Annotated in this window: 39 protein-coding genes and 1 rRNA gene (1 of these 40 only partly in view); 23 read left to right on the top strand and 17 right to left on the bottom strand. The window is 61.7% G+C overall.

Annotated elements, in window-relative coordinates; translation table 11 throughout:
* The 6 genes from rrf to BLL36_RS27390 form a co-directional block, all read left to right on the top strand.
* A 5S ribosomal RNA gene (gene rrf / locus BLL36_RS27415) occupies positions 1-110 on the top strand; the annotation flags it as partial.
* A gap of 276 nt (positions 111-386) precedes the next feature.
* On the top strand, positions 387-2,279 hold the full coding sequence (mrdA, locus tag BLL36_RS27410) for a penicillin-binding protein 2 (protein WP_076954733.1): 1,893 nt from the start codon (positions 387-389) through the stop codon (positions 2,277-2,279).
* 227 nt (positions 2,280-2,506) lie between these two features.
* A complete protein-coding gene (locus tag BLL36_RS27405) occupies positions 2,507-2,983 on the top strand; it encodes an SRPBCC family protein (RefSeq protein ID WP_076954732.1) in 477 nt (158 codons plus the stop codon).
* A gap of 98 nt (positions 2,984-3,081) precedes the next feature.
* A complete protein-coding gene (locus tag BLL36_RS27400; protein WP_076954731.1) occupies positions 3,082-5,439 on the top strand; it encodes a DNA polymerase II in 2,358 nt (785 codons plus the stop codon).
* A gap of 24 nt (positions 5,440-5,463) precedes the next feature.
* The gene (locus BLL36_RS27395; RefSeq protein ID WP_076954730.1) at positions 5,464-6,096 is read left to right on the top strand and encodes a glutathione S-transferase N-terminal domain-containing protein; all 633 of its coding nucleotides are present in this window, start codon (positions 5,464-5,466) and stop codon (positions 6,094-6,096) included.
* Positions 6,097-6,260: 164 nt separating this feature from the next.
* Positions 6,261-6,839, top strand: coding sequence for a DUF4174 domain-containing protein (locus BLL36_RS27390; protein WP_076954729.1), 579 nt, complete (start codon positions 6,261-6,263; stop codon positions 6,837-6,839).
* 32 nt (positions 6,840-6,871) lie between these two features.
* On the opposite strand, the gene BLL36_RS27385 is transcribed toward BLL36_RS27390, so the two are convergent.
* Genes BLL36_RS27385 through BLL36_RS27330 form a run of 12 tightly spaced genes read right to left on the bottom strand, consistent with a single transcriptional unit; the run spans position 6,872 to position 22,235 of the window.
* Positions 6,872-7,900 (bottom strand): acyltransferase family protein, encoded by a 1,029-nt coding sequence (locus BLL36_RS27385; RefSeq protein ID WP_197678456.1) that lies wholly within the window; start codon positions 7,898-7,900, stop codon positions 6,872-6,874.
* A 43-nt stretch (positions 7,901-7,943) separates the two neighbouring features.
* Positions 7,944-9,353 (bottom strand): lipid II flippase MurJ, encoded by a 1,410-nt coding sequence (locus tag BLL36_RS27380; protein WP_076954727.1) that lies wholly within the window; start codon positions 9,351-9,353, stop codon positions 7,944-7,946.
* Complete coding sequence (locus tag BLL36_RS27375; protein ID WP_090220124.1) at positions 9,353-10,780, bottom strand: O-antigen ligase family protein; 1,428 nt, start codon at positions 10,778-10,780, stop codon at positions 9,353-9,355. Before BLL36_RS27375 ends, BLL36_RS27380 begins: the two co-directional genes overlap by 1 nt.
* 2 nt (positions 10,781-10,782) lie before the next feature.
* A complete protein-coding gene (locus tag BLL36_RS27370; protein WP_076954725.1) occupies positions 10,783-11,886 on the bottom strand; it encodes a glycosyltransferase family 4 protein in 1,104 nt (367 codons plus the stop codon).
* A complete protein-coding gene (locus BLL36_RS27365) occupies positions 11,877-13,094 on the bottom strand; it encodes a glycosyltransferase family 4 protein (protein WP_076954724.1) in 1,218 nt (405 codons plus the stop codon). Before BLL36_RS27365 ends, BLL36_RS27370 begins: the two co-directional genes overlap by 10 nt.
* An 8-nt stretch (positions 13,095-13,102) precedes the next feature.
* On the bottom strand, positions 13,103-14,431 hold the full coding sequence (locus BLL36_RS27360; protein ID WP_076954723.1) for a GH39 family glycosyl hydrolase: 1,329 nt from the start codon (positions 14,429-14,431) through the stop codon (positions 13,103-13,105).
* Positions 14,421-15,611 (bottom strand): glycosyltransferase, encoded by a 1,191-nt coding sequence (locus BLL36_RS27355; RefSeq protein ID WP_076954722.1) that lies wholly within the window; start codon positions 15,609-15,611, stop codon positions 14,421-14,423. The genes BLL36_RS27360 and BLL36_RS27355 overlap by 11 nt, the downstream gene beginning before the upstream one ends.
* Positions 15,611-17,602 carry a GumC family protein gene (locus BLL36_RS27350; RefSeq protein ID WP_076954721.1) on the bottom strand — a complete coding sequence of 664 codons (1,992 nt, stop codon included), beginning with the start codon at positions 17,600-17,602 and terminating at the stop codon, positions 15,611-15,613. Before BLL36_RS27350 ends, BLL36_RS27355 begins: the two co-directional genes overlap by 1 nt.
* Before the next feature lie 14 nt (positions 17,603-17,616).
* Complete coding sequence (locus tag BLL36_RS27345) at positions 17,617-18,393, bottom strand: polysaccharide biosynthesis/export family protein (protein WP_076954720.1); 777 nt, start codon at positions 18,391-18,393, stop codon at positions 17,617-17,619.
* A gap of 29 nt (positions 18,394-18,422) precedes the next feature.
* Complete coding sequence (locus BLL36_RS27340; protein WP_076954719.1) at positions 18,423-19,334, bottom strand: glycosyltransferase family 2 protein; 912 nt, start codon at positions 19,332-19,334, stop codon at positions 18,423-18,425.
* 1 nt (position 19,335) lies between these two features.
* The gene (locus BLL36_RS27335) at positions 19,336-20,796 is read right to left on the bottom strand and encodes a mannose-1-phosphate guanylyltransferase/mannose-6-phosphate isomerase (protein WP_076954718.1); all 1,461 of its coding nucleotides are present in this window, start codon (positions 20,794-20,796) and stop codon (positions 19,336-19,338) included.
* Positions 20,796-22,235 carry an undecaprenyl-phosphate glucose phosphotransferase gene (locus BLL36_RS27330; RefSeq protein ID WP_076954717.1) on the bottom strand — a complete coding sequence of 480 codons (1,440 nt, stop codon included), beginning with the start codon at positions 22,233-22,235 and terminating at the stop codon, positions 20,796-20,798. The genes BLL36_RS27335 and BLL36_RS27330 overlap by 1 nt, the downstream gene beginning before the upstream one ends.
* A gap of 625 nt (positions 22,236-22,860) precedes the next feature.
* Here BLL36_RS27330 and BLL36_RS27320 point away from each other — a divergent pair.
* Entirely contained in the window at positions 22,861-23,490 is a 630-nt protein-coding gene (locus BLL36_RS27320) for a LysE family translocator (protein ID WP_076954715.1), read from the top strand.
* Between the two features lie 31 nt (positions 23,491-23,521).
* Here BLL36_RS27320 and inhA read toward each other — a convergent pair whose 3' ends face one another.
* Positions 23,522-24,202 carry an isonitrile hydratase gene (gene inhA / locus BLL36_RS27315; protein ID WP_076954714.1) on the bottom strand — a complete coding sequence of 227 codons (681 nt, stop codon included), beginning with the start codon at positions 24,200-24,202 and terminating at the stop codon, positions 23,522-23,524.
* Between the two features lie 90 nt (positions 24,203-24,292).
* On the opposite strand from inhA, the gene BLL36_RS27310 reads away from it, so the two are divergent.
* Complete coding sequence (locus BLL36_RS27310; protein WP_076954713.1) at positions 24,293-25,261, top strand: GlxA family transcriptional regulator; 969 nt, start codon at positions 24,293-24,295, stop codon at positions 25,259-25,261.
* Positions 25,262-25,371: 110 nt separating this feature from the next.
* Positions 25,372-27,582 carry an ATP-binding protein gene (locus BLL36_RS27305; protein WP_076954712.1) on the top strand — a complete coding sequence of 737 codons (2,211 nt, stop codon included), beginning with the start codon at positions 25,372-25,374 and terminating at the stop codon, positions 27,580-27,582.
* Here BLL36_RS27305 and BLL36_RS27300 read toward each other — a convergent pair.
* The 3 genes from BLL36_RS27300 to BLL36_RS27290 form a co-directional block, all read right to left on the bottom strand.
* Positions 27,579-28,484 carry an alpha/beta fold hydrolase gene (locus BLL36_RS27300; protein ID WP_076954711.1) on the bottom strand — a complete coding sequence of 302 codons (906 nt, stop codon included), beginning with the start codon at positions 28,482-28,484 and terminating at the stop codon, positions 27,579-27,581. The genes BLL36_RS27305 and BLL36_RS27300 overlap by 4 nt on opposite strands.
* Before the next feature lie 250 nt (positions 28,485-28,734).
* Positions 28,735-30,558, bottom strand: coding sequence for a glycoside hydrolase family 15 protein (locus BLL36_RS27295; RefSeq protein WP_076954710.1), 1,824 nt, complete (start codon positions 30,556-30,558; stop codon positions 28,735-28,737).
* Entirely contained in the window at positions 30,551-31,351 is an 801-nt protein-coding gene (locus BLL36_RS27290; protein WP_076954709.1) for a glucose 1-dehydrogenase, read from the bottom strand. Before BLL36_RS27290 ends, BLL36_RS27295 begins: the two co-directional genes overlap by 8 nt.
* A 253-nt stretch (positions 31,352-31,604) precedes the next feature.
* Here BLL36_RS27290 and BLL36_RS27285 point away from each other — a divergent pair, with 253 nt between their 5' ends.
* The 12 genes from BLL36_RS27285 to BLL36_RS27230 all read left to right on the top strand — a co-directional run bounded on the left by BLL36_RS27285 (position 31,605) and on the right by BLL36_RS27230 (position 42,075).
* A complete protein-coding gene (locus tag BLL36_RS27285) occupies positions 31,605-32,312 on the top strand; it encodes an HAD family hydrolase (RefSeq protein WP_076954708.1) in 708 nt (235 codons plus the stop codon).
* Positions 32,313-32,329: 17 nt separating this feature from the next.
* On the top strand, positions 32,330-33,553 hold the full coding sequence (locus BLL36_RS27280) for a transaldolase family protein (protein ID WP_076954707.1): 1,224 nt from the start codon (positions 32,330-32,332) through the stop codon (positions 33,551-33,553).
* Complete coding sequence (locus BLL36_RS27275; RefSeq protein ID WP_076954706.1) at positions 33,550-34,278, top strand: sulfotransferase-like domain-containing protein; 729 nt, start codon at positions 33,550-33,552, stop codon at positions 34,276-34,278. Before BLL36_RS27280 ends, BLL36_RS27275 begins: the two co-directional genes overlap by 4 nt.
* 10 nt (positions 34,279-34,288) lie before the next feature.
* Positions 34,289-35,014: an SDR family oxidoreductase gene (locus BLL36_RS27270; protein WP_076954705.1), complete on the top strand. Its 726-nt coding sequence runs from the start codon at positions 34,289-34,291 to the stop codon at positions 35,012-35,014.
* Positions 35,011-36,147: an SDR family oxidoreductase gene (locus BLL36_RS27265; RefSeq protein WP_076954704.1), complete on the top strand. Its 1,137-nt coding sequence runs from the start codon at positions 35,011-35,013 to the stop codon at positions 36,145-36,147. The genes BLL36_RS27270 and BLL36_RS27265 overlap by 4 nt, the downstream gene beginning before the upstream one ends.
* Positions 36,148-36,154: 7 nt before the next feature.
* On the top strand, positions 36,155-36,925 hold the full coding sequence (locus BLL36_RS27260) for a class I SAM-dependent methyltransferase (protein WP_076954703.1): 771 nt from the start codon (positions 36,155-36,157) through the stop codon (positions 36,923-36,925).
* A 10-nt stretch (positions 36,926-36,935) separates the two neighbouring features.
* Positions 36,936-38,165: an MFS transporter gene (locus BLL36_RS27255; protein ID WP_076954739.1), complete on the top strand. Its 1,230-nt coding sequence runs from the start codon at positions 36,936-36,938 to the stop codon at positions 38,163-38,165.
* On the top strand, positions 38,162-38,776 hold the full coding sequence (cysC, locus tag BLL36_RS27250; protein WP_076954702.1) for an adenylyl-sulfate kinase: 615 nt from the start codon (positions 38,162-38,164) through the stop codon (positions 38,774-38,776). The genes BLL36_RS27255 and cysC overlap by 4 nt, the downstream gene beginning before the upstream one ends.
* A gap of 110 nt (positions 38,777-38,886) precedes the next feature.
* A complete protein-coding gene (locus tag BLL36_RS27245) occupies positions 38,887-39,531 on the top strand; it encodes a CGNR zinc finger domain-containing protein (protein WP_076954701.1) in 645 nt (214 codons plus the stop codon).
* A 157-nt stretch (positions 39,532-39,688) separates the two neighbouring features.
* Positions 39,689-40,498 carry a hypothetical protein gene (locus tag BLL36_RS31405; RefSeq protein ID WP_231998956.1) on the top strand — a complete coding sequence of 270 codons (810 nt, stop codon included), beginning with the start codon at positions 39,689-39,691 and terminating at the stop codon, positions 40,496-40,498.
* A 168-nt stretch (positions 40,499-40,666) separates the two neighbouring features.
* Positions 40,667-40,927 (top strand): hypothetical protein, encoded by a 261-nt coding sequence (locus tag BLL36_RS27235; RefSeq protein ID WP_076954737.1) that lies wholly within the window; start codon positions 40,667-40,669, stop codon positions 40,925-40,927.
* A gap of 224 nt (positions 40,928-41,151) precedes the next feature.
* Positions 41,152-42,075 (top strand): hypothetical protein, encoded by a 924-nt coding sequence (locus BLL36_RS27230; protein WP_231998957.1) that lies wholly within the window; start codon positions 41,152-41,154, stop codon positions 42,073-42,075.
* Between the two features lie 90 nt (positions 42,076-42,165).
* On the opposite strand, the gene BLL36_RS27225 is transcribed toward BLL36_RS27230, so the two are convergent.
* Complete coding sequence (locus tag BLL36_RS27225) at positions 42,166-43,317, bottom strand: MFS transporter (RefSeq protein WP_076954700.1); 1,152 nt, start codon at positions 43,315-43,317, stop codon at positions 42,166-42,168.
* Positions 43,318-43,669: 352 nt separating this feature from the next.
* Between BLL36_RS27225 and BLL36_RS27220 the strand changes: the two genes are divergently transcribed.
* Both BLL36_RS27220 and BLL36_RS27215 read left to right on the top strand, forming a co-directional pair.
* The gene (locus tag BLL36_RS27220; protein WP_076954699.1) at positions 43,670-44,656 is read left to right on the top strand and encodes a diaminopimelate epimerase; all 987 of its coding nucleotides are present in this window, start codon (positions 43,670-43,672) and stop codon (positions 44,654-44,656) included.
* A gap of 306 nt (positions 44,657-44,962) precedes the next feature.
* On the top strand, positions 44,963-45,555 hold the start of the coding sequence (locus tag BLL36_RS27215) for a type VI secretion system Vgr family protein (RefSeq protein WP_076954698.1). Its footprint extends 1,426 nt past the window's final position; 593 of the gene's 2,019 nt are visible here — the first part of the coding sequence; its start codon is at positions 44,963-44,965; its stop codon lies beyond the right edge, outside the window.

Here is a 45,555-nt window from a genome sequence, read left to right as displayed (position 1 = left end):
GACCATAGAGCATTGGAACCACCTGATCCCATCCCGAACTCAGTAGTGAAACGATGCATCGCCGATGGTAGTGTGGGGTTTCCCCATGTGAGAGTAGGTCATCGTCAAGATTAAATTCCAGAACCCCATTTGCGAAAGCAGATGGGGTTTTGTTTTGGGCGATCGGAAAACTTACTCAAAAAAATAGCCTGCGATGTTCCCGGCTTAGCTATGCGTCTTCTTCTGCGAGCAGCCTGCTGCACCTTGAAAACCGCTGTTCCAGCATGCTGCCGAGCAAATCGATACAAAGTGTTTCTGCATTTTTTGGTATGGTGCAGCACATTTCAGGGATTGAGCTTTAATCCGCAGGAAGCGGCATCGACCTTCTTCAACGAGATGCTGTAGAAATGCCTGAACCGATACCCATCAAAGATCACGAAAAAGAAAACCGCCTGGTCAACAAGCGCCTCCTCGCCTGCGCGCTGCTGGTGATTGGCATCACCTGCGCTCTGGTGGGGCGTATGTACTTCCTGCAAGTGGTGCAGTACGACTATCACGCCACGATTTCCGAGAATAACCGCGTCCACGTGTTGCCCATCACACCCACGCGTGGGCTGATCTATGATCGCAACGGCGTAGTGCTGGCCGATAACCGCCCCAGCTACAACCTGACCATCACCCGCGAGCGTACCAGCGACCTCAAAGGTGAACTGGATGCCATCGTCAGCTTGCTGCACCTGCCCGCCGAAGACCGCGCCGTATTCGACAAGGCGCTGAAACAGGCGCGCCACCCCTTCGTGCCCGTGACGTTGTTCTACGAGTTGACCGAGGAACAGATCGCCCTGCTGGCCGTGAACGAATTCCGTCTGCCAGGGGTGGACGTAGAACCGCAATTCGTTCGCCACTACCCCCTGGGCGCCCACTTCGCTCACTCCATTGGTTACGTAGGACGGATCAACGAGAAAGAATCCAAAGCCCTCGATTCGGTGGAGTACCGCGGTACCCAGTCCATCGGCAAGACCGGTATCGAGCGCTTCTACGAATCCGAGCTGCACGGCCACGTAGGCTATGAAGAAGTCGAGACCAACGCCCAAGGTCGCGTACTCCGCGTGCTCAAGCACACCGACCCGATCCCCGGCAAAAATATCGTGCTGAGCCTCGACGTACACCTTCAGGAAGCGGCGGAAGACGCCCTGGGCGATCGCCGCGGCTCGGTGGTTGCCCTCGACCCGCAGACCGGAGAAGTGCTTGCCATGGTCAGCAAGCCGAGTTTCGACCCGAACCTGTTCGTCACCGGCATCAGCTTCAAGGAGTACGCCGCGCTGCACGACTCCATCGACCGACCACTGTTCAACCGTGTCCTAAGGGGCCTTTACGCCCCTGGCTCGACCATCAAGCCGGAGGTCGCCATTGCCGGCCTCGACAGCGGTGTTGTCACGCCGCAGACCCGCGTGTTCGACCCCGGTTACTACCAACTGCCGGATTTCGACCATAAATACCGCAACTGGAACCACAGCGGCGACGGTTGGGTGGACATGGACGCGGCTATCATGCGCTCCAATGACACCTACTTTTACGACCTGGCCCATAAACTGGGTATCGACCGCCTGCACGACTACCTGGCGGAATTCGGCCTGGGCCAGAAAGTGTCGCTGGATATGTTCGAAGAGTCAGCCGGCCTGATGCCCTCCCAGGCCTGGAAGCGCGCCACACGCCGGCAGCCCTGGTTCCCGGGAGAAACCGTGATCCTGGGTATCGGCCAGGGCTATATGCAGGTCACACCGCTGCAGTTGGCACAGGCCACCGCATTGATTGCCAACAAAGGCGTGTGGAATCGACCGCACCTGGCCAAGACCATCAATGGCGTGCCGCCAGTCGATGAAAACCCCATGCCTAACGTGGTCCTCAAGGACCCGCGCGATTGGGAGCAGGTCAACCATGGTATGCAACTGGTTATGCATGATCCACGCGGCATCGCCCGCGCTGCCGCCCAAGGCGCGCAATATCGCATTGCCGGCAAGAGCGGTACGGCGCAAGTGGTGGCGATCAAGCAGGGTGAGCGTTACAACCGCGAAAAAACCTTGGAACGCCACCGCGACAACGCTTTGTTCGTCGGCTTCGCCCCGGCTGAGCATCCGAAGATCGTGATCTCGGTAATGATCGAAAACGGCGAGGCCGGTGGCCGCGTCGCCGGCCCGGTGGTACGCCAGATCATGGACGCCTGGTTGCTCGATCAGGACGGCCACCTCAAACCGCAATACGCAACGCCGACTAAAGCGCCTGGAGATCCGAAGGTTTAATTCAATCCCACCGCTCTACGCCGTGATCGGCAAGCCAGGACACATCACGGGCCGTCCAGGTGTGTCCAACCGGTCCACGTCATAACGCACGCCTTTGCAAAAGCAACTTCCATTCAACGGGTCAGTCATAACCTATTACCGGATCAAGGACGGGGTCATCATCATTGCTTACAACCCCAGGTTGCGCATTGTTTGATGTCGCCTACTGTCAATGGAGGAGGTGACTTATGCACGTATTGGATCGCATAGAACGGAAAGTCCTGCTCAACGCGCCACGTAAACAGGTGTGGGAAGCGCTCACCGATGCCGAAAGATTCGGCCGTTGGTTTGGTGTCGCCCTTGAAGGCAAAACCTTTGTCGCCGGGCAAACCATCGAGGCGCAGATCACTTATCCGGGGTACGAGCATGTGGTCTGGAAGGCCAGGATCGAACGCATCCTGCCGCAGACGCTGTTCTCATTCTGGTGGCATCCCTTTGCGGTAGACCCAAACATCGACTACGACCAGGAAACCCCGACGCTGGTGGAATTCACCCTTGAAGATCGCGCGCCGGGTATCTTGCTGCGGGTGGTTGAATCGGGCTTTGACTCGGTGCCTGGAGTCCGGCGGCAGAAGGCGTACAAGATGAACTCCCGTGGCTGGGATGAGCAAATGAGCAATATCGAAGCTTACCTCAACCAGGCGGGGCCTAAACGGACGCCGTGATGGAGGGCCGCTGTAGCTTGGGCGAGCGTTAACCTGCTGCATTTGCGCGGATGCCGAGTAGAATCACGCCCTGAAAGCGATTCCTGAGGTGCGGTACGGTGGATTTACAGCAGGGTTTTGTCCTGACCCGGCATTGGCGCGATACCCCGGCGGGCACGGAAGTCAGCTTCTGGCTGGCGACCGACCAGGGCCCGAGGTTTATCCGCCTACCCGTGCAGACCTCGGTGATGTTCATCCCCGAAGCCCATCGCAAGCCACTGGGTTGGCTGCTCAAGGGCGAGCGTGATATCGAGCTGCGCCCATTGCAGCTATTGGATTTCCATCACCGCAAGGTGCTGGGCCTGTACACCCGCCAGCATCGCCAGGCCATGGATGTGGAAAAGCGCCTGCGTGCCGCCGGTGTGGATGTCTACGAGGGGGATGTGCGCCCGCCCGAACGCTACATGATGGAACGCTTCATCACCGCGCCGGTGTGGTTCGGCGGTACGCCTGACGCAACCGGCGCCTTGCTGGAGGCGCAGATGAAACCCGCGCCCGAGTACCGCCCGCCATTGAAGCTGGTGTCCCTCGACATCGAAACCACCGCCCAGGGCGATTTGTATTCCATCGCCCTCGAAGGCTGCGGCGAGCGCCAGGTATACATGCTTGGTCCGCCGAACAAAGCCGACGCCGTGGACTTCAAGCTCGACTACTGCGACACCCGCGCCCAACTGCTCGAACGCCTCAACCAATGGCTTGCCCTGCACGACCCTGATGCAATCATCGGCTGGAACGTGGTGCAGTTCGACCTGCGCGTGCTTCACGAACATGCCCAGCGCCTCAATGTGCCGCTCATGCTCGGGCGTGGCGAAGAGCCGATGGCCTGGCGTGAGCACGGCAGCCGCAATCACTACTTTGCCGCTGCGGCAGGGCGTTTGATCATCGATGGCATCGAAGCCCTGCGCTCGGCCACTTGGAGCTTCGAGTCCTTCAGCCTGGAGAACGTCGCGCAAACCCTGCTGGGCGAAGGCAAGGACATCTCCACGCCGTATCAACGCATGGACGAAATCAACCGCATGTTCGCCGAGGACAAGCCCGCTCTGGCGCGCTACAACCTAAAGGACTGCGAGCTGGTCACGCGGATTTTCGAGAAGACCGAACTGCTCAAGTTCTTGCTGGAGCGGGCCAGTGTCACCGGGCTGCCGGCCGACCGTAACGGTGGCTCCGTGGCCGCGTTCACCCATTTATACCTGCCGTTGATGCACCGCCAGGGTTTTGTCGCGCCGAATCTGGGCGACAAACCGCCCCAGGCCAGCCCCGGCGGCTTTGTCATGGACTCGCGCCCTGGCCTCTACGAATCGGTACTGGTGCTCGACTACAAGAGCCTATACCCCTCGATCATCCGCAGCTTCCTGATTGACCCGGTGGGCCTGATCGAAGGCCTCAAGTACCCCGACGACAGCGACTCGGTCGAAGGCTTTCGCGGTGCGCGCTTTTCCCGCACCCGGCACTGTTTGCCGTCCATCGTTGCGCGGGTCTCCGAAGGCCGGGAAGTGGCCAAGCGTGAACACAACGCACCGCTGTCCCAAGCCCTGAAAATCATCATGAACGCCTTCTATGGCGTACTCGGCTCCAGCGGCTGCCGTTTCTTCGATACGCGGCTCGCGTCGTCGATCACCCTGCGCGGACACCAGATCATGCGCCAGACGCGCGAACTCGTTGAAGCCCAAGGCTATGAGGTGATCTACGGCGACACCGACTCCACTTTCGTCTGGCTCGGCAGTGCGCACACCCAGGAAGAGGCCAGCCGCATCGGCCACGCGCTGGTGCAACACGTCAACGACTGGTGGCGCGAGCACCTGCGCACCGCGTTCGGACTGCAAAGCGCCCTGGAACTGCAATATGAAACCCACTTCACGCGTTTTCTCATGCCCACCATCCGCGGCGCCGAGGAGGGCAGCAAGAAGCGCTACGCCGGCCTGGTGGTGCGTAGCGATGGCAGTGAAGAAATGGTCTACAAAGGCCTGGAAACCGTGCGCAGCGACTGGTCGCCCCTGGCGCGCCGATTCCAGCAGGAACTCTACCAGCGCATTTTTCATCGCCAGCCCCACCAGAACTACATCCGCGACTACGTTGCCCGTACCCTGAGCGGCGAGTTCGATGAGTTGCTGATCTACCGCAAACGCCTGCGCCGCCGGTTGGATGACTACGAACGCAATGTGCCGCCCCATGTGCGCGCCGCGCGCCTGGCAGACGAATACAACGACCGCCTGGGGCGCCCGCGTCAGTATCAGCGTGGCGGTTGGATCAGCTATGTGATCAGCGTCAACGGCCCGGAACCGTTGGAGGTACGTCAAGCGCCCATCGACTACGATCACTATGTCACCCGGCAATTGCAGCCGGTGGCCGATGCGATCCTGCCGTTTGTGAATGACGACTTCAGCACCTTGGTCGGCGGGCAGATGGGACTGTTCTAAAACACGCGTGAAGGAGCAACGCCTATGTACACGCTTTACGGTATTGATGAATCCGGCTCGTGCATGATCGAAATCGCCCTGCAGCGTTGCGCGGTGCCGTGGCGGCGGGCGGACGCGGCCTCCTGGGCGGAGGGTGAGGGCAGTGACGAGCTGGCCCGCATCAACCCGCTCAAACAGGTGCCCACCCTGGTCACCCCCGATGGCGAGGTGCTGACCGAAAGCGCAGCGATCCTGATCCATCTGGGGCTGGCATTTCCGGCTTCCGAGCTGCTGGCCGGCAACCGCGCGCAGATCTTGCGCGGCCTTGTTTATATCACCGCCAATTGCTATTCGGCGATCGGCATCATCGATTATCCGCAACGTTGGTTGGGCGACGCCGATCAAGCGGTGCAGGCGCAACTGGCCACCGGTACGCGGCGCTATCTGCATCAGGCCTGGGTGATGTTCGCCAATCAATTCGCCGACCAGTTGTTTACCCCGGGCAACGTGCCGAATGCGCTGGGTATCATGGCGGCAGCGGTGTCACGCTGGGAGGAGGCTAGGGAGGCACTGAGCGGCCTGGCCCCAGGCTTTGCCCAGAGCCTGGCGCGGGTGGATGCCGACCCCATCGTCGCGCCCGTATTTGCGCGGCATTGGCCGCAGTGGAAGGCCTCGTGATGTCTGCGTAATCAGCGGAAACAATGACAGTCGACCCCAGCAAACCGGCGTGTAGCGGGCGTTCTGACCTACGCTTTCTTAGAGTGGTGTAGGAATCATCCTTGAATTTGACGGTCGCAGACATGAAACTCAAGAACCCTGCATGGAATTCAAAGGAGGTGCGCATGCTCATCCGGTCGCTGACCCTGGCTACCTTGATGGCTTTTACGGGGCCGCTGTTGGCTGCCGATGATATCAACCCGCTCAAGCAGGACTTGGGCAAGGCCCGGCCGCTGGTGGTGGTTGAGCTTGATTCCGGCAACGACACCCTGGCGACCCTCAAGAAACAATTGGACGAGCCTGCTACCCAGCAGTCCTTTGAAGAGCGAGCCATGGTGCTCTACACCGTGAAGTTCGGCAGCATTGGAGCCGAAGGGGAAAAGTTCGCCAAGGACCCCAAGGACAACAAAAAGCTCACGCCGCCGGAAACCAACGCACTGATCCGCGCCCTCAAACTCGGTGCCGGCAGCGGTACCAAAGTGATCCTGGTGGGCAAGGACGGCGAGAAGAAACTCGAGAAGACCGTGCCGCCGGATACGCTCGACCTGAAGGCATTCTTCGCTGCCATCGATCAGATGCCGATGGCGGAAAAAGAAGCGGCCGCCGCAGCGGAACCTGAACCCGCCGCACCGGCTCCCGCTCCCGCCAAAGGCGCCAAGCCAGCCAAGCACGGTGCCAAGCCAGCCCAGCAACTCGACGACTGAAATACAGAACCAATGTGGGAGCGGCGGTGCTATCAGGTTGCAGCGTTGGCTCCCGTCACCTTACGCACCGGAAACGGAAAGTAGAAAAACCGCAAGACCCCCACCCGCTTGATCACTTCCCCGATCAACAACGGCACCACCACCGCCACCACAAAACCGACACACGCCGCGACAAACGCAGGCAGCCCCACACGCTGCATCAGGTCAAAGGTCTTGTGCTGAATCTCTCCATGAAAGATCAGCAGGATCAGGGTCGACTGGCCGATATAGGTCATCACTCGGGTGATCAGCGCCGAGGCCATGAGCACCCGCGACAACGCCCAGCACGCATACACGCCAATCGCCGCCAATAGGCTGGTCCACAGCCAGTGATCGTAGCGTCGCTGCGCAAGGTCCATGGTGTCGCCTCGGTAGGCAAACACCGCGGTGAAGAGCACGGCCGATACCAGCAGGGTCAGCACTGAACCCGCATGGGCGCGCAGCCAATGGCGTAGCAGGTAGCCATAGACAAAGCAGCTGCCACTGATCAGTGTGATATCCAGGCTGAACGGCAAGCCTGGCAACACCCAGGTGTGCCCGCCCAGCGTGACCGGCAGTTGCCAGAACCAGGGCAGCATCCAGATGCCGATCAGCAATGGCACCAGCATCGCCAGGCAACTGACCGCCAACGGCAGGCGCGCGATCAAGCGCAGCACGACCCAACCGAACAGGATCGCCACCCAGAAGTGCGGCAAAAACCAAAGCGCCTGCCACGGGATGGTGTTCACCGAGGCATACAGCACGCCGCCGATATCCGGCAGCAGCGGCTGGCCGCGCAGGATGCTGCGCACGATCACATAGGTGAGCATAGTGAAGAAAAACGGCTTGAGCAGGCCATCGGCCTTGCGCACCGCCATTTCCACGAAGGGCTGTTCAGGCTTGAAAAAGACCCCGGACAGAAAGAAAAACAATGGCAGCACAAATGACGCAAGCAGCGGGTAGAGCACGTCCGGTGAGGACGCGACAAACCAGCTATGGGCATACACGATCACCAGGATGCCGATGCCTTTGGCGATATCCATTTGTATCCAGCGATTTTTCACCTGCGTGCCCCCGATCGTCCATTCATGTTTTGCGCCACGGCTTGAGCCACAGGCCCATGCCCAGCAACACCGTGGCGCCGGCCAGGGTACTCAGCCCCAGCTGCAGCCATACGCCCTCAACCTGAAACAGCGCCAGTGCCGCCGCGCCCATCAGCACCGCGCCGAGCAACCAATGCCGCGCCCAGGGCAGGGCGTCGAGCAATGCCTGGCGCTGCATCAGCAGCAACGCGGTGCAAATCACCCCCGCCAATGCAGCCATGGGGATACCGGCCAGGCCGAACACGAAGGGCAGGGCGCCAAGCAGCAGCACATTGACCAGGCTACCGAGCAACTCGCAGCGCAGCGGCTGGCGCGTATCGCCGGCAGCGTAGGCGTAACGCGCGAGCAAGGCGTTCCAGGCGCCGAACACCAATGGCACCGCAAACCAGGCCAGCAGCAGCGGCAACGGCGAGTCCGCCGATTGCTTGGGCAGCAGCAACGCCACCAGGCTCGGGGCCGCCGCGACCAGGCCGACGCCAGCGGGCAGAGTCAGCATGCTGGCGGTTTCCAGGCCGCGCTTGAGCAGGGCCAGGCGCTCATCGCCCTGGCGACGGCTCATCATGCCTAGTAGCACCTGGTTGAGGCTCATCAGTGCAATCAGCGGCAGGTTCATCAACTTGCGCGCCAGGTTCACCCAAGTCACCGCACCTTCTCCCAGCAACGACGCCACCAGCCGCTCGATCAGCGCCAGGCCCTGGCTCGCGCCATTGCTCAACAACAGCGGGCCGATGCGCTGGCCCAGCTCCCGCAGCGGCGCCCACGACCACTGCCAGCGCCACGGCCGCCAACCCAGGCGCCACATCGATGGCAGCAGCGCCAACGGCATCAGCAGGCTGCCGGCCAGGCACGCCAGGGCCAGTGAATGCGGCTGGCTGGCGGTGCCGGCCAGCGCGAGGTAGGTCACCGGCGGCAGGTTGAACAACAACGAACCCAAGCCCGCCAGCACAAACCGCTCGCTGGCCTGCAGCGGCACGCTGAACAACGCATGCAGCATCAGCCCCGGCACGCACCAGGCGACCACCTGCAAGTTACGGCTGGCAAGCGCCAGGGCACCGTCCGCCAAGCCCGGCCCGAGCAGTTGCACCAGCCACGGCGCCAGCAGCGTCAGCAGCAGGCTGATGACCAATGCAATCAGCAGCAGCGCCGCAAACAACACCGCCAGCCAGCCCAGCCGCTCGTCGCGCTCGCGCGCCAGATACAACGGCAGCGCCGCCGCGCTCAGCACGCCGCCGGCCAGTGACATGCGCAGCGCCTCCGGCAAAAACACTGCGATCAGAAACGCATCGCTGCGCTCTCCCGCGCCCCAGGCCGCCACCAGCAGCCATTCACGGGCGAAGCCCAGGCACAATCCCAGCAGCGTCGCCAGAGTCAGCCAAACGGCGGAGCCGAGCATCAGGGCTGTGCGCCATCAAGCTGGGGTTTGTGATACGCCACGCGGTTCACCTGGGGCAGGCGCGCCGGAAACAGTCGGCGTGCCTCCAGCACGTTGATCCCCACCATCAGCCAGAACAGCGCGACCATCACTACCGCAAAGCTGAAGTAGTGGTCGAACAGGCCACTGACCAAGGCCGAGAGAATCCCGGCGGTGGTGCCCAGCCACAGCGCATTGTCCTTGGTCAGGCGAATCGGGCCGCTTTGCGGGCGCGCTTCCCGCCACCAGCGCAGAGTCACCGCCACAAAGAACAGCATGCCGACGATGCCGGTCTTGTAGATGAAGTTGAGCCACAGGTTGGAGATGCCCAGCAAATCCGTGCCAGGCACCGGCGGATCAACCTTAAAGCCGATGCCGAACGGATACGCCAGCACCGCCTGGGGAAACATGCGGTACTCGTCGAAACGCACTTCGGTACTGGCGTTGTCCGACGAGAAAATCGTCGCCAGGCGTTCCTGCAACGGCGGGTAAGCCATCACCAGCGCCACCGTCAGCGCCGCGCCGATCATCAGCAGGCGACCGGTGTAGGGCACTCGGCGCGTGGCCATCCACATCAGCACCAGTGCCAGGCTGACCATCGCACCGCGGCTGCTGGCCAACAGCAAGGCCGCTGCGCCGAGGCACGCCACGCTCAGGCCCAATGCGCGTTTCCAACCCTGCTCGGTCATGCCGAAGCAGAAGGCCAGGGGCAGCAACAACGCCATGATCCCGCCGATGGCATTCGGGTGCATCCACGGCGAACCCATGCGCGAAGACATGGCCTCCAGGCCGAATTTCAACATGTCGAAGTTGCCGTAGTTGAACAGCGCCAGAATCGGCGCAATGCCGGCCCCGGAACGCGTACGCACAAACACCCCGATCGACAGCGCCAGCATCGCCAGGCTGCCCAGCAGCAAGGCGATCACCAGCGACTCGCGGTGTTTGTGGTCCACCAGCAATTTAGCGCAAAGAAATACCGACGACAGGCTCAGCAGCCAGCGCAACCAGTTGGCCACGCCGCTGGTGTCGGCGTGCACGCTGACCTGGCCGACGATAAACGGGAACACGCTGAACAGCATCAGCCACAACAGCATCTGGTCGGTGGGGCGCAGGCCCAGGCTTGGCGTATCGGGCAGGCGCGCGAGGAAGCTGTGCCACAGCACCGCGCCCCAGGTCAGCGCCAGGATCGCTTCGCTGACGGTACTGCGAATGCCCAGGTTGACCGTGGAATAGGGCATGAACGTGGCAACCAGGGCAAACAGCACCAGGCCCCAGAACGGAAACCGCAGGATGGTCACCGCCCCGGCCAGGCCGACCACGGCGAGGAAGGCCTTGGCCGGCGACAGCAGCAGCGCGAGGGCGCCAAACAGCAGGCCGAAGAGAATCGCGACGAGGCTGGTCAGGTTCAGGCTCATTTGAGTTCCTCGATCAGCTCGGCCAGGCGCCGCCGATAGGCATGATGGTTGAAGCGTTCCGCCCACCGCCGGCGTTGCGTGGGCGAATCTTCATCGGCGCGCTCGCCCAGACCGATCATCAACTGCGTCAGCGCCGGGCCGTCGGTGGGCGAGAAGCGCGGCGCCGACGGCGGGGTGATTTCATCCAGCGACGTGCCGCTGGCCACCGCCACCGGGGTGCCGACGCTCAGCGCTTCGATCACCGGCAAGCCGAAGCCTTCGGCGTACGACGGTTGCCACAGGCGTGACGCCTGGCGGTACAGCGCATGCAATTGGGCATCCGACACACCGCTCAGCGCGCGAATCCCCGGCAGTGTGCGCTGGGCTTCGGGCAAATGCTCCAGGCTGCCCACCAACACCAGCTCCGGCACGCCGGGTGACTGGCGCCGTGCCTGCTGCCAGGCCTGCACCAGGAATGGCACGTTCTTGCGCAGCTCGCGGGTACCGACCAGCAACCAATAGCGCTCGGGCAAATCGTGGGCACTGAGGTCCGCGGCCAGTTCGGAAAAACCATCGACCTGGTTGGGCAGCACGCGAATCTTGCCTGCGGCCTTGGGAAACAGCCGTGCGGTTTCGTCGGCGCTGTACTGCGACGGTGTCCATACGCGGTCGGCGCTGTGTACCGCATAAGCAATCGACAGGCGATCGCTGGTCTTGTAGATCAGCGCCTTCAACCGGTTGGCGTGGTAGTTGTCCAGGGTGATCTGAAACAGGTCGTGCAACAGCACCACACTGCGCAGTCCTTTTGGCTTGGGCGGCAGTGGCAGGCCCATGTTGAACGTGCTGATGTACAGGTCGATGCGCTGTTCACGCAGGGCGCGCGGCAGGAAACCGGCCTCGAAGCGCAGGCGATTGTGCGGCTGGTGCATGGCGGTTTTCGCGCAGCCCCAGTCCGGGCAGTGCGCCTGCAGACGGCTTTCATCGCCCAGGGGCGCCACGGTGAACCGCTCAAGCTCGATGCCCGGCAGGCTGTATAAGGCGCTTTCCAGCGCGTACACCTGGCGGCTGATGCCTGACTGCGGCGAGGTGCCGACGGTGCGGTAATCCAGGCCTACACGCATGCGGGCTCCTTTTGATTCAACGGTGAAAGGGTCGCGTACACCTGCTCAAGCTGGCTGGCGGCGGCGCTCCAGTCATGGGCGCGGCGCACATAGGCGCGGCCCGCTTCACCCATGGGCGCAGCGGCGTCGGGAAATTGCAGCAAACGCACCACGGCGTCCGCCAGGCTCGTGGCAGTTTGCCCGCCAAGGTAGTCCAGGCCTTCCACCAGGTCCAACCCCGATACGCCTTGCTCGGTGCTCGCCAGCGGCAGGCCGGCCGCCAGCGCTTCCAGCACCTTGAGCTTGGAGCCGCCGCCATGGCGCAGCGGCGCGAGGAACACCGCGCAGCTGGATTGCAGGTTCAGCAGGTCCGGGACAAAACCTTGCCATTCGATGCGCGGGTCCTGCCAGCGCTCGCGCCAACGGGCGGGCATGCCGAAGCCACAGACGCTCATGCGCGCATCCGGGCAGCGCTCCCAGACCTTGGGCAAGATCTCATCCAGGGCCCACTCGATGGCGTCCACATTCGGCGCGTATTCATAGTTGCCCAGGAACAGCACGCGACGGGTCGACGGGTCGGGGCGGGCGGCAGCGAAGTGATCGCAATCCACGCCATTGACCACCACCGACACGGGCTTGTCGGCGATCTTGGCCAGCACCTGCGCATCGCTCTGGGTCACCGCCACCACGTGGTTGGCCTGGCGCATCACTCGACGTTCCCAGCGGGCGTAGCGCCATTGATCGTAGCGAATGAACGGCAGCGCCCAGTTCGGCAAACGGTCGTAGGTCGCGGCGCCAAGGGCTGATTCGACGTTGTGCTCAGTCAGCACAAAGGCCTGGGATTTACGTGCCAGGGCCGCTTCGTACGGCTGGAAACTGTAGCTGTGTTCGATCTGCACCACGTCCCACTGCTCGCCCAGCAACCCATTGAAAGTCTCCTGCAGTTGGCCCGACAGCCCATTCACACTGGCGAGCAGCGGGTAGGGCGCAAACAGCCCGGCCAGCAGCGTCGTGACGCTGCGCAGCGGGCGGCGCGGCAGGACGATCAACTGCTCAAGAAACGCTTCCAGCACCTGGCGGTCTGCCGGTGACACCGGGTGCTTGTCATGCAGCAGCAAAGTGATCCGATGCCCCCGCGCGGCCAGGCTGCGCAGCAGGTGGTACTGGCGCGTCTTGCCGCCGCTGGTGGCGGGCCAGGGTGAGTAGGGCAGGATCCATAAAATGCGCATGGCAGGCCTCAGTCCCATAACAGAATTTGCAGGTTCGACTTGACCGGCAAGGTCAGGCCGTTGGTGCCGCTCAACGGCGTTTGCGTGCCGCGCAGCGGGTCGTACAGGGTGGCGCTGGCCAGGCCCGGCAAGTGCGCGCTGCCGCCTTCGGCCGACCAGAAGAACCACAGTTTGCGGCCGTCGTTGCGGGTCCAGCCGATGCTGAACAGGCCGTCGGGCAACTGGTCGGCCACGGGCGGATCGCCGGGCGTGAGCTGCGGCCCGCTGACCTCGAGGAAATTTTTCAGCGCGGTGTAGGCGGGCTTGGGGTTGGCGTCGATGTCGAGCAAGCCGTATGACTGGTCGCGCACGCTGGCGCGCTGGTCGAGGTCGCTCAGGGTGAACAGGAAAATCTTGTCGTAATCCATCGCGCTCATCAGCGCCAGGCGCCGCACGATGTAATCGGCCTGGCCTTGCAGGGTGATGATGTCCTGGGCGTCCTTGGGCCCGGTGTAGGTCGACCAGCCCCACTCGGTGCTCCACAGGGTTCGCACGCCGCCGTTGCGCAGGGCCTGGTTGAGTTGGGTGGTCTTGGCGATGAAGTCCAGGTTGGCCGGGTCGTTGCCTTCGGGCAATTGGGTGTAGGGGTGGTAGGAAATCACCGTGTTCAGGCGGGCCACGCCGAGTGCGCCCAAGGCATCGAACATGGTCTGGCCGTTGGGCATCTCGCTGAAGAAAGCCATGCCGGCAGCGACCACGGGTTTATCCGGGTTCACCGCGCGCAGTGCGCTGGCCGTGGCGCTGAGCAGCGCGGCGAAGCCGGCCGGGTCTGCGGCCGGGCGCCAGAAGCCCAGCAGGTTCGGCTCGTTCCACACTTGCCACGCGTCGACGCTGGGGTAGCGCTGGGACAGCAGTGCCATACGGTTGGCGAACACCGCCGGATCCTTGGGCGGGTACTGGTCCTGATAAGGCGCACCCGCCGGCGCGGTGGTGGCGAAGGGCGCCGAGCCCACCAGGTAGAACACCGACTTGAGCTGGTTGTCCTGCAACTTGCCGACCAACTGGTCAAGGGTCGCGACCTGATACTGGTGCTCGGCCGGCTCCAGCTGATCCCAATGCAGATCCAGGCGTACCCACTCCAGGCCCAGGGCCTTGAGGCGGTCGATCTGCATCTGATAACGCGCGGGGCTGAACCACAGGAACTGCGCATTCACCCCCAGAAAATCCTTCCACACCACCACCTTGCTGCCCTTGAGCATATGGTTTTCGGCGTCGGCCGGGCGGCCCCAGAAAAATGCGCTCAGGCCCAGAGCGGCGACCACTGCAACGCTGGCGAGGTAGGTTCGTTTACGTGCCATAAGGCGCCCCCGCGATGGCTTGCTTAAAGAGTTGTTTGAACTGCTGCGCGGTCAGCGGCCATAGACGTTCGCGACCGATTTCGCCGGCGCGCTCGGCCCAATTGCGCGCCAGCAACGGGGTGCGTGCCAGGCGCAACAGCTGCGCGCTGAGCGCCGCCACATCGCCTTCGGGATAGATGGCGCCGTTACCGCTGGCGACTTCCTCGGCAAACGCGCGCGCATCCGAGGTGATCGCGCCGCGCCCACAGGCGGCCGCCCAGGACAACGCCCCGCTGGTGCCGCGCTGACGCCCCAGCAGGCCGAGTTTTTTCGATTCGCGATACGGCAGCACCATTACATGATGGGCCTGAATGGTATTGGCGATTTCATCGGCCGGCAGGTTCAGCCGCCAGTCGATGCAACCGGTCAGGCCCAGGGAGGCGATCTGCGCGTTCAACTGCTCCAGGTAGTTACCGCCCGCGCCAAACGCCATTTCCGCGGCGGTGCCGCCGGCCAGGGTCAGGCGCACGCGGTCGCGCAATTCAGGGGCTTGCGTGAACACGTTGGCCAGCGCCTGCACCAAGTCTTCAATGCCTTTGCCGCGGTAGATGAAACCGAAGTACAGCAGGTGCAGGGTGTCGAGCGACGGCAGCGGTGCCGATGCAATGTCCAGGTTCGCATGGTGGATAACCGCCACTTTGCCGGCGGGCAAGTGCATGCGCTGGCGCAGGCAGTCAGCGCCGAGGCGGGTGAGGGTCACCAGCCGGTTCAGCCCCTTGGCGACCTGGCGTTCTTCGCGCAAAGTCAGCGGGTCGGCCAGCACCACGGCCGCCTGGGGCAGCGGGCCAGGCAGGCGTTCGAGCAGGTTCAGCGGAAACGGCAGATGTTCGCGCCGCCACACGATGCGCTCCGGGTCATGCACGGTGGCGGTCAACGGCAGTCGCGGGTAAGCCTTGCGCAGCTCACGCAAGGCCAGGAATTCCCCCAACCGCCCGCCGCCCAACTCAGCGTGCACCAGGTCCACGGCTTGCCAGTCAAACCCGCTGACAGCCTGTTTGATCGCCTCGCTATTGCCCGCCACGCCGGCCAACGGTGTCAGCACCTTCACACCCACTTGTTCCAGCGCCGAGCGGAAGTGATTCGCGTAGTCGGCGATCCCGTTTTTTTCCGGTGGCAGGGGCGCGAGCAGGGCGATGCGCATCAGATCGCCCCCCGGTATTTGCCGATGGTCTGCAGTACTTTGCCTGGCACTTCGAACTTGCGGCGGTTGATGATAATGCCGTCCACCTTGCCGAACGCGGTGTTGAGGATCGACAGCGCATGCTCCACCACCGGCACGGTACTTTTGCGCGCTTCCACCACCAGGCCGATCAGGTCGGCGCGGCGCAGCGCAACAAATGCGTCGCGGTTGGCCAGCAGGGCCGACGCATCCAGCAGCACCACTTCGCCGGGCGCAGCGGCTTCCAGCCCGCCGACCCGCACGTTTACACCGTTCTCATGCAGCAACTGGCGCAACTGTTCCACCACAAAGGTCACGCCTTCGCCGTGGCGCGCCGAGGTCAGGCCCAGCGTCAGGCCCTGCTCGGCGATGCGGGCGGGCTGCAGCAGGCTGTACAGCCGGTAGATACTCGCATTGAACGCGTTGGCGCTTTGCGCGGTGCTGGTGTCCAGCTCCGGCAGGGTGGTCCACAGTGGCAGGCCGAACTTGCGCTCCACCAGGCCACCGTCATGGATACGCTGGTCGAGCAGGTAGCACAGGTAGATCACCAGCAGGCCGACGACGATGGCAAACGGCACCGCCAATATCAGCATCACCAGGGTTTTGGGGAAGATGCGGCCCGGGTTCAAGGTGGCTTCTTCGATCACGGCAATGTTGCTGATCTGGCTGTTGTCCAGTTCACGGTCGATGCGCGACTTTTCCAGGTTGTCGACGTACAGCGCATAGTTGCGCTCGGTGGTGCTCAGCTCGCGAGAAAGGCGCGTCAGCTCCGGCTCGATTTCCAGGGCTTGCTTGCGCTGCGCTTCCAGGTTCACCAATTGTTTTTGCTGTTGGACCAGCTGGGTGCGCAGCGCCAGGTTGTTACTGGTTTCATCCAGCAGCACACGCTGCAAGTGGATTTCCAGGGTGTTCGGCGCGCGGTTCTCCGAGGCCTGCACCGTGTTGCTCTCATTGGCGACCTGGACCTGCATCGCACGAATCGACGCATCCAGGGCTTTGACCGGCGGCGCATTGTCGGTGTAGGTGCGCATCATGTCGGCCTTTTCCAGCAGCTTCTGGTTCAGCAGCCGGCGCAAATCCTGCTGCTGCGGGTTCAGTGCGATCTGGCGCACCGTGGTGACTTCCTTAGGCTGGCCCTTGAGTTGGCTGCGTGTACTCTGGATGGCGCTGTCGGACGAGGCGATCAGGCGCGTGGTGTTGAAGGTCTCGCCGCGCAGCACGTTGATGCGCTCGGACAAGTCTTCCAGGCGATCGGTGATGCTCGCCGCGCCGATCTCGTTCAGGTGCGTGAGGATCTGCTGTTTGTAGCTCTGGATCTCGGTGGCGCTGTTGGCCGCCTGGCCCTCGTAGAAGGCATACAGGCTCTTGCGCCCCAGGGCCTGGGTGCGTTCGTTGATGTAGGTCTCGACCCAATCCTTGACCACGGCCTGGGCCATTTGCGGGTCGCCCCACGTGAAGCTGATGTCCATCACCGTGGAACCGGCGGCGTGGCTCACTTCAAAATTCTTTTCCAGGGCGGCGGCCAGGCGCTCCACCGGGGTGGTTTTTTCAACCACGCCGACGGTTTCCAGTACCACGCGAATACCGTCGAACACCGCCCCCACGCCGCTCTTCACGTAATATTTGGTGCGCTTCCAGAAGCCTTCCGGCGGCGGCGCGTTATCGATCACTTCCAGGTAGTGCTCAGCCACCGCGCGCACAATCGGGCGACCGGTGAGCAGGCGCTCTTCGTCGACAATCGGGTCGCGCTGGGTGCTGGGCATCACCAGCGCCTGGCGGTTGCTGATTTCAATCGGCAAGGTCGAATCGCGGCCCGGCTTGACCAGCAGGCGCGCGGTGGACTCGTACTTGGCCGGCAGCAGGAATGCCCCCAGCAGAATGATCACCAGCGCGGCAATCGCCGCCAGCTTGAACTCCTGGCGGAAGATGAAGAACAGACGCAGCAGATCACGAAAAGAACGGATCTCGATCATGGGATGTCGCTCCTTTAATTAGTGCCGCCGCTGGTGCGGGTGTAGTTGTAGCCAACCCCGATAGACTTGGTGAAGGGGATCAGTTGGTTCAGGTAGGTATCCACGCCCTGGATACGTTCACCCACGTTGGATTTGGGCACGAACACCACGTCACCGCGCTGCAGGCGCACGGGTTTGCGCCCGTTGGCACCGGTCTTGAGCAACTGGCTGAAGTCCAGGAAATAAGCGCGATAGGCGCCTTGGGCGTCCTCGCGTAACAGCGCGACCATGCTTGCATTACCGGCCGGGCTGACCCCGCCGGCGCCGATAATCGCCTGCTCCAGGGTGTTGGCCGTGGCGATCTGCACCGCCGTCGGGTTGTTCACCGCGCCGCCGACGATCACCGAGTTGGCCGGTGCCTGGTTGATGTTCACCGTCACACGCGGCTCGCGGTACACCGGCGCAAGCTTGTTGCTCAGCTCCGCCGCCAGTTCCGAAGGTTGGCGACCGGCCACCTGGATCGGTCCCAGGAACGGGTAGTTGATCATCCCGTCGGTCTGCACCGTGTACAGCGTCAGCTCGTAGATGGTGCTGACGTTGAACGCCGACAGCGTCGGCATTTCACCGGCATCGCGCACGATGCGCAGCTGGTCGCCCACGCGGATGCGCTCCACCGCCGGCGGCAGCTGGGCCAGCTGGTCGAGGGCGCGTTTGCCTTCCTCGACGGTCTTGCCGTCCGGCGGGACGATGCGCGCCGGCGTATTGCAGGCGGCCAGGGCCATCATGGCCACGACGAGCAGGGTTCGTTTCATCAAGGGGGGCTTCCTGTGGGTCATGATGCTCACTTCCAATAACCGGGAAACATGCTGATACGCCGCTTCAGGCCCAACGGCAGGCGGCGCTCCAGATGGCCCAGTCGGTAGCCGAGCCATTTGAATGCACTGCGCACCAGCACTTCGGGGACGCGGTGCAAGGCGCCGGCCTTGCGCAGGGCGGCGAGTTCAGCCAGCACGTAGCGCTTGCCTTCGCCACCCGCGTCGCCAAAGGCTTGCTTGATCCACGGCTCGCGGCCGTAGAACACGCCAATATCGAAGTAGCGGTGAAACTCATCCATGAGCTTGTAATCATGGGAGTGATGCACCAGAGCCGTGGCGGCGTAGCGCACGTTGTAGCCTTCAAGCAGCATGCGCGCCGCGACAAAGGCGTCTTCGCTGCCGATCACATCCGCCGGGAAACCCCCTACTGCCTGCAGCGCACTGCGCCGGTACACCGAGAACGAGTCGGAACTGAAGCAGGTCTTGATCCCCAGTTCCGCTGCGTCGGCCAGGCGCTTGCTGCGGCTGTGCTCCGGGTAGTTGAAGTGCCGTGATTGCGCGCCCAGCACACCGGCATCGGGGTGCGGCAGTTGGCGACCGTAGGCCACGCCGTTGAGCGGGTCCTGCTGCAACTCGGCGAGCAGGTTGGCGAAGGTTTCCGGGGTGGCGGGAATCGCGTCCTGGGTCATCACGATCAGCGCGTCGCCGCCCACTTGTTCGCTGGCCCAGCGCCGGGTGCCGCCATGGTTGAAATCGCGCGCGTCGATCACCTCGACCCGTGCGCCGAACTCGCGAAAGCGTGCCACGGTGTCATCGCTGGAGGCGCTGTCCACCACCAGCATCTCGTCAGGTTGCAGGGTTTGCATCTCCAGTGCCGGCAGCAGGCGGGCCAGGTGGCTGGATGCGTTACGGGTCGGGATGATCAGGGACGTGCGCATATTATTTCTTCACTTCAGCCGGCGCGCGGCCATAAATGTCGTCGAAGCGCACGATGTCGTCCTCGCCCAGGTACTCGCCGCTCTGCACCTCGATCATCACCAGGTCGATGATGCCGGGGTTGGTCAGGCGGTGTTTGTGCCCGGCGGGGATGTAGGTGGACTCGTTGGCGTTGATCAAAAATTCGCGCTCGCCGTTGGTGATCTGCGCCGCGCCGCTGACCACCACCCAGTGTTCGCTGCGGTGATGGTGCATCTGCAGCGACAGCGACGCCTGGGGCTTGACCACGATGCGCTTGATCTTGAAGCGGCTGCTTTCCTCCAGCACGGTATAGGTGCCCCATGGCCGGGTGACGGTGCGGTGCAGGCTGTACGCCGGATGGTTCTGGCGCTTGAGTTCGGCAACGATGTAGCGCACATCCTGGCTGCGATGGGCGTCGGCTATGAGCAGCGCGTCGGGGGTGTCGACGATGATCAGGTCACGCACGCCCACGGCGCCCAGGACGCGCTTGGGCGAGTCGATGTAGCAGTTGTGCACGTCATGCAAGATCGCTTCGCCATTGACCTGGTTGCCATGGGCGTCGCTGGGGGTGAGCTGGCGCAGGGCTTCCCATGAGCCGATGTCGCTCCAGCCGATGTCGCAAGGCACCACGGCGACCTGCCCGGACTTTTCCATCAAGGCCACGTCGATGGAAATATCCGGCGCGCTGCCGAAGGCGTCCGAATCCAGTTCGCGCTGGCGCGAGGTTTTGTTCTGCAGGCTCTGGCTGTGGTCCAGCGCGGCACGGGCGGCGTCCAGCACATCGGGCGCATGGGTGGCCAACTCGTCTACCAGGGTGCTGGCCTTGAAGCAGAACATGCCGGCATTCCACAGGTGCTTGCCGCCGTCGAGGTAGCCTTGGGCAGTGGCCAGGTCGGGTTTTTCGACGAAGCGTTTGACCCGGTTGCCCGTGCCCAGCGGCTCACCTTGTTCGATATAGCCAAAGCCGGTTTCCGGGTGGTCCGGCTGGATGCCGAAGGTCACCAGGTAGCCGGCTTCGGCCAGGTCGCGGGCCTGGGTGACGGCCTCGGCAAACGCCACTTCATTGAGGACCAAATGGTCGGCGGGCATCACCAGCAACTGCGCGTCGCCGCCGAAATGCTCCTGCACATGCAGCGCCGCCACGGCAATCGCCGCTGCGGTGTTGCGGCCGAACGGCTCCAGCAGCAGGTCCAGGGGCAGGTGGGCCTTGTTGACCAGGCGATAGTCATCCAGGGTGCGAAACAGCAGGTCGCGGTTGGTCACCGTCAACACACTCTCCACCCCAGGCAGCTTGGCGGCGCGCTGGAAGGTTTTTTGCAGCAGGCTCACGCCATCGCGCATGCGCATGAACGGCTTGGGCATGTTCTGCCGGGACACCGGCCACAGCCGCGTGCCCGAACCGCCGGAAATAATGCAGGGAATCAATCCGTTGAGCGTGTTCATCAATAGACTTCCTTGGTGGAAAGGACGGCCGGAACCGTCATGAAGACGATGTACAAGTCAAACCACACCGACCACTTGGAGATGTATTCCAGGTCGTACTCGACACGTTTCTGGATCTTGAACAGGGTGTCGGTCTCGCCCCGGTAACCGTTGATCTGCGCCCAACCGGTGATGCCCGGCTTGACCCGGTGTCGCGAACTGTATTCGCTCACCGCCACTTCAAAGGGAACACCAGCCGCCTTGGTCGCGGTGGCGTGCGGGCGAGGGCCGACCATGGACATGTTGCCCAGCAGCACATTGAACAGCTGCGGCAGCTCATCGATGCTGGTCTTGCGGATGATGCGGCCGACCCGGGTAATGCGCGGGTCCTCGCGGGTGGTCTGGCGCTCGGCGGTGAAGTCGCTCTGGTCGGTGTACATCGAGCGGAACTTGAACACGCGGATTTCGTTGTCGTTGTAGCCGTAGCGGTTCTGCCGGAACAGCACCGGGCCCTTCGAGTCGAGCTTGATCGCGATCGCCGTCGCCAGCATGACCGGTGACAGCGCCACCAGCGCCAGGCTCGCCAGCAGCAGATCCTCGCAGCGTTTGATCACCGGCGACCAGCCGCGCAGCGGCAACTGGGAGGTGTTGAACATCAAAATGCCGCCGACATCGGTGATTTTGCTGTGGCCGTAGCGCAGCGCGGCCATGTCCGGCACCAGCATGACGTTCACCGACAACTGCCGCAGGCGGTTGACCAGCCCGTGGATGCGCTGTTCGGCAGCCCAAGGCAGGCAAATCATCACCTGGTTCACCTGCTGGGCACGGATCAGTTTTTCCAGGTCGCGGGTGTTGCCCAGCAGGGGCAGGTTGCTCAGTTCCTTGGGAATGCGCTCGGTGCGATCGTCGATAAACCCGACCAGGCCAGAACGGATGTCACCGTTGCGCAGCAGGTGATCGGCCACGTGCACGGCGGTGTCGGTAAAACCCAGGATGACCGTGCGTTGCAGGTATTTGCCTTCGCGCATCAGCTTGCGGTACAGGCGCAGCATCAACAGCCGTTCCAGGCAGAACAGCGCCAGGCTGGCGACGTACCACGCCACCAGGTTGCGCGGCGTCAACTGCGGGAACATCTGCAGGATCTGGTACATGAACAGCAGGATGCAAAACGCCGCCGACCAGGCCTTGATCTTGGTTTTCAGGCGCAGCCGGTTGCTGAACAATTCCTCGGAATAGATGCCCAGCGCCTGGAACAGAATGATGGTCAGCGCCGCAAAAAACACCAGCAGACCCAGGAAATGGGTGCGCAGCTCAGGGGCTATCGGGTCCAGGAAAAGCACCAGGACCAGCGGGGGTAAAATGGCCGAGAGGCCATGGATCAACTTGACGAAAACAACAAAGAACTCAACAAAACCGGCGCGTGTTAGAAACAAGCTGTCGACGGGCGACTTCTCTCGCATAAAACATCCCTCATTGCACTCCAGACTTCTCTGTTCGAGTGTTTGTTCATAAACAGCGGGCTGCTTTAGAACCTGGGTCGAACGACTACTTCTGGGTAATACGCAACTTTCCAATCCCAATGCACAATCCAGCTACAGCTATCCATTTGAAGGGATTTTGCGGAGGGCGTGACTAAAGGAGTGTTTGCTGCCTGCGCTCAGTCAACAAATTGACGATGGTGCGCAAGCTGCATGGTATATAGGTTTTGTGATCTTTTTTGCGGCATTTTATTGACATTCCTTGTCCTGGCACTCGGGGGTGGGGGTGTGTTTTTGAGTGTAGGAACAAATGTGAAATTTTTCCTGCTTAAAGAAGAAACCTTTTTTAAAAGCGCGCTCGAAACGGCGTGGGAAGAGACGGCAGTCTCGCACTAAGTGCCCTGCCGCCGGGGGGTTCGCTTGATCAGAAGTTGCCTTTCAAACTCAGCGTAAAATTATTCGGTTCACCGTAGAAGTTGCCCCAGGAGGCTGCGCCGACCGTGTTGTAATAGTTTTTCATCGGACAGGTTGTATGTATCCAGCACAATTTTTTGTCCGCACCGCGCAGGCTGATTAATCTGCAGTTTTCCCGGTGGATGGATTGAGCATGATCGACCTTGCGACCCTGGCGGTTTTTTCCGGTGCGGTGCTGCTGTTGCTGTTATCCCCTGGGCCGAACATGGCCTTTGTCATCAGCCATGGCGTCACCCACGGCTGGCGCGGCGGCGTGGCGTCGGCCTTGGGTATCAGCGTGGCCGACGTGCTGTTGACGGCATTGACGGCCACCGGCGTGACGGCGTTGGTCGCCAGCTGGCCGCCGTCGTTCGACTTGATCCGTTATGCGGGCGTGGTGTACCTGCTGTGGCTGGTGTTCAAAACCTTGCAGAAAAGCCCTGGGATGGACGCGGCGGGTGTCAATCGCGTGCCGTTGGGCCGCGTGTTCCTTCAAGCCATGCTCAACAGCCTGCTCAACCCCAAGGCTTTGCTGTTTTTTGTGGTGTTTTTGCCACAGTTCGTGCGGCCCCAGGCGGGCTCCATCGCGGTGCAGTTGATGCTGCTGGGGGGCGTGCTGACCTTGATTGCAACGGTGTTCCATGGGGTTCTGGGCGTGTTTGGCGGCGCGCTCAGCCGCTGCTTTGCCAGGCGCTCAAACAGCGCCTGGTTGCAGAAGTGGGGCCTGGCGACGGTGCTGACGGTGCTGGCTGTGCGGCTGGCGCTGATGTCCCGCCCCACCTGACGTACACATTCGCCTGGGGTGTTTTGCAGTGTCAACCCAACCGCGCAGCCGCGCGTGCAACGATCTCACCGCGTACCCGACGCGAGTCGGCGCTGCGCTTATTGGCTTCTTCCAGCACATGCCGGGGCGCGGTGTCGGGGCGGCCCGAATTGAACGGCGGCGCCGGGGCATATTCAATCTGCAATTGCACCAGTTGCGCCGCCGCTTCGCTGTACAGCTCCGCCGCCAGGCTCAGGGCAAAATCGATGCCTGCGGTAATGCCGCCGCCGGTCAGCAGGTTGCCGTCACGCACCACGCGCTCCTGCACCGGGATCGCGCCGAGCGGGGCGAGCAGGTCGTGGTAGGCCCAGTGCGTCGTCGCCTTGCGCCCGCGCAGCAAGCCCGCGGCGCCCAGTACCAGCGAGCCGGTGCACACCGACGTCACGTAACGCGCGGTCTGTGCCTGGGTCTTGAGAAAGTCCAGGGTGAGCGGGTCTTCCATCAGCGCGCCGACGCCGGACCCACCGGGCACGCAGATCACATCCAGGCGCGGGCAATCGGCATAGGTCATGGTCGGGGTGAACACCAGGCCGGTGCTGGAGGTGACCGGTGCCAGGTCTTTCCACACCAGGTGCAACTTCACGTCCGGCAGCGAGCCCAGGACGTCATAGGGGCCGGTAAGGTCCAGTTGCTGGATGCCGGGGAACAACACAAAGCCAATCTGCAAGGTCATCAATAGCGCTCCGTCAAAGGGGTGGACGGCTTCACTCTAGGGGCTTAGGCTTTGGCGAATACGCCATTGAGCCCACGAATCGCGCCAATCATGCCCAGAATCGTTCATGTACTCGCTTTCGATAACGCCCAGGTGCTCGATGTCACCGGACCTTTGCAGGTATTCGCCTCCACCAACGACTTGGCGCGCCAACGCGGTGAGCCCTTGCCCTATGCCGTTTCGGTGGTTGCCGCGCAAACGCAGCCGGTGATGACCTCGTCCGGCCTGGCCCTGGTGGCCGAACCGCTGCCTGCCGTCGATGCGCCGTGTGACACCCTGGTGATCGCCGGCGGCTGGGGAGTGTACGGCGCGGCTGAAGACCCGGCGCTGGTGGAGTGGGTGCGTGAAAAAGCCAGGCACACCCGCCGCATGACGTCGGTGTGCACCGGCGCGTTCCTGCTGGCCGCCAGCGGCATGCTCGACGGCTGCCGCGTGGCCACCCACTGGACGCGTTGCGACGAACTGGCGCGCAAGTTTCCTTCGCTGACGGTGGAGTCCAACCCGATCTTCATCCAGCAGGGCGCTGTCTGGACGTCCGCCGGTGTCACCGCTGGCATCGACCTGTGCCTGGCGTTGGTGGAGCAAGACCTGGGCCGCGCCGTGGCCCTGGAGGTGGCGCGGCACCTGGTGGTGTTTCTCAAGCGCCCCGGTGGCCAGTCGCAATTCAGCGTGACCCTGTCCCTGCAAAAAGATGACAGCCGCTTCGCAGAACTCCATGCCTGGATGGCGGAAAACCTGAGCCTGGATCTGAACATCCCGACCCTGGCCGCCCAGGCCGGCATGAGCGAGCGCAGCTTTGTGCGCCACTACCGCGCCGAAACCGGCCAGACCCCGGCGCGAGCGGTCGAATTGATGCGCGTCGAAGCCGCGCGCCGGCAACTGGCTGACAGCACCGCGTCGATCAAGCGTATCGCCGTGCAGTGTGGGTTCGGTTGCGAGGAAACCCTGCGCCGCAGCTTCCTTCGCGCCCTGGACGTTACGCCCCAGGCCTACCGCGAACGCTTTTGCCACCCGGCTTGAACGAAAACGTACACCGCTGAAGCAAGGTGCTATGTTGGCCGACTATCTTGCGCAGTGATCGCCCCCGACTGCACCGCTTTTTCCTTCGCCCCCCCGGCGTAACCCTGCTCATGAAGCCAATGCCTGCGATCAGCGCCGATCCCCTGCGGGACGATTGCGCCAGCGAGCCTATCCACATTCCCGGTTCGATCCAGCCCCATGGGTTGCTGCTGACGCTCAGTGAACCGGCGCTTGTGGTGCTGCAGGCCAGCACCAACGTCAATACCGAGCTGGGCCTGGGCGCCGCGCCGCTGTCCGGTCAGGCGCTGGGCAGTCTGATCGGCGCGCACGCACTGGCTCAGGTGCGCCTGGCGTTGGCGGACCTGGATGCCGATGAAGACGAGTTGCATCAAGTGACGCTCAACGGCAACCTGTTCGACGCGTTGCTGCATCGCCACCAGGGCTTGCTGTTTCTGGAGTTGGAGCGCGCCGTGTCACCCCGGCATGCCGCTGCCCTGCACGTTGCCCGAACCCTGCGCCGCCTGCAGTCGGCGAAGAGCCTCGATGGGCTGTACCAGACCTGCGTCACCGAGATCCGCGCATTGACCGGCTACGACCGCGTCACGCTGTACCGCTTCGAACAGGAGGGGCACGGCAAGGTGATCGGCGAATCCCTGAGTGACGGCATGCAGCCTTACCTGGGCCTATGTTTTCCGGCCTCGGACATCCCGCCCCAGGCCCGCGAGCTTTACCGGCTCAACTGGATCCGTGTGATTCCCGATGCCGCCTACCAGCCGGTGCCGATCTTGCCGGCGCTGCGCCCTGATAACGGTCGCCCGCTCGACCTCAGCTTCGCGGTGCTGCGCAGCGTCTCGCCGGTGCACTGCCTTTATCTGAAAAACATGGGCGTGCGCTCATCCATGAGTATTTCCCTGCTCAAGGACGATCAGCTCTGGGGCCTGATCACCTGCGGTCACCGCGAGCCGTTGCGTGTGCCCCATGAGTTGCGCACGGCCTGCAGCAGCATCGGCCAGTTGCTTTCGATGCAGATCACCTTGCTTCAGGAGCAGGAAGCCCGTCGCCAGCAGCAGGAAAAAACCGTCATGATCGACGCGTTGGCCGACGCCATGGCCGGGGACACGCTTGATGTGATGGAAAGCTTGCTGCCTCATGCGCAAACCCTGTTGGACCTGACTGGCGCCCATGGCCTGGCGATTCTGGTGGAGGAGCGCCTGCACTGCTTCGGGGCCTGCCCGACCGAGGCTGAAATTCGCGCCCTTTACCCCTGGGTGCAGCAACAGGGCAAGGGCGTAGTGTCCAGTCATCAACTGGCTGTGGACTTCCCCGCGGCGGCGGCCTATCAGGCAATCGCCAGCGGCCTGTTGGCCATCCGCCTGCCTAAACCGGTTAACAATGCCGTGATGTGGTTTCGCCCCGAGCTGAAATCCACGGTGAACTGGAGTGGCCAGCCCATCAAGCATCAGGATGCCGGGGCCGGCACCTCAAGCCCGCGGCTGTCGTTTGAACTGTGGAAACAGCAGGTCGATGGCAAGGCGCTGCAATGGTCCGCCTCCGTGCTGCAGGCGGTGGAGAGCCTGCGCCGCCACGCCCTGGAGCTTGACCTGGCGCGCCAGGTGCAGCGCGAGCATGCGGCCGTGCGTGCCCGTGACGAGCTGGTGGCCGTGGTCTCCCACGACCTGCGCAGCCCGTTGACCATCCTGCTGATGCAATGCGGCATGATGCGCAAGCTGGTGCCCGCCGACGACACCAAGGCCAACCTGCGCATGGCCACCGCCATCGAAACCATGCAGAACGCCACATCGCGCATGAACACCTTGCTGGAAGACTTGATCGACATTTCGCGTATCGAGGCCGGGCGCTATCAGGTTGCCTTGCAATCGCTGGAAGTAAACGCGACCCTCGACCAGCTTGGCTTGATGTGGCACCCGCTGGCGGCGGCCAAGGGCATCAACCTGACCTGGCGGGCCCAGCCGGGGCTGCGCGTGCAGGCCGACCCGGAGCGGCTGTTCCAGGTGTTTTCCAACCTGCTCGGCAATGCGCTGAAGTTTACGGACCTGGGCGGCGCGATCGAGGTAATCGCCCAGGCGGCGGACGACCACGTGCTGTTTCGCGTGTGCGATAACGGCGCGGGCATCGGTGCGGCGCAATTGCCCTACATTTTCGAACGCTACTGGACGTCCCGCGAAGGCAACCCCACCGGCAGCGGCCTGGGGTTGTATATCTCCCACGGGATTATCCAGGCGCACGGCGGCACGCTCTGGGCAGAGAGCGTGGCGGGGCAGGGCAGCGTGTTCAGCTTCAGGCTCGCGGCAGCGCCTTAAGCGCCGGCGAGTAGCTCAAGGATGGCCGCCACGGTCACCTGCGGCGCTTCCTGAGGGATATTGTGACCCACGCCCGGCAGGACCTGCCGCCGGTAAAAACCGCTGAACCGTTCCACATCATCATCCACTTCGGGCGGCGGGCCCACGCCATCATCGGCACCGCACAATGAAATGCTCGGTACCGAAATCACCGGCTGCAACGCCAGGGCCTGCTCGATGGCTTCCAGCGCCGGGTCGCCAGGGGCGTACATGAAACGGTGACGATAGGAATGGATCACCACCTCGACAAAATCCGGGTTATCGAACGACGGCGCCGTCTGCCCATACAGCCCCGGTCCTTCGGCCCAGGACGGCGACCACAGCGACCACAGCAAGGCGCAGAGTTCGCGGCGGTTGGCGGTCAACCCATCGACACCGCGCTGGGTATGAAAGTAGTACTGATACCACAATCGATGTTCCGTCGCCGGCGCCCTTGGCTTGGGCGACTGGGCGATATCCTGGATGTTGTAGCCATCCCCGGTCACCAGCCCGCGTACCCGCCCAGGCCATAACGCCGCGACGATACAGGCGGCGCGCCCACCCCAGTCGTACCCGGCGAGGGTCGCCTGCGGAATCGCCAGTGCGTCCATGAATTCCAGCAAATCCTTGGCCAACGCCGCCTGCTGCCCGGAGCGCATTACCTGTGCATCGATAAACCGCGTCGGGCCGTAACCGCGCAGGTATGGCACCAGCACGCGGTAACCACGCCCGGCCAGTACCGGCGCAATCGCGTCATAGCCGCGTGGGTCGTAGGGAAAGCCATGCAGCAGGATCACAGGCTCACCGTCGGTTGGGCCGTGGGCTTCATAAGCCACATCGAGCATGGAGGTGCGCACGTAAAGCAACGGAGCGGTCAGGGTCATGGTAGGCGCTTTCGGTTGGCCAGCGGTGTTGAAACTCTACCGCAAACCCTGACGGGGTGGGGGGCATCATCGATCGTTCCCACGCTCCGCGTGGTAATGCATGCCGTGACGCTCCGCGTCACCTGTCATACATCGAGGGGTCAGCGGGACGCGGAGCGTCCCAGGCGGCATTCCCACGCGGAGCGTAGGAACGATCAGATCCCCTGTGGGAGCGGCGGTGCGACGATTCGACTTGCCCGCGATGGCGGCATCAGGGTTGCCAGGTCGTCTTCTGCCCGCTGAGTTTGCGGTCCAGGAACGTCGCCGCGCTGATCAACGCCAAGTGGCTCAACGCCTGGGGCGTGTTGCCCAGGTGGCGGGCCTGGCTGTCGAACTCTTCGGCATACAAGCCCAGCGGGTTGGCATAGCGCAGCAGTTGTTCGAATTCCAGGTGAGCCTTCTCCACTTGCCCGGCGCGGGCCAGGCATTCGACGTACCAGAACGAACAGGCCGCAAAAGCGCCTTCGGTGCCTTGCAGGCCATCGATCTGGCCCTCGTTGCGGTAGCGATAGACCATGCCGTCGCGCACCAGGTTTTTCTGGATGGCCTGCAAGGTCGACAGCCAGCGCGGATCGGTCGCCGCGACGAAGCGCACCAACGGCATCAGCAGCATCGAGCCGTCGAGCGCGGTGCTGCCGATGTACTGCACGAAGTGCCCGCGTTCTTCGTTCCAGAAGTTACTCCAGATATCGGCGTAGATCGCCTGGCGGGTCTGGTCCCAGCGCGCGAACGGCGCCGGCAGTGAGCGCTTGGACGCCAAGCGGATGGCGCGGTCCAGCGCGACCCAGCACATCAGGCGCGAATGCAGAAAATGATGCTGCTCGCCGCGCATTTCCCAGATGCCCACGTCCTGGGTATTCCAGATTTCACAGACCTGATCGACCACTTCCACGGTGTGTTTCCAGCCCTCGTGGGAGATCGCTTCGCCGTACTTGTTGACCAGGTACACCGCGTCCATCAGCTCGCCGTAGATGTCCAACTGGACCTGGTCGAATGCCTCGTTGCCGATGCGCACGGGCCGGGCACCACCGTGGCCCTTGAAATGGTCAAGCTCGGCTTCAGGCAGCTCCTGGCGACCGTCGATGCCGTACAGGATATTGATCCGGGTCGGCTGGTCGCAGCAGTCACTCACACGGCCCCTGAGCCAGCGCATGTAGCTGTTGGCTTCTTCGACAAAACCCAGGCGCATGAAGGCATAGACGGTGAACGAGGCGTCGCGGATCCAGGTGTACCGGTAATCCCAGTTGCGTTCGCCGCCGAGCGCCTCGGGCAGGCCGAAGGTGGCGGCGGCAATGATCGCGCCGTATTTGCGCGACGTCAGCAGTTTCAGCGCCAGGGCCGAACGGTTGACCATTTCGCGCCAGCGTCCACGGTAGTTCGATTGGGCGATCCAGCCGCGCCAGAACTTCACGGTGTGGGCCAGCGCCAGGTCGGTGCAGCCGCCGTCCACGCGTTGATCCTCCTGGCCGCCCAGGACGAACTCGGCACCTTCTTCCTCGTCCAGGGCGAAGCTCGCCACGGCTGCGCCGTCTTTGACCTGCAACGGGTGGCTGCCAGAGAGGCGCAGGCCCGGTTGGCCTTCGGCACTGAAGCACACCGTGCCGTTGTCGAGGCTGGTGTGGGTAGGCGTGCGCGCGTAATCGTGGCGCACCGCGCAGCGCAGATGAAACTGGGCCTTGCCACTGACGACCCGCACCCTGCGGATCAACAGGGGCAGGTCATCGATTTCCTCACTGACGGCCAGCAGGTCAGTAATCTCCACCACGGCCTGGTCGCTCAGCCAGCGGGTTTGCAGCACATTGGTGTCGGGCAGGTAGATCTGCTCGCGCCGCGCGTTGGGCAGGTCCGGGGTGAGTTGGAAAATGCCGGCCTCGGGGGTGTCCAGCAACGAACAGAAGATCGACGGGCTGTCGAATTCAGGCCAGCAGAAGAAGTCGATGCTGCCTTTATCATTCACCAGTGCGGCGCTGCGCATGTCGCCGATAATGCCATGGGCATCGATGGCACTCTGTGGTTCGTTTTTCAAATCAACCATTGCCACGAAACTCCGGGTAAAGGCTCATGCCGCCATCAATGAACAGCGTGCTGCCCACCACATAATCGGAGGCATCGCTGGCCAGCCATACCACGGCGTTGGCCACGTCCTCCACATCGCCCACGCGTCCGTAGGGAATCAGCTTGAGCAGCTCTTGCTCCGCCGCCCCTTCGGTAGCCGCGCGATTGATTGCGGTGCGTATCGCCCCCGGCGCAATGCCGTTGATGCGGATACGTTGCTCGCTGACTTCCTGGGCGAGGGTGCGCATCAGCATCTCCACGCCGCCTTTGGACGCCGCGTAGTTCGCGTGCCCGGCCCAGGGGATCAACTGGTGCACCGAACTCATGTGGATGATTTTGCCCGCGGCCCGTGACACGCCTTTGCGCACGCCTTGGCGATTGAAGATGCGCACGGCTTCGCGGGCACACAGGAATTGGCCGGTGAGGTTGACGCCGATCACTGTATTCCAGTCGTCCAGGCTCATGTCGACCAGGTTGGCGTCCTTTTGCAGGCCTGAGTTGGCCACCAGGATGTCCAGGTGGCCGAACGCTTCCAGGGCCTGTGCAAACATGCGCTGCACATCAGCTTCCTGGGATACATCGGCACCGATGGCAATCGCCCGGCCGCCGCTGGCATTGATCTGCGCGGCGAGGGCCTCGGCGGGCGCCGCCTTGGCGTTGTAGTTCAGCACTACGGCCGCGCCGGCCTGCGCCAGGGCCTTCGCCGCGCCGGCACCGATTCCGGAACTGGCGCCTGTCACCAGGGCCACTTGTTGCTCCAACGAGATACGCATTGCTCACCCAGCCTTAAATCCGTGAGTTCAAGTAGCTGACTGACGGCGCGCCAGGGAAGTTCAGCCGTGTGAAATTAGCGACTACAACCATGGTGGAAAATGGAATAACAGAACTATAAAAAATAACCATAAGATACTAAAAAACCGTTCAAAAGCGTTTGACAGGCTTTTTCGCCACGTGTCTTATAGGCACACCTCAACCCGCTCCGTTGGTAGTTCGGAAGTCATCGCGGGGCCATTATCAGAGATATGTATGTGCCTCTCGGCCGATCCAAGGGAACTGCCCGTTCGGGTAAAAGCAACTGCCCTGAAGGGGGGGCCTAAGTTAGTCATCTTTGATTGCGACGGCGTACTGGTACAAAGTGAAGAAATCACCCTGTCGGTGTTGATCGCCATGCTTAATACACAGGGCAATACCGTTCTTGATGCGACACGGTTTATCGAACACTTTCGTGGGCGCAAGATTGCTGATTGTTTACGCGAGGCTGAGCAACTTTTAAATGTTCGTCTGGATAATGACTTTGAACAGCACTTTCGCAAGCAGGCATTAGCAGCATTGACACTCGATTTAAAAGCCACCGATGGCATTGTTGAAGTTTTGCAAGCGCTGACGGTGCCCTATTGCGTTGCCTCCAGTGCGCCGCGCGAAAAGATAGAACATTGCTTGCGCCAGGTCGGGCTGTTTTCTTATTTCGAAGGGCAAATATTCAGCTGTTATGAGCTGGGCAGTTGGAAACCTGATCCACTGGTGTTTCTGACGGCCTGTGACTATTACAACGTTGATGTCAGTGAAGCGCTGGTAATTGAAGACAGTGTTACGGGTATTCAGGCGGCTATTGCCGCCAATATCCGCGTGCTGGGCTTGGGGCCGCAGCATCGACATCCGCAGTTGGCCGCCGCTGGCGCACGACCGATTATCGATATACGTGAAATGCTGGCCATTTTTAATTTATCCCAATGACTCAGGGAAGAGGCGTCGTGAATACACTTGGTTACATAGAGCGACTTAAGCACAATGATCCGGGTTCGCAAGTGTGGTGGGATTCATCGCCTGCCGTGTACTTGCCTTACAAACAACACCTGTTGGAAAAATACCCGGCGGCGGCTGCTTATATAGACACGTTGGTGCCGGACGATTTCTGCGCGCCGCAGGGCTTGTGCAGCGTGACGACCAATCCGCGGTTGGTGACGGCCGTCATCCTCGAAAAGCGCGAGTACTGGTCATCGCGTTTCAACCTGGCCAGCCTGTCGCCCCATGAGTTGCGCAAGCAGCTGTACAACGAAGTCATCCTTGAAGGCGCCGCGATGCTTAAATCGCGGTGGGTTCAGTCGGCCCAGGTCGAAGGCTGGATCAGCGCCCAGGTCGACCCGCTGGATGTGCGCTGCACCGAGCGCATGACCGCCAGGGGCCTGGAACTGCAGCGCCTGGCGCCGAACGTGATGGTCAAGGTGCCGGGCAGCCTGGAGGGGTTGGCGACCGTCGAACAGCTGGTGGCTCAGGGCGCGTCGGTGAATATCACCTTCTGCTTTACCGTCGCCCAATTCCAGGCCGGTATCCAGGCCATAGAGCGTGGCATGGCAGCCGCGCGCAGCACGGGCATCGACACCCATTGCTGCAAGTACGTGATCACCTTCATGATCGGGCGTTTCGCCTGCCAGCCCGAATTCGCGCTGCAGGCGGCCGAGCGTGGCCTGGTTCTGAGCGCCGAGGAACTACGCTGGGCCGAACTGATGATCTACCAGCAGATCCAGGAATTGATGGCGGCGTCGCGCGTGCCGGTCAATATCCTGCTCTCGAGCATAAAAGTCGATGTGGACGAACGTGGCAACAAGCAGTGCTGGCACCTGGAAAAGACCGGGCACACGGCGACCTGCTACACCCTGACGCCGGACGTGGTGGAGTTTCTGGTCGAGCGCGAAAGCCACGGCAAGCCGGTGATGCCTGCGCTGCAGGCCCAGAAACCGCCCGTCGCGACCTTCGCGAAGCTGATCCGCATCCCGTATTTCTACGAAGCCTACGTCGCCGACGGCATCGAGCCGTACGACTTCGCCCACCATGAAGCCTTTATCAACGCCTGCAATGAAGCCAACAGCGCGCACCGGCGCCTGGCGGATTACTGCGTGCGGCTCTGCCCGGTGACAAAACCCTTCAAGCGCGCGCTCAACGCATTGCTGGCCGCCGAGTTCGGAGTGATCGCATGAACCGGATGATCGGGTTGTGGGCCCACCCACGTTCGCGTTCCACCGTGCTGGAGCGCGTGTTCATCGAGCGCGGGGATTTCGAGGTCTTCCACGAGCCCTTTGCGCACATGGCATTTTCCAAGGATTCGGCGATTCCTTCGGATGAGTGGGATCACAGTTTGCCCACGACTTATCAGGGCATCAAAGAACATCTGCTGACGGCGCGGGAACGTTCAAACGTCTTTCACAAAGACATGTGTTACCACTGTCTGGATGATTTAAAAATTGATACCCACTTTCTTGCGCAACAGGACAATATCTTTCTTATCCGCGAGCCTGCCCGCAGTATTGTTTCCCATCATCGGGTGCACCCCGATATGCCATTACACGCGATCGGGCATAAAGCGTTGTATGACATATTTTGTGTGGTCACCAAACTGACCGGCAAAGTGCCTTATGTGATTAATGCCGATGATCTGGCCGCAGAGCCGGAACGGGTCATACGTAAACTCTGCGATCACTTGAGTATTGAGTTTCTTCCACAGGCCATGACCTGGAAACGTGAATGTCCGGAACAATGGAAGACGTGGCGTAGTTGGCATGTGGATGCAGAAAACAGCGAGCGAATTATTGCGCCGCCTGAGCAGCCCATCGACACAACGCTGTTCGAGCAGTATCCCAAGTTAAAAGTGATGTACGAATACCACCGAACTTTCTACGCACGCATGAATGAATTCTGCCAATAAGGACTGTTGCATGAAGAAGCTGATTATCACCGGGGCGGCCAACGGCATTGGTCGAGCGACTGTCGAAAGGGCGATTCAACTAGGCTACTTCGTTATCGGTGCCGACAAGGACGCCGAGGGTCTTGAAACGTTGCAAAGTCGCTATGGCGCTGATGTATTCGAGGCACAGAGCGCAGACTTTTCAGAGATGGCCACTATCAAGGGTTTTATTCCCTCACTGTATGAGCGCCATGCCACTATTTACGGGTTGGTCAATAATGCCGGTATCTACCACGGCAAAAGTGTCTACGCCTATAGCGATGAACAAATAGACGAGATTCTCAACGTCAACCTCAAGGCCTTGGTTTACCTGTCCAAGGACTTCGCCGAGCGCGAAATGCAGCATGAAGCGCCGCGCAGCATCGTCAATATCGCCTCGGTGGCCGGTGAAGTGGGCAGCTGCGATGCCCTCTACGGTGCAACCAAGGCGGCGGTGATCGGCCTGACCAAGGCCAACGCCTGGAACTTTGCGCCGTTCGTGCGGGTGAACGCAGTGTCCCCGGCGCTGATCCATGACACCGCGATCTACGACACCATCCCCGACTACCGCCGCGCCGAATATGCCCGCCAGGAAGTCCTCAAGGACCCCATCCTGCCCAGCGCCGTGGCCGAGGTCATTTTGCTGCTGGTGGGCGACGCGTTGCGTCACCTTACCGGCAGGGTGATCCCGGTCGACAACGGAGCCTACCCGCGATGAGCCCGTCGATCCGCAAGAAAAAACTCCTGCTGGTGGGGGCGGGCAACCTGTGCCTGCAGATCCTCAAGATTCTCGGGCCGAAAAACGCCTTTGACTTCGTGGTGCTGGGCCGTGATGAAGAGGCCACGATCCGGCTGTGCAACCTGGTGGCGCTGTCGTGCGCGCAACTCGGGCAGTTCATCAGCATCAAGCCGCTGATTGCCGACCTGACGGATATCGGCAAGGTGGCGCAACGGCTGCGTGAAGAGGCGCCGGATATCCTGGTGAACTGCGCGTCGCTGCAGTCATGGCGAGTGATCACCGGGTTGCCCAAGTTGTCGTTCGAAAAGCTCGACCAGGCGCAGTTCGGCCCCTGGCTGCCGATGCACCTGACGCTGATGCATTGCCTGATGCAGGCAGTGAAGGCCTCCGGCATCACCGCCAAAACCGTCAACGCGGCGTTCCCCGATGCGGTCAATCCGATCCTGGGGCGCATCGGCCTGGCGCCGGATATCGGCGTGGGCAATGTGGCCAATCTGGTTCCTGCGGTGCGTTTTTCCATTGCGCGATTGCTCGAATGTGCGCCCGCCGACGTGCAAGTGCAGCTCTACGCCCAGCATTATTTCAGCCACTACGTGCCGCGCGGTGGCCTGCCGCCGCATGCCAGTTACCGCTTGTTGTACGAGGTGCGCGGCCTGCCGCAGGCGCCCCGACTACCGGCCGAAGCGATCTTCGCTACGGTCAGATCCGAGTTCCGTCGCCTGGGCGGGGTGGACGGGCAGTTTCTTACCGCATGCTCAGCCGTCACGGTGATCGAAGGGCTGTTTTCCCCGACGCCGGTGCTGGTGCATGCGCCAGGTCCCCTCGGGCTTCCGGGAGGGTATCCGGTGTGGCTGCACGACGGGCGCATCCAGGTGCAGTTCTCCGAGGCCTGCCCGCAGGACGAGGCGGTGCGCATCAACACCGTCTGCCAGAGCCAGGACGGCATCGACGCGATCCACTGTGACGGCTCCGTTACCTACAACCCGCAGTGCATGGCCGTCATGCAGTCGATGCTGGGCTATTCCAAAGACACCATGGCTGTCGAGCAAGCCGCCGAGTTTGCCCGCGAGCTGGCGAGCAAGTACCGCTCTTTCAAGAATTCAACCTGGTAGGTGTGTGATGAATCAACTGTCCAGACACAAGCACAACGAAGTCGCCAGTTATGCCACGCAATACTCGAAGAATTTTGTCGAGCGCTGGGATGAATTGATCGACTGGGAAAAACGCAAGGCAGGGGAGGGCGGCTTTTTTGAAAAACTGTTGCGCAAGCACGGCGTGCGCTCGGTCATCGATGTATCCACGGGCAGTGGCTTTCATGCGGTGCAGCTAAAGAAAGCGGGCTTTGACGTGGTCGCCACGGATGGCAGCAGCACCATGTTGACCAAAGCCCGGGCGAACTTTCGCAAAGCTGGCCTGGACATCAAGTCCCATTACCGCGACTGGCAATCACTTGACGCCCAGGAGCTTGGCCAATTCGACGCCGTGGTGTGCCTGGGCAGTTCGCTGTGCCATGTGTTCGAAGCCCACGATCGGTTGAACGTTCTGGCGAGGTTCAAGGCATTGCTCAAGCCGGGTGGCTTGCTGGTGGTGGATCAACGTAATTTCCTGGCGATTCGCGCGGGCAACTTCAAGGCCAGCGGTCACTATTATTACTGCGGTACGAACGCATCCGTCAGCTTGGGGCAGGTCGATGAGCAGGTGTGTGAGTTCATTTATCGCTTTGACAATGAGGAACAGTACACGCTGAAAGTCTACCCGTTGTTGCCGGGCGAGTTGGCCACTGAAATGCTCGCTTGCGGGTTTCGCGCCCACGAGAGCTACGGTGATTTCCAGAGCGTCTACGACATGATGCACTGCGACTTTGTCATTCACACCGCGCTTGCCGAATGAGACGCCGATGATGAGTACACTCGTACACAGCAACACCCGCCCATTGGACAGCGTCGTATTGGCGGTGGTCCTCACAGGCTTCGTGGCCAGCACCTACGGGTTCGGCGTTTACCTGTTCGCCAACCTGGTGGTGGACATGCGCCGCGACATCGGGTTCGACTACACCACGGTGGGCCTGATCACCGGCGGTGCGCAGATCGGCTTCCTGCTGTTTTCCTCGGTGACCAGCTACATCAGCCGGTATTTCGAGGGCTGGAAAATAAGCCTGGCGTCCACGGTGCTGACCTCCCTGGCGCTGCTGGGCCTGAGTGTCAGTCACAGCATCTGGTTGTCGGGCGCGTTGCTGATCCTGCTGGGCGGCTGTTCTGCCTCGGTGTACATCCCGTTGGCGGAAATCGTCGCCAAGGGCTTCAGCCCAGGCAATCGCTCCCGGGTCATGGGGCTGATCTCCAGCGGCACCAGCTATGGCGTGTTTATCAACGGCTTGCTGGTGTCGTTCCTGACCTTGAACGGCGGCTGGCGCTCGATCTGGCTCACCGCCGGCTTGATCTCGGTGGCCTTGTGCGTGGTGGCCTGGTTTCTGTTGCGCAGCCTGGCGGCAAGCCAGGACACCGGCTTTTCCGACGCGCGCGCCACGACGTCCGACAATCAGCAACCCTGGCTCAGCCGCTCGTTGTACCTGACCTGGGGCATCGCCTTTCTCAACGGCATGGCACTTCTACCGTTCCAGACGTACCTGGCGCCGTTCCTTCGCGATGAATTGGGCGTGTCGGTGCGGGACGCCGGGTTTATCTGGACCACGATCGGTGCCGTGGGCATGGCGTCGGGCTTTCTGGTGGGCTGGATCGCCGACAAAGTGGGCGTGCGGGCGTCGCTGGCGATGTGTTTCCTCAGTGCCGGGTTGGCCGCCATCCTGGTGTTTGGTTTCAACAGCCTGCCGTTGTTCTACCTGGCGGCGTTTCTGTTTGCGTTGGCGTTTTACCCCATCTTCGGGCTGGTCCCCAGTTACATCGGGCAAATCGTGCCGGTCAGCCGACTGACCCAGGCCTTCGGCATTGCCAATGTGCTGATCGGCCTGGGCGGGGTGTGCGGCAATTTCCTGGGCGGATTCTCCAAGGACCTGACCGGCTCGTTCTCGACCGTCTACTGGGTGGTTGCGCTGTTGCTGTTCGTGCAATGCCTGATGGTGTTCCTGTTGGGCAAACAGCCTGTTTCGATCAAAAAGGGCGAGCAGCCATGAGCTATTTTCCTGACAGCCCGGGCCAGAACCTGCATGCGTTCGCCTTCAGTCACGGGCGCGCCGAACACTCGCGGATGTCGCAGAAGCCCGTGGTCATCTGGTTGACCGGCATTTCCGCGTCCGGCAAGTCGACCATCGCCGATGCGCTGGACGTCGCGCTGCACAAACAGGGGCGGATGACCGCGATTATCGATGGCGACTCGGTGCGCGGCGGGTTATGCCGCGACTTGGGTTTTACCGACGGCGACCGCGATGAGAATATCCGGCGCGTGGCCGAAGTCGCGCGGTTGATGCTCGACGCGGGACTGGTGGTGATCGTGGCGCTGATTTCACCCTCGTCCGCCAGCCGGCACTGCGCGCGCTCGATTATCGGCAACGAGTGCTTTGTTGAAGTGCACGTCGACGCGCCGTTGGAAACCGCCGAACAACGGGATCCCAAGGGCCTGTATAAAAAAGCCCGCGCAGGCTTGATCAAGAATTTCACCGGTATTGACGCCCGTTATGACGTGCCGGTGTTTCCGGAAGTGCACTTGAATACCCAGGCGCTTTCAGTGGAACGGTCGGTCGAGACCATTCTTGATTGGCTGACGCACAACGACGCTAACAGTTAGCCGTCTGTCTTTGCGCCGGCTTTGCGCCGGGGGCACACTCTGTCTGCCATGGCGAAAAACAAGGTAATCTGCGCCATCGCAGGGAGACCGCGTTTTTTCCGGGAGCAGGCATGACACATTTCACGGGCACCGCAAAATCGATCCGTCTGATTGGCGGGGCCCGGGTATTGGACTTTATCAATACCACCAACGGCCGTCGCCCCGGCACTGCGCTCAAGGTCGTGGAGGAACGACTCACCAGCTTTCGGTTCTTCTTTGAATGGGCACGCCATGCTTCCTTGGTCTCTGCCCAGGAATTTGATGACTACAAGCCGATGGTGTTCGAGTCATCGATGGCCTACCAACCCGACCTGGACCGCATCATTGCGTTCCGGGAATGCCTTTACCGGGTGTTTTATCCGTTGTCGTCAGGCGGCGTCGCGCCCGATGAGTCGTTGCAGCAGATCAACCAGGCGTTTGTGCAAGGTGTCGAGCGGCGCGTGCTGCGTTCCGTCGAGGGTAAGCCCGCCTGGGGGTGGAAGCCTTGTACCACCGCCCAGGAACTGACGGCCATGTTGCTGGGGCGTCTGGCCATAGAGGCTACGCAACTGCTGGTGTCGGGTGATCTGCACGCGTTGCGCAGTTGCGGCGCTACCGACTGCGATTGGGTGTTCCTTGATATTTCGAAGAACAAGCAGCGCAAGTGGTGCCAGATGAGCGTGTGCGGCAGCCGCGAGAAACTCAGCCGTCTCAAGCAGGTGGGCGGCGCAGGATAGCCCACATCGTCAGAGGCTTCCTACCAGGATTCTGGAAGTTTTCAGCCGACGCAGGAACCGTCTCCCACAGTTCTGCCACACAGGATATGTCTGCCTGCGCCGGTTTTCCCGGCGGCTCGAGGTCAGGCACCTGAACACACCGAACCGGAGAACTAGAATGTCGGTATCAGCCTACAATCAGAGCGTCGCGCCGTCCCTCGATAACGCCTCCCTTGGAGACGCCAAGCCCCGTACCGAGCGGTCCGCCGCCGCGTCAACTGTCCAGGTCACGGTAGGCGTCAATTTCAGCTCGCAGTCCGGTCATTGCGGCCCGATCTTCGCAGGCCCGCCGCCGCGTCCGCTTCCGGGCAACCTGCAGCCCAATCCTGGTCCGCCGCCGCGTCCGAACCCGACGCTGCCGGACCCTTACTACTCCAAGCAAAGCAACGAGCAGCTCGCCCAGCGACTTTTGAACAATTACGGCGCGTTCAAGGGCAACTGGTTTTCGCCCAACGTTACGACCCGCAGCTTGCAGAATGTGGCCGACCGACCATTGACCGGTAACCCCTACCAGGACTCGAACATCAAGTTGGCGAAGGAACTGCTGCGGCGCCCCGGATTGCTGCAATCGCTCGACCGCAATGGCAGCACCGGGGCACTGGATGGCCGTTTGACCAAGGACGATATCGCCAGCTTTGTGCGTTCAGACAACCCATTGAAGCTCAGTGACGACCAGCAACTCGTCCAGCAGATGCTGAGTAACTTCAACGCGCTGAAGGGCGGCTACTTCAGCAGCACGATCAAGCTCAGGGATCTCAATGCGCGCGCAATGCAACCGTTGACCGGCAACCCTTACACGGACCATCTCACCCAGTTGTCGAAGGAAGTCCTGGCCCGTTCGGACCTGATGTCGGCGATGGACAATATTATCGGTTGGCAACGCGACGGAAGGATCTCAAGACAGGAGCTATACGCACTGCTCAGGTAGACACCGGTTACGCTCTGCCGCGCACGACGCGGCAGGGGGTGGCGGGGGCTTGCGGCGGGAGTACGCCCACTCACGCAGGAATCGTTGGCGAAATAGCACCACCCAGAAAATATCCACCGGTCATTAATGGCGGGTGGGGGCCTTCATCTAGCGGATCAGGTCTGGACCATGAATACCACATCATTTGAATCCCTTGACTCCCAGTACATCTCGACTCTGGCCGGGCTTGGGCAGGAAACAGAAGACCCAAGGACATTCCGGCCTCAGCAGTTCAATCTCACCTCCTTGCCCAAGTCCAGCTTCAAGGCACCCACCGCCGAAGATTTTGACAAGGGGGCTCGAGTGCTCATGGAGGAGTCGCCACCCAGCCCTGGGCGTTCAGCGTTTTCCAAATGGTTTAACAAATTATCCCGCCGCCAGGTGCCGTGATTCCCGCGAGCGGACTGCCCTTGGATGCAGACGCGACCCGTTGAGCTGGTTACAAACGCTCAAGATTCACTGGGGTGCGCCTGGCGTTCTGGACGCCAGCCTTCGGAACCATTGTTTTGCGGGCACCACTCAATCGGTGCTTGTGCCACGTTGATCTCAAGGCGTTTTCGAGGATCAGGCAATCGAGGCCCAAGCTTGGAATCCAGATAGGGTGGAGGTGAATCATGAGTGGCAGTGTCAGTAATCCAGGCTTCGGGCATACGGTGGCATCAATGACACCCGGGCCGATGGGGAGTGGTCAGTCTCGCTATGAAGTGGATGCCCGTGCATTGGGTAAGCCGCTGCCAGCGACGCAGCCAATCAATGGCCGTTTTGCGAATGGTGCCGACCGGCACTTTGACGGCCAGAATCTGTACGGAGGTATGAGCAAGGTCGGGAACCCCTTTGTCAGCTCAGACGACCATTTGCTGGCGACCGATCTGAAGAACAATCTTTCCTTGCTGGACGCCTTCAAGAAAGATGGCCGCCTGACCCAGGGATCTTTGCAGGAAATAGCCAAGGAGGAACCCAGCAGCAGCAAAGTCTCGGAGCGCACCATCATGTTGGCGCGGGAGATACTCAACCGCCCTCGGCTGAACGAGGCCATCATCGCAAAGGGTGGTGAAATTACCCATGAAAGCCTTGCCGATGCTGCTGGCTCACAAATCGGCAATACCAACCCCAACACGCAGAGCGCTGATCCGTTCCATGCGAAAACCGACGCACAGGTTGTCGAAGCATTCCGGGGGATGTTCGATGATTTACGAGACAAGTCGGAGGATTACAATTTCCTTTTCGGGGCACAAAAACATCGGTATGTGAACAAAGACACGATTATCGAAATGAGCAAGGACCCTAATCAACTGGGCAACAACGGTGAGCCTCTGCGGGATGCTCGCACGGGGTTTCCTTTGAAAAAATACAGCGAACAACAGGTATACCTGGCCAAGAATCTTCTGGAAAGGCCCGGGTTGATGGCTTCTCTGGACAGTTATAAAGCCAATGGTCACAGCATCTTCGGCAGCCGTAATGACGATGGGTGGTTGAAGAACTACAGCATCGATCGCTGGCTGGAGAATGATAAGAAAGAACGGGCTGTAAAACCGTAGACACCGCCTATCCCTGCAACCGTGGCTATCAAGTGCGCAGGCGTGCAGGGGCAACCCGAAAGGCCCAGGCTGCTCGTGCGTGCCTTGCGCTCATACTCGCAGTATTTTCCCACTGACCGCCACTGCCGCCAGCAACACACCTATCAGCAGGAAGGCGGTTGCCAGGCTGCTGCCATGTGCAATCAACCCGATCACGGCAGGCCCGGCCAATATGCCGGCATAGCCCAGGGTGGTAATGGCCGGCACGGCAATGTGTTCCGGCATGACGTTCTGTTTGCCGACAGCGGTATAGAGCACCGGGACAATATTGGAGCAGCCGGCGCCTACGAGTGCGTAACCCAGCAAGGCCAACTCCCAGGACGGCGACAATGTGGCGAGGAAGGTGCCGGCTGCCGCCAATGCGCCTCCGGCTACGATCACTCGGCTGGCGCCCAGCCGGCGCACGATGGCATCACCGGTCAACCGCCCGACCGTCATGGTCAAGGCAAATGCTGCATAACCCAGGCCCGCGTAGGCTTCGCCCAGGCCACGCTCGGCGCTGAGGAACACCGCGCTCCAGTCAAGCACCGCCCCTTCGGCCAGGAACACGATAAAACACAGGCAGCCGATGAACAGCACCACGCCGTGGGGGATGGCAAAGGCCGGTCCGGAACTCTCACTGCCATAAGGCAGCAGGTGCGGCGCGGCCTTGAGCAACGCCGCCAGCGTAATGACGATCACCGCCAGGGTCGCCTGCAGAGGTGACAGGCCCAGCCCCAGCAATGCCGAGACCCCGGCCGCACCGACAATCCCTCCCAGGCTGAACAGCCCATGAAAGCCCGACATCATGGTCTTGCCGCTGGCCCGCTCGACGATCACCGCTTGCAGGTTGACGGTGGAGTCCACCGTGCCCAAGCCGGCACCAAACAGGAACAACCCGATCATCAACCATGGAACCGAACTGACCGTAGCCAGCATCGGCAACGCCAGGCAGATCAAGATCGTCCCGGCACTCAACACGCGCCGGCAGCCATAGCGCGACGCCAGCGCGCCCGCCGCGGGCATGGCGATGATCGAGCCGACCCCCAGGCACAACAACAGCAGGCCCAGCGTGCCTTCGCTCAGGTCGGCGCGGGCCTTGGCATAGGGTACCAGCGGCGCCCAGGCCGCGATGCCGAAGCCGGCAATGAAAAAAGCGATACGGGTCGACATTTGCTCCAGCCGCCCGGGAACCACGGACGCTGGGATGGGGATGGCAGTCATGAAAAATCCTTGGTATTGCGTTCGATGAACGGTGTGCGGCGCGACATCGTTGCACATCAGGCCTTGACGCGCGAGCAGGGTTCCCTCGGGATTCCGGGTGGTTGTGAATTTTATTTTTACAAACCTGGAACCTCAGGTTGGCCGGCAACCACACAAGCGGTATCGAGGGTGCCGGAGGCGATCTGGAAGGTGCGTAATCCCTCGCGAGGGCTTTTGAACCCCTGGGTTCTCGTGGTGGATTACCACCTTCCAGGCCGCCTCCCATTCACGGTACGTTCTGTAATACGCTGTTGCCTGCATAGGCAGGCAAGCGGATGAACCCAACGATGAAAAATTTCCGGCGACCGGCGCCATGACCCGGTTCTACGATGCTCGAGGCAATATCTATGCGGTAGTCAGCCCAATCTCATTAAGGGACAAGGGTATCGACGTGCCCGAGAGCGCTTCCTTGGCCGCGACGGCTCGCCACCGTTGGACGGCATCGGCCATCGCCGCGCAATGCGGTTGGGGCTCGACACCACGCCCGCCCGGCGCCAAGGCGCATCGCTGTGACGGCCTGCTGGTCGGGCCGTTCCAGTGCGAGCCGCCGTTTGACCTGCTGATCGTCAACACCGACGGCTCTCTGGCCGAGCGCAGTGGCAATGGCCTGACGATTTTCGCCCAGGCACTCACTGACCAGGCCCTGATGACCGGTGCCTGTGAGCTGCGGGTGCATCACGACAAATCGGATGCGGTATCCCCGGTGTCGACACAGGTCGAGCCGGCAGTTCGCGAACAGGTTGCCGGGTTCTGGCTTGGACTGGGGTTACCCACGTTCGGGCCCGGGAGGGTGGGGGCCGAGGCGGTCGCCCAGGTGTTCCTGGGCGAAACGCAACTGAGCCACGTGAGCGAACTGGCGGCGATCAACCCAGGGTGGGCCACCAGTCAGTTTGTGCGGGTGGGCAATCCCCATTGCGTGACGCTGGTCGAGCAGGTATCCGCCTTGCCGGATAACGCACAGATGCAGCAGCCTGGCCTGTTCGAGCCCTTGAAGGCGATTGCCTTCGCCCCTCCGGCGGGCGGCGGTCGGCCCTGTGTGGCTGGGGTCAACTTGCAATGGGCGGCGCGACAGCCCGGCAACCGCGTCATCTCGCGGGTGTTCGAGCGTGGCGAGGGACCCACTGCCTCTTCCGGGACCAGCGCCAGCGCCGTGGCGTGTGCAGCCTGGCGTGTAGGCTGGGTCGAGAGTGGGGAAGTCGACGTGGTGATGCCAGGTGGCATTGTGCCGGTGCGCTTGCACACTCAAGGCAAAACACTGCTGAGCGTCAGTCTGTTTGGGGCTGCGCAACCGCAGGCCTGAGGCTTCTTAACGGCTGACGCTGGGATCTGGTGTCAGCCGTTTATCTATCCGTTAGTCATTCTCGTGAAGGTTTAAGTAGGACATTTCTTATTATTAAGAAGTGGCTCTTTGACTTGCTTGCTTATTTCTTAACAGACACTTCCAACTCAGGCGTACGAAACTTCTTTTTTATTTTAAATCGGCCGATTTCTGCCCGGAATCGCTAAGCTTCAGGGGGTCCAGGCACCTTTTTTTGGCAACTTTTTCGATGTTTCAACGAGAGGAAGTACGCCAGGACGTTCATTCATTAACGGCGGGTAACAACGGATGGTTAACGCGTTTGTTTCGTCACGTTTCAATATGATCCTACCAGGCATGAATATCGATTTGCCCGTACTGGCATTCAAAGGCAGCGAGGTGCTTGATCAACCGTTTTTCATCCACGTGCAGGTAGTGAGTGAAAACCCTGCGCTGGACCTGGACAGCGTGCTCCACCAACCGGCCTACCTGGATTTCGGCGAAATGAGCGAAGGCCTGCATGGGCAGGTTTACGCCGTCGGCCGCGATGATCCAGGCCGGCGCATCACGCGTTACCACCTGACCCTGGCGCCACGCCTGGCCTATCTAGCGCACCGGCGCGACCAGCGGATTTTCCAGCAGCGCAGCGTGCCACAGATCATCGCCATGGTCCTTGAGCAGCATGGCATCCTCGCGGACGCCTATAGCTTCGAGCTTGGCCCCGTGGTTTATCCGCCGCGTACATTCTGTGTGCAGTATGCCGAGAGCGACCTGCACTTCATCCAGCGCCTGTGCGAAGAGGAGGGCATTCATTACCATTTTCGTCACAGCGCGGATGCGCACCTGTTGGTCTTTGGTGACGACCAGACGGTGTTCCGTCGTTTGCCCGCGCAGCGCTATTG

The organism is Pseudomonas cedrina subsp. cedrina (assembly GCF_001983175.1).
GTDB classification, from domain to species: domain Bacteria; phylum Pseudomonadota; class Gammaproteobacteria; order Pseudomonadales; family Pseudomonadaceae; genus Aquipseudomonas; species Aquipseudomonas cedrina.
The sequence above is the reverse complement of the archived record's forward strand: the minus strand, read 5'-3'. Positions and strand labels throughout refer to the sequence as shown.

Coding starts and splice junctions, on each gene's coding strand:
- BLL36_RS27340 (WP_076954719.1), bottom strand. CDS start 19,334: ATGCGCACGTCCCTGATCATCCCGACCCGTAACGCATCCAGCCACCTG.
- BLL36_RS27385 (WP_197678456.1), bottom strand. CDS start 7,900: ATGGATATCGCCAAAGGCATCGGCATCCTGGTGATCGTGTATGCCCAT.
- BLL36_RS27320 (WP_076954715.1), top strand. CDS start 22,861: ATGATCGACCTTGCGACCCTGGCGGTTTTTTCCGGTGCGGTGCTGCTG.
- BLL36_RS27265 (WP_076954704.1), top strand. CDS start 35,011: ATGAGCCCGTCGATCCGCAAGAAAAAACTCCTGCTGGTGGGGGCGGGC.
- BLL36_RS27350 (WP_076954721.1), bottom strand. CDS start 17,602: ATGATCGAGATCCGTTCTTTTCGTGATCTGCTGCGTCTGTTCTTCATC.
- BLL36_RS27395 (WP_076954730.1), top strand. CDS start 5,464: ATGTACACGCTTTACGGTATTGATGAATCCGGCTCGTGCATGATCGAA.
- BLL36_RS27275 (WP_076954706.1), top strand. CDS start 33,550: ATGAACCGGATGATCGGGTTGTGGGCCCACCCACGTTCGCGTTCCACC.
- BLL36_RS27310 (WP_076954713.1), top strand. CDS start 24,293: ATGCCCAGAATCGTTCATGTACTCGCTTTCGATAACGCCCAGGTGCTC.
- BLL36_RS27390 (WP_076954729.1), top strand. CDS start 6,261: ATGCTCATCCGGTCGCTGACCCTGGCTACCTTGATGGCTTTTACGGGG.
- BLL36_RS27245 (WP_076954701.1), top strand. CDS start 38,887: ATGACACATTTCACGGGCACCGCAAAATCGATCCGTCTGATTGGCGGG.
- BLL36_RS27335 (WP_076954718.1), bottom strand. CDS start 20,796: ATGAACACGCTCAACGGATTGATTCCCTGCATTATTTCCGGCGGTTCG.
- BLL36_RS27295 (WP_076954710.1), bottom strand. CDS start 30,558: ATGGTTGATTTGAAAAACGAACCACAGAGTGCCATCGATGCCCATGGC.
- BLL36_RS27290 (WP_076954709.1), bottom strand. CDS start 31,351: ATGCGTATCTCGTTGGAGCAACAAGTGGCCCTGGTGACAGGCGCCAGT.
- BLL36_RS27360 (WP_076954723.1), bottom strand. CDS start 14,431: ATGGCACGTAAACGAACCTACCTCGCCAGCGTTGCAGTGGTCGCCGCT.
- BLL36_RS27345 (WP_076954720.1), bottom strand. CDS start 18,393: ATGAAACGAACCCTGCTCGTCGTGGCCATGATGGCCCTGGCCGCCTGC.
- BLL36_RS27220 (WP_076954699.1), top strand. CDS start 43,670: ATGACCCGGTTCTACGATGCTCGAGGCAATATCTATGCGGTAGTCAGC.
- BLL36_RS27235 (WP_076954737.1), top strand. CDS start 40,667: ATGAATACCACATCATTTGAATCCCTTGACTCCCAGTACATCTCGACT.
- BLL36_RS27370 (WP_076954725.1), bottom strand. CDS start 11,886: ATGCGTGTAGGCCTGGATTACCGCACCGTCGGCACCTCGCCGCAGTCA.
- BLL36_RS27305 (WP_076954712.1), top strand. CDS start 25,372: ATGAAGCCAATGCCTGCGATCAGCGCCGATCCCCTGCGGGACGATTGC.
- BLL36_RS27405 (WP_076954732.1), top strand. CDS start 2,507: ATGCACGTATTGGATCGCATAGAACGGAAAGTCCTGCTCAACGCGCCA.
- BLL36_RS27330 (WP_076954717.1), bottom strand. CDS start 22,235: ATGCGAGAGAAGTCGCCCGTCGACAGCTTGTTTCTAACACGCGCCGGT.
- BLL36_RS27300 (WP_076954711.1), bottom strand. CDS start 28,484: ATGACCCTGACCGCTCCGTTGCTTTACGTGCGCACCTCCATGCTCGAT.
- BLL36_RS27270 (WP_076954705.1), top strand. CDS start 34,289: ATGAAGAAGCTGATTATCACCGGGGCGGCCAACGGCATTGGTCGAGCG.
- BLL36_RS27365 (WP_076954724.1), bottom strand. CDS start 13,094: ATGCGCATTTTATGGATCCTGCCCTACTCACCCTGGCCCGCCACCAGC.
- BLL36_RS27230 (WP_231998957.1), top strand. CDS start 41,152: ATGAGTGGCAGTGTCAGTAATCCAGGCTTCGGGCATACGGTGGCATCA.
- BLL36_RS27355 (WP_076954722.1), bottom strand. CDS start 15,611: ATGCGCATCGCCCTGCTCGCGCCCCTGCCACCGGAAAAAAACGGGATC.
- BLL36_RS27225 (WP_076954700.1), bottom strand. CDS start 43,317: ATGACTGCCATCCCCATCCCAGCGTCCGTGGTTCCCGGGCGGCTGGAG.
- inhA (WP_076954714.1), bottom strand. CDS start 24,202: ATGACCTTGCAGATTGGCTTTGTGTTGTTCCCCGGCATCCAGCAACTG.
- mrdA (WP_076954733.1), top strand. CDS start 387: ATGCCTGAACCGATACCCATCAAAGATCACGAAAAAGAAAACCGCCTG.
- cysC (WP_076954702.1), top strand. CDS start 38,162: ATGAGCTATTTTCCTGACAGCCCGGGCCAGAACCTGCATGCGTTCGCC.
- BLL36_RS27380 (WP_076954727.1), bottom strand. CDS start 9,353: ATGCTCGGCTCCGCCGTTTGGCTGACTCTGGCGACGCTGCTGGGATTG.
- BLL36_RS31405 (WP_231998956.1), top strand. CDS start 39,689: ATGTCGGTATCAGCCTACAATCAGAGCGTCGCGCCGTCCCTCGATAAC.
- BLL36_RS27255 (WP_076954739.1), top strand. CDS start 36,936: ATGAGTACACTCGTACACAGCAACACCCGCCCATTGGACAGCGTCGTA.
- BLL36_RS27285 (WP_076954708.1), top strand. CDS start 31,605: ATGTGCCTCTCGGCCGATCCAAGGGAACTGCCCGTTCGGGTAAAAGCA.
- BLL36_RS27260 (WP_076954703.1), top strand. CDS start 36,155: ATGAATCAACTGTCCAGACACAAGCACAACGAAGTCGCCAGTTATGCC.